56 protein-coding genes, 1 tRNA gene and 1 other RNA gene (2 of these 58 running past the window's edge) are annotated in these 55,679 nt (G+C 64.2%); 20 read left to right on the top strand and 38 right to left on the bottom strand.

What is annotated here, in order from left to right:
- Positions 1-958 carry the start of a glycogen/starch/alpha-glucan phosphorylase gene (locus tag YUU_RS49905; protein ID WP_035660731.1) on the bottom strand. Its footprint begins 1,568 nt before the window's first position, so 958 of the gene's 2,526 nt are visible here — the first part of the coding sequence; its start codon is at positions 956-958; its stop codon lies beyond the left edge, outside the window.
- 237 nt (positions 959-1,195) lie between these two features.
- On the opposite strand from YUU_RS49905, the gene YUU_RS0101980 reads away from it, so the two are divergent.
- Positions 1,196-1,429 (top strand): hypothetical protein, encoded by a 234-nt coding sequence (locus YUU_RS0101980; RefSeq protein WP_027520840.1) that lies wholly within the window; start codon positions 1,196-1,198, stop codon positions 1,427-1,429.
- A 68-nt stretch (positions 1,430-1,497) separates the two neighbouring features.
- Here the strand turns inward: YUU_RS0101980 and YUU_RS0101975 are convergent, their stop codons facing one another.
- Positions 1,498-1,788: a GIY-YIG nuclease family protein gene (locus tag YUU_RS0101975; protein ID WP_027520839.1), complete on the bottom strand. Its 291-nt coding sequence runs from the start codon at positions 1,786-1,788 to the stop codon at positions 1,498-1,500.
- 183 nt (positions 1,789-1,971) lie between these two features.
- On the opposite strand from YUU_RS0101975, the gene YUU_RS0101970 reads away from it, so the two are divergent.
- Complete coding sequence (locus YUU_RS0101970; protein ID WP_027520838.1) at positions 1,972-2,403, top strand: hypothetical protein; 432 nt, start codon at positions 1,972-1,974, stop codon at positions 2,401-2,403.
- Between the two features lie 9 nt (positions 2,404-2,412).
- On the opposite strand, the gene YUU_RS0101965 is transcribed toward YUU_RS0101970, so the two are convergent.
- Complete coding sequence (locus YUU_RS0101965; protein WP_027520837.1) at positions 2,413-3,177, bottom strand: DUF2865 domain-containing protein; 765 nt, start codon at positions 3,175-3,177, stop codon at positions 2,413-2,415.
- A gap of 210 nt (positions 3,178-3,387) precedes the next feature.
- The gene (gene pyrE, locus YUU_RS0101960) at positions 3,388-3,951 is read right to left on the bottom strand and encodes an orotate phosphoribosyltransferase (protein ID WP_027520836.1); all 564 of its coding nucleotides are present in this window, start codon (positions 3,949-3,951) and stop codon (positions 3,388-3,390) included.
- 203 nt (positions 3,952-4,154) lie between these two features.
- On the opposite strand from pyrE, the gene YUU_RS0101955 reads away from it, so the two are divergent.
- Positions 4,155-4,781: a glutathione S-transferase family protein gene (locus tag YUU_RS0101955; RefSeq protein WP_027520835.1), complete on the top strand. Its 627-nt coding sequence runs from the start codon at positions 4,155-4,157 to the stop codon at positions 4,779-4,781.
- A gap of 108 nt (positions 4,782-4,889) precedes the next feature.
- Here YUU_RS0101955 and YUU_RS0101950 read toward each other — a convergent pair whose 3' ends face one another.
- The 4 genes from YUU_RS0101950 to YUU_RS0101935 form a co-directional block, all read right to left on the bottom strand.
- A complete protein-coding gene (locus tag YUU_RS0101950) occupies positions 4,890-5,525 on the bottom strand; it encodes a LysE family translocator (RefSeq protein ID WP_027520834.1) in 636 nt (211 codons plus the stop codon).
- 83 nt (positions 5,526-5,608) lie between these two features.
- On the bottom strand, positions 5,609-6,151 hold the full coding sequence (locus tag YUU_RS0101945) for an NADPH-dependent FMN reductase (protein ID WP_027520833.1): 543 nt from the start codon (positions 6,149-6,151) through the stop codon (positions 5,609-5,611).
- Between the two features lie 14 nt (positions 6,152-6,165).
- Positions 6,166-9,249: a DNA polymerase I gene (gene polA, locus YUU_RS0101940; protein ID WP_027520832.1), complete on the bottom strand. Its 3,084-nt coding sequence runs from the start codon at positions 9,247-9,249 to the stop codon at positions 6,166-6,168.
- Positions 9,250-9,445: 196 nt separating this feature from the next.
- Entirely contained in the window at positions 9,446-10,513 is a 1,068-nt protein-coding gene (locus YUU_RS0101935) for an acyltransferase family protein (RefSeq protein ID WP_027520831.1), read from the bottom strand.
- 198 nt (positions 10,514-10,711) lie between these two features.
- On the opposite strand from YUU_RS0101935, the gene YUU_RS0101930 reads away from it, so the two are divergent.
- The 3 genes from YUU_RS0101930 (at position 10,712) to YUU_RS0101920 (ending at position 15,300) form a co-directional block, all read left to right on the top strand.
- Positions 10,712-12,028, top strand: a complete 1,317-nt coding sequence (locus YUU_RS0101930; RefSeq protein WP_027520830.1) for a UDP-glucose/GDP-mannose dehydrogenase family protein — start codon at positions 10,712-10,714, stop codon at positions 12,026-12,028.
- Between the two features lie 153 nt (positions 12,029-12,181).
- A complete protein-coding gene (gene hrpB / locus YUU_RS0101925) occupies positions 12,182-14,659 on the top strand; it encodes an ATP-dependent helicase HrpB (protein WP_027520829.1) in 2,478 nt (825 codons plus the stop codon).
- A gap of 125 nt (positions 14,660-14,784) precedes the next feature.
- Positions 14,785-15,300 carry a TIGR02281 family clan AA aspartic protease gene (locus YUU_RS0101920; protein ID WP_027520828.1) on the top strand — a complete coding sequence of 172 codons (516 nt, stop codon included), beginning with the start codon at positions 14,785-14,787 and terminating at the stop codon, positions 15,298-15,300.
- 32 nt (positions 15,301-15,332) lie between these two features.
- On the opposite strand, the gene YUU_RS0101915 is transcribed toward YUU_RS0101920, so the two are convergent.
- Entirely contained in the window at positions 15,333-15,959 is a 627-nt protein-coding gene (locus tag YUU_RS0101915; protein WP_027520827.1) for a transglutaminase-like cysteine peptidase, read from the bottom strand.
- 439 nt (positions 15,960-16,398) lie between these two features.
- Here YUU_RS0101915 and YUU_RS0101910 point away from each other — a divergent pair, with 439 nt between their 5' ends.
- On the top strand, positions 16,399-17,898 hold the full coding sequence (locus tag YUU_RS0101910; RefSeq protein WP_027520826.1) for a phosphomannomutase/phosphoglucomutase: 1,500 nt from the start codon (positions 16,399-16,401) through the stop codon (positions 17,896-17,898).
- A gap of 169 nt (positions 17,899-18,067) precedes the next feature.
- Here YUU_RS0101910 and YUU_RS0101900 read toward each other — a convergent pair whose 3' ends face one another.
- From YUU_RS0101900 to YUU_RS0101860, 9 genes are all read right to left on the bottom strand, one after another.
- On the bottom strand, positions 18,068-18,577 hold the full coding sequence (locus YUU_RS0101900) for an Lrp/AsnC family transcriptional regulator (protein WP_027520825.1): 510 nt from the start codon (positions 18,575-18,577) through the stop codon (positions 18,068-18,070).
- Between the two features lie 99 nt (positions 18,578-18,676).
- Positions 18,677-19,597, bottom strand: coding sequence for a sugar kinase (locus YUU_RS0101895; RefSeq protein ID WP_027520824.1), 921 nt, complete (start codon positions 19,595-19,597; stop codon positions 18,677-18,679).
- A gap of 12 nt (positions 19,598-19,609) precedes the next feature.
- Positions 19,610-20,554, bottom strand: coding sequence for an NAD(+) diphosphatase (gene nudC / locus YUU_RS0101890; RefSeq protein ID WP_027520823.1), 945 nt, complete (start codon positions 20,552-20,554; stop codon positions 19,610-19,612).
- A 27-nt stretch (positions 20,555-20,581) separates the two neighbouring features.
- Entirely contained in the window at positions 20,582-21,001 is a 420-nt protein-coding gene (locus YUU_RS0101885; RefSeq protein WP_027520822.1) for an HIT domain-containing protein, read from the bottom strand.
- A gap of 272 nt (positions 21,002-21,273) precedes the next feature.
- Positions 21,274-22,401, bottom strand: a complete 1,128-nt coding sequence (locus YUU_RS0101880) for a muconate cycloisomerase family protein (RefSeq protein WP_027520821.1) — start codon at positions 22,399-22,401, stop codon at positions 21,274-21,276.
- Entirely contained in the window at positions 22,398-23,153 is a 756-nt protein-coding gene (locus YUU_RS0101875) for an SDR family NAD(P)-dependent oxidoreductase (RefSeq protein WP_027520820.1), read from the bottom strand. Before YUU_RS0101875 ends, YUU_RS0101880 begins: the two co-directional genes overlap by 4 nt.
- Positions 23,153-23,959, bottom strand: coding sequence for an amino acid ABC transporter ATP-binding protein (locus tag YUU_RS0101870; RefSeq protein ID WP_027520819.1), 807 nt, complete (start codon positions 23,957-23,959; stop codon positions 23,153-23,155). The genes YUU_RS0101875 and YUU_RS0101870 overlap by 1 nt, the downstream gene beginning before the upstream one ends.
- Entirely contained in the window at positions 23,956-24,618 is a 663-nt protein-coding gene (locus tag YUU_RS0101865; RefSeq protein WP_027520818.1) for an amino acid ABC transporter permease, read from the bottom strand. Before YUU_RS0101865 ends, YUU_RS0101870 begins: the two co-directional genes overlap by 4 nt.
- A 220-nt stretch (positions 24,619-24,838) precedes the next feature.
- Complete coding sequence (locus YUU_RS0101860; RefSeq protein WP_027520817.1) at positions 24,839-25,699, bottom strand: transporter substrate-binding domain-containing protein; 861 nt, start codon at positions 25,697-25,699, stop codon at positions 24,839-24,841.
- 179 nt (positions 25,700-25,878) lie between these two features.
- Here YUU_RS0101860 and ffs point away from each other — a divergent pair.
- The 5 genes from ffs (at position 25,879) to YUU_RS0101840 (ending at position 29,439) form a co-directional block, all read left to right on the top strand.
- Positions 25,879-25,975: signal recognition particle sRNA small type (gene ffs / locus YUU_RS55755), an RNA gene on the top strand.
- 94 nt (positions 25,976-26,069) lie between these two features.
- Positions 26,070-27,905: a DNA polymerase III subunit gamma/tau gene (locus tag YUU_RS0101855; RefSeq protein WP_027520816.1), complete on the top strand. Its 1,836-nt coding sequence runs from the start codon at positions 26,070-26,072 to the stop codon at positions 27,903-27,905.
- Between the two features lie 144 nt (positions 27,906-28,049).
- Positions 28,050-28,370 carry a YbaB/EbfC family nucleoid-associated protein gene (locus YUU_RS0101850; protein WP_027520815.1) on the top strand — a complete coding sequence of 107 codons (321 nt, stop codon included), beginning with the start codon at positions 28,050-28,052 and terminating at the stop codon, positions 28,368-28,370.
- Position 28,371: 1 nt separating this feature from the next.
- Complete coding sequence (recR, locus tag YUU_RS0101845) at positions 28,372-28,974, top strand: recombination mediator RecR (protein ID WP_027520814.1); 603 nt, start codon at positions 28,372-28,374, stop codon at positions 28,972-28,974.
- A 30-nt stretch (positions 28,975-29,004) separates the two neighbouring features.
- Positions 29,005-29,439: a hypothetical protein gene (locus tag YUU_RS0101840; RefSeq protein ID WP_027520813.1), complete on the top strand. Its 435-nt coding sequence runs from the start codon at positions 29,005-29,007 to the stop codon at positions 29,437-29,439.
- A 136-nt stretch (positions 29,440-29,575) separates the two neighbouring features.
- On the opposite strand, the gene YUU_RS0101835 is transcribed toward YUU_RS0101840, so the two are convergent.
- The 3 genes from YUU_RS0101835 to YUU_RS0101825 all read right to left on the bottom strand — a co-directional run bounded on the left by YUU_RS0101835 (position 29,576) and on the right by YUU_RS0101825 (position 32,623).
- Positions 29,576-30,949: an MFS transporter gene (locus YUU_RS0101835; protein WP_027520812.1), complete on the bottom strand. Its 1,374-nt coding sequence runs from the start codon at positions 30,947-30,949 to the stop codon at positions 29,576-29,578.
- A gap of 86 nt (positions 30,950-31,035) precedes the next feature.
- The gene (locus YUU_RS0101830; RefSeq protein ID WP_027520811.1) at positions 31,036-31,338 is read right to left on the bottom strand and encodes a GIY-YIG nuclease family protein; all 303 of its coding nucleotides are present in this window, start codon (positions 31,336-31,338) and stop codon (positions 31,036-31,038) included.
- A gap of 88 nt (positions 31,339-31,426) precedes the next feature.
- On the bottom strand, positions 31,427-32,623 hold the full coding sequence (locus YUU_RS0101825; protein ID WP_027520810.1) for a DNA recombination protein RmuC: 1,197 nt from the start codon (positions 32,621-32,623) through the stop codon (positions 31,427-31,429).
- A 170-nt stretch (positions 32,624-32,793) separates the two neighbouring features.
- Here YUU_RS0101825 and def point away from each other — a divergent pair, with 170 nt between their 5' ends.
- From def to truA, 3 genes are all read left to right on the top strand, one after another.
- Entirely contained in the window at positions 32,794-33,321 is a 528-nt protein-coding gene (gene def / locus YUU_RS0101820) for a peptide deformylase (RefSeq protein WP_027520809.1), read from the top strand.
- A gap of 135 nt (positions 33,322-33,456) precedes the next feature.
- A complete protein-coding gene (gene fmt, locus YUU_RS0101815) occupies positions 33,457-34,392 on the top strand; it encodes a methionyl-tRNA formyltransferase (protein ID WP_027520808.1) in 936 nt (311 codons plus the stop codon).
- Positions 34,393-34,576: 184 nt separating this feature from the next.
- Positions 34,577-35,314, top strand: a complete 738-nt coding sequence (gene truA / locus YUU_RS0101810) for a tRNA pseudouridine(38-40) synthase TruA (RefSeq protein ID WP_027520807.1) — start codon at positions 34,577-34,579, stop codon at positions 35,312-35,314.
- A 197-nt stretch (positions 35,315-35,511) separates the two neighbouring features.
- Here truA and dapE read toward each other — a convergent pair whose 3' ends face one another.
- The 11 genes from dapE to rpmH all read right to left on the bottom strand — a co-directional run bounded on the left by dapE (position 35,512) and on the right by rpmH (position 45,111).
- Complete coding sequence (gene dapE, locus YUU_RS0101805; protein WP_027520806.1) at positions 35,512-36,678, bottom strand: succinyl-diaminopimelate desuccinylase; 1,167 nt, start codon at positions 36,676-36,678, stop codon at positions 35,512-35,514.
- On the bottom strand, positions 36,675-37,319 hold the full coding sequence (locus YUU_RS0101800) for a DUF805 domain-containing protein (protein WP_027520805.1): 645 nt from the start codon (positions 37,317-37,319) through the stop codon (positions 36,675-36,677). The genes dapE and YUU_RS0101800 overlap by 4 nt, the downstream gene beginning before the upstream one ends.
- 219 nt (positions 37,320-37,538) lie before the next feature.
- Complete coding sequence (dapD, locus tag YUU_RS0101795) at positions 37,539-38,384, bottom strand: 2,3,4,5-tetrahydropyridine-2,6-dicarboxylate N-succinyltransferase (RefSeq protein WP_027520804.1); 846 nt, start codon at positions 38,382-38,384, stop codon at positions 37,539-37,541.
- A 215-nt stretch (positions 38,385-38,599) separates the two neighbouring features.
- Complete coding sequence (locus YUU_RS0101790) at positions 38,600-39,289, bottom strand: pyrimidine 5'-nucleotidase (RefSeq protein ID WP_027520803.1); 690 nt, start codon at positions 39,287-39,289, stop codon at positions 38,600-38,602.
- A gap of 87 nt (positions 39,290-39,376) precedes the next feature.
- Positions 39,377-40,363 carry a DUF1036 domain-containing protein gene (locus YUU_RS0101785; protein WP_027520802.1) on the bottom strand — a complete coding sequence of 329 codons (987 nt, stop codon included), beginning with the start codon at positions 40,361-40,363 and terminating at the stop codon, positions 39,377-39,379.
- Between the two features lie 68 nt (positions 40,364-40,431).
- Positions 40,432-41,319, bottom strand: a complete 888-nt coding sequence (gene argB / locus YUU_RS0101780) for an acetylglutamate kinase (protein WP_027520801.1) — start codon at positions 41,317-41,319, stop codon at positions 40,432-40,434.
- 238 nt (positions 41,320-41,557) lie between these two features.
- A complete protein-coding gene (locus YUU_RS0101775) occupies positions 41,558-41,923 on the bottom strand; it encodes a DUF423 domain-containing protein (protein WP_027520800.1) in 366 nt (121 codons plus the stop codon).
- Complete coding sequence (gene yihA, locus YUU_RS0101770; protein ID WP_027520799.1) at positions 41,923-42,573, bottom strand: ribosome biogenesis GTP-binding protein YihA/YsxC; 651 nt, start codon at positions 42,571-42,573, stop codon at positions 41,923-41,925. The genes YUU_RS0101775 and yihA overlap by 1 nt, the downstream gene beginning before the upstream one ends.
- 111 nt (positions 42,574-42,684) lie before the next feature.
- Positions 42,685-44,553, bottom strand: a complete 1,869-nt coding sequence (yidC, locus tag YUU_RS0101765; protein ID WP_027520798.1) for a membrane protein insertase YidC — start codon at positions 44,551-44,553, stop codon at positions 42,685-42,687.
- A gap of 16 nt (positions 44,554-44,569) precedes the next feature.
- Complete coding sequence (gene rnpA, locus YUU_RS0101760; protein WP_027520797.1) at positions 44,570-44,947, bottom strand: ribonuclease P protein component; 378 nt, start codon at positions 44,945-44,947, stop codon at positions 44,570-44,572.
- Between the two features lie 29 nt (positions 44,948-44,976).
- Entirely contained in the window at positions 44,977-45,111 is a 135-nt protein-coding gene (gene rpmH, locus YUU_RS0101755) for a 50S ribosomal protein L34 (RefSeq protein ID WP_008542748.1), read from the bottom strand.
- A gap of 350 nt (positions 45,112-45,461) precedes the next feature.
- Here rpmH and YUU_RS0101750 point away from each other — a divergent pair, with 350 nt between their 5' ends.
- Complete coding sequence (locus tag YUU_RS0101750; protein ID WP_027520796.1) at positions 45,462-46,988, top strand: ATP-binding protein; 1,527 nt, start codon at positions 45,462-45,464, stop codon at positions 46,986-46,988.
- 338 nt (positions 46,989-47,326) lie between these two features.
- A tRNA-Arg gene (locus YUU_RS0101745) sits at positions 47,327-47,403 on the top strand.
- Between the two features lie 166 nt (positions 47,404-47,569).
- Here the strand turns inward: YUU_RS0101745 and YUU_RS60975 are convergent.
- Positions 47,570-48,169 carry a substrate binding domain-containing protein gene (locus YUU_RS60975; protein ID WP_371260468.1) on the bottom strand — a complete coding sequence of 200 codons (600 nt, stop codon included), beginning with the start codon at positions 48,167-48,169 and terminating at the stop codon, positions 47,570-47,572.
- A complete protein-coding gene (locus YUU_RS62625) occupies positions 48,054-48,473 on the bottom strand; it encodes a LysR family transcriptional regulator (protein WP_198031680.1) in 420 nt (139 codons plus the stop codon). The genes YUU_RS60975 and YUU_RS62625 overlap by 116 nt, the downstream gene beginning before the upstream one ends.
- A 103-nt stretch (positions 48,474-48,576) precedes the next feature.
- Between YUU_RS62625 and YUU_RS49895 the strand changes: the two genes are divergently transcribed.
- Entirely contained in the window at positions 48,577-49,290 is a 714-nt protein-coding gene (locus tag YUU_RS49895) for a nitroreductase (RefSeq protein WP_051389578.1), read from the top strand.
- A gap of 236 nt (positions 49,291-49,526) precedes the next feature.
- Here the strand turns inward: YUU_RS49895 and YUU_RS62620 are convergent, their stop codons facing one another.
- The 3 genes from YUU_RS62620 to YUU_RS0101720 form a co-directional block, all read right to left on the bottom strand.
- Positions 49,527-49,691 (bottom strand): hypothetical protein, encoded by a 165-nt coding sequence (locus YUU_RS62620; RefSeq protein WP_371260467.1) that lies wholly within the window; start codon positions 49,689-49,691, stop codon positions 49,527-49,529.
- Positions 49,692-50,005: 314 nt separating this feature from the next.
- Positions 50,006-50,530 carry a hypothetical protein gene (locus YUU_RS0101725; RefSeq protein WP_156944035.1) on the bottom strand — a complete coding sequence of 175 codons (525 nt, stop codon included), beginning with the start codon at positions 50,528-50,530 and terminating at the stop codon, positions 50,006-50,008.
- Between the two features lie 105 nt (positions 50,531-50,635).
- Positions 50,636-51,652: a hypothetical protein gene (locus YUU_RS0101720; protein WP_156944034.1), complete on the bottom strand. Its 1,017-nt coding sequence runs from the start codon at positions 51,650-51,652 to the stop codon at positions 50,636-50,638.
- A 712-nt stretch (positions 51,653-52,364) separates the two neighbouring features.
- Here YUU_RS0101720 and YUU_RS60970 point away from each other — a divergent pair.
- Both YUU_RS60970 and YUU_RS0101705 read left to right on the top strand, forming a co-directional pair.
- Positions 52,365-52,766: a hypothetical protein gene (locus YUU_RS60970; protein ID WP_027520792.1), complete on the top strand. Its 402-nt coding sequence runs from the start codon at positions 52,365-52,367 to the stop codon at positions 52,764-52,766.
- 60 nt (positions 52,767-52,826) lie between these two features.
- Positions 52,827-53,972, top strand: a complete 1,146-nt coding sequence (locus YUU_RS0101705) for an alpha-hydroxy acid oxidase (protein ID WP_027520791.1) — start codon at positions 52,827-52,829, stop codon at positions 53,970-53,972.
- Positions 53,973-54,393: 421 nt separating this feature from the next.
- Here YUU_RS0101705 and mctP read toward each other — a convergent pair whose 3' ends face one another.
- Positions 54,394-55,679: the 3' portion of a monocarboxylate uptake permease MctP gene (gene mctP / locus YUU_RS49890; protein ID WP_035660722.1), read on the bottom strand. The gene runs 268 nt beyond the window's last position; 1,286 of the gene's 1,554 nt are visible here — the last part of the coding sequence; its start codon lies beyond the right edge, outside the window; it ends in the stop codon at positions 54,394-54,396.

Below are 55,679 nucleotides of genomic sequence, written 5' to 3'. Positions count from 1 at the left end.
ACTGTCCGTCGGCGGAGAGATGCCGCTTGACGAGATCCTGGAGCGAGGCCGAGACGAAGAAATACTCCTGTCGCAAGCGCAGCTCGCGGCCCGCCGGGCTCTCGTCATTCGGGTAGAGGAACTTGCAGATCGCTTCGGCGCGCGCCTGCTCGGACGAGGCGCTGACATAGTCGCCCGAATTGAACACGTCGAGCTTCAGCGGATCGGGCGAGCGCGCCGACCACAGCCGCAGCGCATTGACGTGCTGGCCGCGCCAGCCGACGATCGGCGTGTCATAGGCGATCGCCTGTACGGTCTCGGCAGGATGCCAGATCGAGCGGTCGCGGCCCTTGTCGTCGACATGCTCGACGCCGCCGCCGAAATGGACGTGATAGACGACCTCCGGCCGCTGCAATTCCCAGGGGTTGCCAAAGCTCAGCCATTCGTCCGGATATTCCTGCTGCCAGCCCTGATTGATGATCTGGCGGAACAGGCCGTAATCATAGCGGATGCCATAGCCGATCGCGGGGATCGACAGCGTCGCCATGCTCTCCATGAAGCAGGCCGCGAGCCGCCCCAAACCGCCATTGCCGAGCGCGGCATCCGGCTCGCACTTGCGCAGCTCAGGGAGCGAGACGCCGAGATCGCCGAGTGCGACCTCGAAGATATTGAGCAGGCCCATGTTGTTCAGCGCGTCGGTGAAGAGACGGCCGATCAAAAATTCGAGCGAGAGATAGTAGACGCGTTTGCGCCCGGCATCGTAGCTGCGCTTTTCCGCGCTGAGCCAGCGATGCACGATACGATCGCGCAGCGCGAGAGCTGCGGCCTGGTACCAGTCGTGCCTGGTCGCCATGCCCGCGTCCTTGCCGATGGCAAGGCGCAGCTTTGCCAGGATCGCGCCCTTGATCTCCGTCAGCGCCAGTTCGTCGATGGGCTGACCGGCTGCGGGAAAATTCGGCTGGAACGATTGCTCTTGCAAAACAGTCACTTCCTGGTCTCGGGACACGGAACAAGCTTACGCGCCAAATCTTGCGCGGCAAACCTTACGCGGCTCGTCGCGGAAGCGGAACCATCGCCGGCGCGACCGTGCACTGCGCTGGCGCAAATTTATGCAAGGAATGGGCCGCTTTGGGAACCCGGTCGCGCACGGAGAGACGCGGATTTCGTGCTAAATTGGTGGAGGATTCAGCCCTTGGTGTGGAGGGAGGATACGCCCATGAGACTGCTGATCGAAATCGCCACGGCCGCCCTGCTCGTCATCTGCATCACTGCCTCCAGCGCCGCCTTTGCCGCCGACAAGATCGGCCGCAGCGCTGACGGCGTGAGTTGCGCATTCTCCCTGCCGCAAAACGCCACGCCAGCCGCACGCTGCGCCGCCATCAAGCGCCAATGCGGCGGCAGGTTCTACGCGAGCTATTGCGGCGACAGGATGCTGTCGGCGGCGAATTGAGAAGTTAGGCGCAAAAGCTCTCTCCATCTGGTCGTCCTGGCGAAAGCCAGGACCCATTGCCCCAACTGTCAGATGAGGCCCGACCGGTCGTTCCAGTCGGGATTTTCCTGCTCGATCAGCTTGATCTTCCAGTCGCGTTTCCAGAACTTGAGTTGCTTCTCGCGCGCAATGGCCTCTTGCGGAGTAGCGAATGCTTCGACGTGCACAAGGCGGAATATCTTGTATTTCAGGACGAACTTCGACCCGCGACCGGAGCGATGCTGCTCGAGCCGTGCACGGATGTCGTTGGTGATGTCGATGTAGAGAGTGCCGTGATGTCGACTCGCCAGGATGTAGACGTAGTAGCTGCCTGTGCTCATGGCTGGCTCAACCTCGCAAAGACAACGCTGACCGGGATAATGGGTCCTGGCTTTCGCCAGGACGACGGCTTCAAAGGTCCTCGGAACAAATTAAGAACAATTTAGCAAGTCTTTGATATATCATTGTGATTCGGCGCATTGCCGACACAATATCTAGCGTCTGTCCGATTTCGCGAGGACTACATGTCCACCATTGCCTTTGATCAATTCGCCCTCACCCGAATTGGCGACTTTGCGCGCTCGCTGTCGCGGCTGCATCAGGCGGCGCGGCGCTACGCGGTCGATGACGATCAGATCGATCGCGAGTTCAACGCGGTTTGCCAGTCGATCTGGGGCTACACCATCGACGACATCAGCGACGACCTGTTCTCGGCTGAGGACCACCTGTTCCTCGACACGCTCGACGAGGCGCAGGCGCGCATTTTCGCAGCCGAACAGGGTTATGATCTCGTCGACGATGCGGGCATGCTGACGGACTGGTGGGGCTTCTGCTGGATGATCCTCGCCGAGAAGCGCGGATTGCTCACGCCGGAAAATCGCGCCGCTGCGCGCGCGGCGATCGAGGAGAAATATCTGGCAGCGCCGAACGTGATCGGCGTGATCATCGGACGGTGACGCGAAGCGTCAATTCAGCCCCGCGCGCCTGCCCGATTTCTGCGTCGGCGTCTTCGGCACCGTCACATCCGGCGGCGTCTCGCGTACGATCTCCGGCGGTGGCGCATCCGCCGCCACCGTTTCGGCGCGCACCGGCGCGACCTTCATCTCGCCGAGGCGGGAGCGGACCTGTGCGGTGAGGCCGGGATAGGAGGCGACCGGCGTGAAGTCGGCGGCCTGCTCGTTGCCAAGGCGGACGCCCGTATAGGCGACCAGACCGTCACTCGTCGCGATCACGTCGCCGGCCTTCAGCGACGTATCGAGAGCAAGGTCCACCGGCGCAAGTCCGACCGGCTCGCGGCCATTGCAGGTGCAGTCGGCGCGCAGCGCCTTGCGGAAGGCGAACGCGTTCTCGCTGTCGGCATAGCGCTCGCCGGTCTGCGAAGCGGCACCGTCGATGCTGGAGCCGAAATAGATTTTGGTCGTGGTGGCAGGACAGAAAGCCTGACACATCTGCGCCGGCGAGGCCACGCCGCGCATCAGCGGAAAGTACTTGCCGTCGCAGGTCCGCACGCAGAAGGCCGGGCCCGATCCGCCAGCGGCCGATCGCGTGGGCGAATCCTGGGCGGGCCCAATCGGCTGCGCTGCCGCGAAGGGATCGATGTAGGAACTCGGCTGCGGCGCGCTGCGCTGCGGACGCTGGAGTGCGTTGAAAAAGAAGTCGAACAGGCCTTCGGCGGACACGGGGGCTGGCGCCACGAGAAGCGGCGCCGCAACGGCTGCGGCCACGAGTATCGCGCGGTGCGGCCAACGCACTTTGGACAAATCTGTACGCAATGCCCACTCCACCGGACGCAACGAACCCCACCGAGAGCAACGTATCTCAGCGCTGATTCACCATAGTTCCGGATAGTAAATGAGCGGTGACCGTGGCGGTTGTTGGATCGAATCGCGTCAAGGCCGGGGACAAGCCCGGGCAAGACAATGGAGTGAGCCCTTGCTGTCTCAGCTCTTCAAAAATTCCGACGCCTTGTAGAGCGATCGGAACGGCAGGCCGGCCTGGCCGAAGGTGTCGTTGGCGCCTTCCTCGCGGTCGACCATGGTCAGCACCAACACTACATTGGCGCCGGCCTCGCGCACCGATTCCACGGCCTTCAGCGCCGAGCCGCCGGTGGTGGTGACGTCCTCGACGATCACGACGCGCTTGCCTTCCAGCGTCTCGCCCTTGGCAAGGCCTTCGATCGCGAGCTTGGCGCCGTGCTCCTTCGGCTTCTTGCGCACGAAGAAGGCCGCGATCGGATGGCCCTTGATCCAGGAGATCTGCGCGAGCGCACCGGCCAGTGGCACCGCGCCCATCTCCAGGCCGCCGATGAAATCGAGCTGGTCGTCCTTCAGAGCCTCATAGGTGAGCTCGGCCAGCAGCGTCGCCCCTTCGGGGTCGAGCATGGTCGGCTTCAGGTTGAAATAGAAATCGCTCTTGCGGCCCGATGCGAGCGTCACCTCGCCGCGGCCGAAGGAGCGCCGACGGATGATTTCGAACAAGCGGGCGCGGGAGGCTGATTTCGACACGACGGTCCTCTGGGGCTCTTTTGGAGGAGGCGGAATTTATCCGCCACGGAGCCGACATGCCAGAGGGAGGTCGGGTCCGCAAAACTACCGTCAACAGGGCATCGGCCGCGCCGGTCGGACAGCCACCATGCCGGACCGCTGGTTGTAAGGCCGCAACGTCCTGGAGTAGTGGGATGCCAGACAAAGCGGGAAGGAAACCGGCAATGACCATCGAGCTCCACACGTGGAATACGCCAAACGGCCGAAAAATCTCGGTCGCGCTGGAGGAAATGGGGCTCCCTTACAAGGTCTTCCCGGTGAACATCACCAAGGGCGAGCAGATGGCGCCCGAGTTCCTCAAGCTCAGCCCGAACAACAAGATCCCCGCGATCGTCGACCCCGAGGGGCCGGACGGGAAGCCCGTCAGCGTGTTCGAATCCGGTGCGATCCTGCTCTATCTCGGCGAGAAGACCGGCAAATTCCTGCCGAAGTCGCTTGCCGAGCGCATACCCGTCTACGAATGGCTGATGTGGCAGATGGGCGGCTTCGGGCCGATGCCCGGCCAGGTGCATCATTTCATTGCGCTCGAGAACGAGCAGGACCGCGCCTATGGGTTGAAGCGCTACATGGCCGAGACGCGCCGTCTCTACGGCGTGCTGGATCGCCGGCTCGAGGGCCGAGATTTCGTCGCGGGCGATCTCTCGGTCGCCGATTTCGCCATCCTGGGTTGGGCCTGGCGCCACCCGCGCCACAAGGTGGAGCTCGCGGACTTTCCCAACGTGAAGCGCTGGTACGAGGCCCTGATGGCGCGCCCCGCGGTGAAGCGGGGGATGGAGGCGAAACTGGATTGATTTGACGCTGTCATCGCCCGGCTTGACCGGACGATCCAGTGGTCCAGAGACGGTCGAACTAGAACCGACAAGCCGCGGCGTATTGGATGCCCCGCCTGCGCCTGCGCGTCACACCCGCTTCGCTTCCACCGCCATGCGCACGGCAAGTCCGGCGAGCACCGTACCCATCAGCCAGCGCTGCACCAGCATCCAGCTCGGTCGCGTTGCCAGGAACAGCGCGATCGAGCCGGCGGCGAGCGCGATGATCGCGTTGACGCTGACGCTGATCGCGATCTGGATGGCACCCAGCACCAGCGACTGTGTCAGCACGCTGCCAGCGGCGGGGTCGATGAACTGCGGCAGCAGCGCCAGATAGAGCATCGCGATCTTGGGATTGAGCAGGTTGGTGACAAAGCCCATCGCGAACAGTTTTCGCGGGCTGTCGATCTCAAGCTTCCTCACCTGGAACGGCGAGCGGCCGCCCGGCTTCACCGCCTGCCAGGCGAGCCAGAAGAGATAGCCGGCGCCGGCGAGGCGCAGCGCGTCATAGGCGAAGGGAATGGCGAGCAGCAGCGCGGTGATGCCAAACGCCGCGCACAGCATGTAGAACACGAAGCCCAGCGCCACGCCGCCGAGCGAGACGATGCCGGCCGCCGGCCCCTGCGTGATCGAGCGCGAGATCAGATAGATCATGTTCGGCCCAGGCGTCAGCACGAGGCCGAGGCAGACGAGGGCAAAGCCGAGCAGGGCGGATGTGGGGGGCATCGGTGAACTCGTGCGGGAGATACACCGGTTCTAATATGCGAGGGCTCGCGTCGCCATCCCGCAATTGCACGGAGGACAATTTGCTAGGACGCGTCGGCCTCTACGCTCCGGATGAACGCCGCAAAACGCTCCATCGCCGAACGCAGCGGCTCTGCGATTGCGGGATCTGCGACGATGCCGTGCTCGTCGAAGGCGCCGCCGAGCAGGGGCAGCGTCACGCAGGCGTCCCGTGCGATCCGGGCCGACATCGTCTCCAAGGTGAGCGTGAGGGCAGCGAGCGCGTGCGTGGCGCGAGGCGAGGTGTTGATCAATGCGACCGGCTTGCCCGGAAATTCATGGCTTCCGACCAGCCAGTCGAGCGCATTCTTCAGGACGCCGGCGACACCGCGAGCATATTCGGGGCTGGAGATCAGGAGGCCATCCACGCTTCCGATGAGGTTGCGCATTGCCCCGACGGGGGCGGGCACGTCATTGCCATCGAGATCCGGATTGAAGAAGGGCAGGCCCGCAATTCCTTCGAAGGCTACCATTTCGACGCCAACAGGCGCGAGCAGGGCCGCTGCACGCAACGCAGCCGTATTGCTCGAGCCGGCGCGCAAGCTGCCGGAGATCGTTGCGATCTTCATCAGGGTGCCCGCCGTCAGTGTGCCTCGTCCCAGTTGGTCGCCGCGCGGGCATCGACATGGAGCGGCACCGAGAGCAGCACGGCCGGGAACGGTGCGTCCTGCATCACGTGCTGCACGACCGGCAACGTCGCCTCGACCTCCGCGTCCGGCACCTCGAAGATCAATTCGTCATGCACCTGAAGCAGCATCTGCGCCGAGAGCTTCTTTGCCGCCAGCGCGTCCTCCACCCGCGTCATGGCACGGCGGATGATGTCGGCGGCCGTGCCCTGCAGGCGCGCGTTGATCGCGGCGCGCTCGTTGAAGGCGCGCACCGAGGCGTTAGACGCCTTGATGTCGGGGTAGTGACACTTGCGGCCGAACAGCGTCGTGACATAGCCGTGGCTCCGGCAGAAATCGCGCGTTTCGTCCATATAGGCACGGATGCCGGGGAAGCGCTCGAAATACTTCTTGATGTAGGCGGAGGCCTCCTCGCGCGCGATGCCGAGCTGGTTGGCAAGGCCGAACGCGGAGATGCCGTAGATGATGCCGAAATTGATCGCCTTGGCCCGGCGTCGGATTTCGCTCGGCATGCCCTTGATCGGCACGCCGAACATCTCGGATGCCGTCATCGCGTGAATGTCGAGCCCGTCGCGGAAGGCCTGCTTCAGCACGGGAATGTCGGCGATCTCGGCGAGCAGCCGCAGCTCGATCTGCGAATAGTCGGCCGAGACCAGCTTGTGCCCGGGCGTCGCAATGAAGGCGCGGCGGATCTTTCGCCCGTCCTCGGTGCGCACCGGAATGTTCTGCAAGTTCGGCTCGTTCGACGACAGCCGGCCCGTGGTGGTCGCGGCCAGCGCGTAGGTCGTGTGCACGCGATGGGTCTGCGGATTGACGTAAGTCGGCAGTGCGTCGGTGTAGGTCGATTTCAGCTTCGAGACCTGGCGCCATTCCAGAATCTTCTTCGGGAAGTCATGGCCCTGCTCGGCGAGATCATCCAGCACCTGCGCCGTCGTCGACCATGCGCCGGTCTTGGTCTTGGTGCCGCCCGGAAGTCCCATCTTGCCGAACAGGATGTCGCCGATCTGCTTTGGGCTGCCGACATTGACGGGCTCGCCGGCGATCTCCTGGATCTCGGCTTCCACCCGCGCCGCGGTCTGGGCAAAGTCGCCCGACAGCCGCGAGAGCACCTGGCGGTCGATCGAGATGCCGCGACGCTCCATGCGCGCGAGCACGCTGGTCAGCGGACGCTCCAGCGTCTCGTAGACGGCGGTCATGTGCTCGGCGATAAGGCGCGGCTTCAGCACGTGCCACAAACGCAAGGTCACATCGGCGCGCTCGGCGGAATGCTCGGTCGCCTTGTCGATCGCGACCTGATCGAAGGTGAGCTTGTTCTTGCCGCTGCCGACGAGCTCGCTTTCGGCGAGCACCGCGTGCCCGAGCCAGCGCTCGGCGAGCGATTCCAGCGCGTGCGAGCCGCGGCCGGCGTCGAGCACATAGGAGATCAATTCCGAATCATCATGGTTGCACAGCGTGATGCCGGCCTGCGCCAGCAGCACCGCGATGAACTTGGCGTTGTATCCGATCTTCAAGATGCCCTGCGACTCGAGCACAGGCTTCAGCGCTGCGACGGCCGCTTCGAATTTCACCTGGTCGGGCGCGAGCCCCGCATCGAACAGTCCGGCGCCGCCGCCCGGTGGCTTGTGGGCCAGCGGCACATAGGCGGCATCGTCCGCGCCGAGCGCCAGCGCGATGCCGCAGATGTCGGCCTGCATCGGGTCTTCCGAGTTCGCCTTCACCTCGAGCGCGACATGGCCGGTGTCGTGGATGCGCGCGATCAGCGCCTCGAGCTGGTCGAGCGTCTTGATCGTCTGATATTTGGTACGGTCGATCCTGGTCTTGCGCGCGGCTTCCGCGCGAGCCTCGGCGAGCGAGACCGGCGCGCCCTTCGGGCTTGCGGCCTTGTCCTCCTTGCCGGCGGCCTTATTGCGCTCCCTGGGTGCAGTTTGCGCCGATGCTCCGGGTCCCGGCGCCGGCACGACGTCCGAGGGCGGCAGTGGCGAGAACACGCTGGCACCGGTCTTGTAGCCGGGATCGGCCTCCACATCGGCGGGATCGACCTGGGCGTATTCGGCGACGCGGCGGGTCAGCGTCGTGAACTCCATCGCCTTCAGGAAGGCGATCAGCTTGCGCGCGTCGGGCTCGTGGACGGCGAGATCGTCCAGCGGCACTTCGAGATCGACTTTGTCGTCGAGCAGCACCAGCTGGCGCGAGATCCGCGCCTTCTCGGCATTCTCGATCAGCGCCTCGCGCCGCTTCGGCTGCTTGATCTCGGTCGCGCGAAACAGAAGCTGCTCGAGGTCACCATACTCGACGATCAATTGCGCCGCGGTCTTGATGCCGATGCCGGGCACGCCCGGCACGTTGTCGGTGGAATCGCCCGCCAGCGCCTGCACTTCGACCACCTTCTCCGGCGGCACGCCGAATTTCTCGATCACCTCGGGAATGCCGATGCGGCGATCCTTCATGGTGTCGTACATGGTGATCTTGTCATTGACGAGCTGCATCAAGTCCTTGTCGGAGGACACGATGGTCGCGACGGCGCCACGCTCGCTTGCCTGCCGCGCATAGGTCGCGATCAGATCGTCGGCCTCGAAGCCCACCTGTTCCAGGCAGGGCAGGTCGAAGGCGCGCACGGCCTCGCGGATCAGCGCGAATTGCGGAATGAGATCGTCCGGCGCCGGCGGCCGATGCGCCTTGTAGTCGGGATAGAGCTTGTTGCGGAAGGTGACTTCCGACTTGTCGAACACGATCGCCAGATGCGTCGGCCGGTTGTCCGCGGGCATGTCGCGAAGCAATTTCCACAGCATGTTGCAGAAACCGAGCACGGCGTTGACCTGTAAACCGTCAGACTTGCGGTTGAGCGGCGGCAACGCGTGGTATGCGCGGAAAATGTAGGAGGAACCGTCGACCAGGAAGACATGGTCGCCCTTGCCGGCCGCCTTCGCCGCCACGGGTTTGGCAGCAGCCTTGGCAGCAGCGGATTTGGTTTCAGCGGCCGCCTTGGGCGCAGCAGCCTTGGTGTCAGCTTTGGCGGTGGTCTTCGGGGAGGTTTTGGGCATGGCCGCAATGTATGAATTTTTGCGGAATTTGACAGCCTTTGAGGGGCGATTTTTGGGCCGCTGGCGCCGCTATCCCCACTGTCATTCCCCGGCTTGACCGGGGAATCCAGTACGCCGCGGCCTATCGGTCAATAACTGCTGTCTCTGGAATACTGGGTCGCCCGGTCGAGCCGGGCGACGACAGCGGAGCGAGAAACTACTCCGCCGGCTGCAACACCGACCCCGCCTTCTTCGGCGCGATCCAGAAGGCGTCCGGCCGCTCGAACAGGAAGTGGGCGTGCAGGCGCAGCGCGGCCCGCCAGATCAGGAGCGCACCGGCGACGCCCACGATGGTGACGATCAGCGACATCATGCCGATGTCGGGAACAACGACGGTGCGCAGCAGCAGCGTCCGTGTCGCGGCCATCGGCAGGAAGAAGGCGAGATAGATCACGATCGAGTGCTCGCCGCAGAACCGAAGAAAGTTGAGCCAGCGCGCATGCGCGAGCAGCGTGCCCATCGTCGCGACGGCGACGGCGCCGGAGAAACCGAGCAGAAGCGAGACCATCGGCCATTCGCTGGCGCCGTGTGCAACGATACCCGCATTGACGAGAGCCCACGCGCCAAGCGTCGCGAGGGCAACGGCTGGATGCCGGCGCGCGCGATCCGACAAGGCGAACACGTAATCCGCAAACAGATAGCCGGAATAGAAATAGACGAAGCGTGCGCAGAACTCGTCGATGGCGGTCCATCCCGTTGCGATGCGCGCCGTCTCCAGCATCGCCGCGACGAGCCAGATCGCGAGCGGCGGGATTCGCCGTGTCAGTTTTGTGACGACGAAGAAGATCGGCAGCAGGTAAATGAACCAGAGCGTGCCGAACGGCTCGATGAATGATTCGAGATACAGAAGGCCCACATGGTGCCAGCTGGTCTCGGCCGCGAAGGCTGGCGCCTTGAAGCCGAACTGGATTGTCACCCAGAGGACATAAAAGTAGGCGAAATGCACGACCTTGCGGTCGAGATAGATTCGCCAGTCGCGGTCGATCACGAGCGGCAAGAACAGGCCCGAAATCAGGAAGAAATCCGGCATCCGGAACGGCTTTGCGAAGGCGACCAGACCATGCATGAACCCGGGTTCGCCGGCAGCGAGCTCGACCCCCAGCACCGAATGCATCATCACGACCATGACGATGCAGATGCCCTTGGCGTAATCGACCCAATCGAGGCGCGCCGGCGGCGAGGTCTTGGAACCTCCGCTTGCCACGATTGTGCCTGATGGTGCCATGGTGTCCCTTTTCGAGGCGGTTGCCGCCCAAGAGCGGGGCAGTATGCCGGCGGCAGGTTTCGGTCCCCTTTACTCTACAAATCACATGCCGGTTTTCTTGCCGACTTTCTTGGGGCAGCCTCTTCCCCGCGGACATGAAAATGCTCTAAGACCGCTGCGAAGCATCATTATGCGTTAACCAAGACGGGCAGGTTTTTCATGCGAATTGCCATGATCGGCACGGGATATGTGGGGCTGGTTTCCGGTGCGTGCTTTGCGGATTTCGGCCATGACGTCGCCTGCGTCGACAAGGACGAGCGCAAGATTGCGGCGCTCCACCGCGGCGAGATCCCGATCTACGAGCCGGGGCTCGACTCGCTGGTCGAGACCAATGTGAAGGCCAAGCGCCTGAGCTTCACGACCGATCTTTCGGGGCCGGTGGCGGAGGCGGAGGCCGTGTTCATCGCGGTCGGTACGCCGTCGCGGCGCGGCGATGGTCATGCCGACTTGTCTTACGTCTACGCTGCCGCGCGCGAGATCGCTGCGTCACTCTCCGGTTTCACGGTCATCGTCACCAAGTCGACCGTTCCGGTCGGCACCGGCGATGAGGTCGAACGCATCATCCGCGAGACCAATCCGAAGGCCGATGTGGTGGTCGCGTCCAACCCCGAATTCCTGCGTGAGGGCGCGGCGATCCGCGATTTCAAATTCCCGGATCGCATCGTGGTCGGCACTAATGACGAGCGTGGTCGAAAAGTGATGAGCGACATCTACCGTCCGCTGTCGCTGAACCAGGCGCCGCTGATGTTCACCGCGCGCCGCACCGCGGAGATGATCAAATACGCCGCCAACGCGTTTCTGGCGACCAAGATCACCTTCATCAACGAGATCGCCGATTTGGCCGAGAAGGTCGGCGCGAACGTCCAGGAGGTCGCGCGCGGCATTGGTCTGGACAACCGCATCGGCACCAAGTTCCTGCATGCGGGCCCGGGCTTCGGCGGCTCCTGTTTCCCGAAGGACACCAAGGCTCTGATCAAGATCGCGCAGGACTATGACGTGAGCCTGCGCATCGTCGAGGCGGTGCTTGCCGTCAACGAGAACCGGAAGCGCGCGATGGCGCGCAAGGTCAGCCACGCGCTCGGCGGCGCGCTGCGCGGCAAGACGATCGGCGTGCTCGGTCTCACCTTCAAGCCCGACACCGACGACATGCGCGATGCGCCCTCGATCCCGCTCGTCACCGGTTTGCTGGACCAGGGTGCGAAGGTGCGCGCCTATGACCCGGTCGGCATGGAGCAGGCCAAGCACGAGTTGCCGGCCATCGACTATTGCGAAGATGCGTATGCCTGCGCCAAGGGCGCGGACGCGCTGGTCATCGTCACCGAATGGGTGCAGTTCCGCGCGCTCGATCTCGACCGGTTGAAGGAGACCATGGTGCAGCCCGTCGTGGTCGATTTGCGCAACATCTACCGTCCCGAAGACATGGAAGCCGCGGGCTTCGTCTATGAGAGCGTGGGACGGCCTGCCGGGCAGGTTTGACGATAGGCCGCCGCAACGATTCCGTCATGGCCGGGCTTGTCCCGGCCATCCACGTCTTGTTCACTCCGCGCTAAAGAAACGTGGATGCCCCGGGACGTTTGGTGCGAAGACGTACTTCGCGCTTTTGCCCGGGCAGGACGAACGGATAGCGCATTGCCTCGCAGCTTCGACACGCCCCTTCCGATCGATGCGGTGCTCGACGACCTGTCGCGCACGCTGGACAAGCACAACGCTGCCGTGCTGGTGGCGCCGCCCGGCGCCGGCAAGACCACGCGCGTGCCGCTGGCGCTGCTGGACGCGCCCTGGGCCAGGGGTAAGAAGATCGTCGTGCTGGAGCCGCGGCGCATCGCGGCGCGCGCTTCCGCCGACCGCATGGCCAAATCGCTCGGCGAGCGCGCCGGCGAGACCGTCGGCTATCGCGTCCGCTTCGGCTCGAAAATCTCGCGCGCGACCCGCATCGAGGTGGTGACGGAGGGCATCTTCACCCGCCAGATCCTCGACGACCCCGAGCTGACGGGCGTCGCCGCCGTCCTGTTCGACGAATTCCACGAGCGCTCGCTCGATGCCGACCTCGGCCTCGCGCTGGCGCGCGATGCGCAACTGGGCCTGCGCGAGGATTTGCGCATCCTCGTGATGTCGGCGACGCTGGACGGCGCCCGGGTGGCGAGACTGCTGGGGGAGGCGCCCGTCGTCGAGAGCGAGGGCCGCGCGTTTCCGGTCGAGACGCGCTATCTCGGTCGAAAGGCAGATGCGCCGCTGGAGCGACAGATGGCGGATGCGATTGCCTCCGCGCTGCGCGCCGATGCCGGCTCGGTGCTGGCGTTCCTGCCCGGCGCGGCCGAGATCCGGCGCACGCAGAACTTTCTCGCCGAACGCGTCCATGATGCTGCAATCGAGATCGTGCCGTTGTTCGGCGCGCTGGATGCCGCCGTGCAGGACCGCGCCATCGCGCCGGCGCCCAAAGGCACGCGCAAGGTGGTGCTGGCGACCTCGATCGCGGAGACCTCGCTCACCATCGAGGGCGTGCGCATTGTCGTGGATTCCGGCCTCGCCCGCGTGCCGCGCTATGAGCCCGATATCGCCTTAACGCGGCTCGAGACTGTTCGTGCCTCGCGCGCCGCGGTCGATCAGCGCCGCGGCCGCGCCGGCCGCACCGAGCCCGGCGTGTGCTACCGGCTCTGGGACGAGCCGCAGACCGCCTCGCTCGCGCCCTACACCCAGCCTGAAATTCTGAGCGCGGACCTCTCCTCGCTCGTGCTCGATCTCGCGCAATGGGGCGTGAGCGATGCCTCGGCACTCTCGTTCCTCGATCCGCCGCCTCAGCCCGCCTGGAAAGAGGCAAAGAGCCTGCTTGCCGAGCTCAACGCGCTCGATGCCGACGGTCGCATCACGGCGGAAGGCAAGAGCCTGCGCGCGCTGGCGCTGCCGCCGCGGCTCGCGCGCATGATCGTGGATTCGCATCGCGCTGGCAGCGGCGAGGCCGCCGCCGAAATCGCCGCCATCCTCACCGAGCGCGGGCTCGGCGGCGACAGCGTCGATCTCGACCACCGTCTCGATCAATTCCGCCGCGACCGCTCGCCTCGCGCCAGCAGCGCCCGCGACCTCGCACGGCGCTGGGCCTCGCAAGTCGCATCATCGGAGAAAGGGACGCTGGGGCAGGGCGACTTGCGCACCGGCATCATGCTCGCCTACGCCTTCCCCGACCGTGTCGCGCGCAACCGTGGCAACGGCAGCTTCGTGCTCGCCAATGGCCGCGGCGCGGCCGTCGAGCAGACGTCGTCGCTTGCGCGCGCGCCCTATATTGCGGTGGCCGAGATGACGGGCACGGCGGCGAGCGGGCGCATCCTCCTTGCCGCGCCGATCAGCGAGGGCGACATCGAAGGCCATTTCGCCGAGCACATCGAAACCTCGGACGAGATTTCTTTTGATCGCGGCGCGATGGCGCTGCGCGCACGCCGCAAACGCGCGCTGCACGCCATCACGTTGTCTGAGGCACCCCTCACGCTCACGCCGTCCGAGACGACGGCCCGCATTCTCGCCGACGGCCTGATCGCCGCCGGCCTCGACCGGCTGCCCTGGTCGAAAGCCGCCATCCAATGGCGCGACCGCGTGATGTTCCTGCGCAAGGCTGAAGGCGAGAGCTGGCCCGATCTGTCCGACGACGCCCTGATCGCGCGGCGCGATGACTGGCTGGTGCCTGCGCTCTACGACAAGACGGCGCTGAAGGACGTCTCCGCCGGCGACCTCTCCGACGCGCTGATGGCGCTGTTGCCGTGGGAGCTGCGCGCCCGGCTCGAACGCGAGGCGCCCACCCATTTCGAGGCGCCGACCGGGACGATGCTCGCGATCGACTATGAGGCCGAGCAGGGGCCGACCATCGCCGTGCGGCTCCAGGAACTGTTCGGCCTCAACAGCCATCCATCGATCGCGGGCGGCAAGGTGCCGCTCGTTCTGGAACTGCTGTCGCCGGCGCAGCGCCCGGTGCAGGTGACGCGCGACCTGCCCGGTTTTTGGCGCGGCAGTTACATCGCGGTCCGCTCCGATCTGCGCGGGCGCTATCCGCGCCATCCCTGGCCGGACGATCCGGCGAACGCTCTGCCCACCCGGCGCGCCAAGCCGCGCGGGACGTAATTCCATAAGCCTGCATTAACCCTTCCGTCACGCTTTTCGCCAAAATGGCGGCGCCCCGGTCGCAGGCTCGCTCGCGGACGGGCGCGTAGCGTGATGAAATCGTGTTTTCGGTTCCGAGTGGTGTCATGCGTAACATTATGATCTTCGCGGCCATCTTGATCGGGCTGGGCACATTCATGGCGCAGATGGCCGACAAGATGAGCTCGGCCTCCGCCACCTCGGTGCCGCGCCAGATGGCCGCCGTGCAGGCCGCCGCGCCGCAAGCGAACAATCGCAGCGTCAGCATCCCGCGCGACGCCCGCGGCCATTTCCAGACGGAAGGGCGGATCGACGGTCAGCGCATCGCCTTCATGGTCGACACCGGCGCTTCCGTGGTGGCGCTGAACGAGACATCGGCTGCCCGCTTCGGCCTGCGCCCGTCGCGCGGCGATTACAACGCGAAGGTCACCACCGCCAACGGCACCATCAAGGCCGCGCGCGCCCGCATCGCCATGCTCGACGTCGGCGGTCTCATCGTTCGCGACGTCGATGCCATGGTTCTGCCTGACGAGGCGCTGTCCGAGAATTTGCTCGGCCTCTCCTTTCTGTCCAAGCTGAGGCGCTTCGAATATGCCAACGGCCAGATGGTGCTGGAACAGTAGGCGAGCGCCTCGGTCCAACGCCTGACGGCGCCCTATACGCTACGCGGCGCGACGATGCTCCAATATCGCGGGTTGCTCGGCGATTGAATTCGAATCCAGCGATAGGGTGCGCGTGGCCACGGTCTGATCTGCGCCGTCAAATTATCCAGAATCAGGTCGCCGCTCTGCGTTCGAACGACCAGAACCAGGTGATGCTTGCCCCAGACGGTCTCGACCTCGCTGAGCAGAAGCGCCCGCTCGGGCCAGCCTCGGCTCAGAAGCCTGTGGCGCTTGCTGACGGCGTAGTCGTTGCAGTCGCCGCGCTTGGGGTCGATGAGCCAGACCTCCGTTGCCAGGCCCCCTTCGTTCGGTTCCGAGATGATGGCGTTGTTAACGGTCGCGTTGACCTCTTTCAGATCTTCCCATCGCGCCTCGGTCAAGTGCACCGGACCGCCACGAAACATCAGGCGGGGGCGGCATTCGTCCCGGTAGTGCAGGCAGAACACCGTGTATGCCATCGGAGGAAGCGTCGGATCGCCAAACTTGAGGTGCAGAGGCATGGACGGGGGACCGGTCGGCAGGCCCGGCAACCTCTCGTTTGCAGATTGAGCGGCTGTCATTTGGCTGATCGACAAGATCATGCCGGATGCAATCGCAGCCAGGATCGACGCCGTGCGCATGCTTTGTCTCCGACGCGTTACGTCGTGGAGAGAGCTCGAGACGAGGCTTGAATTAATGCTCTAATGATCAGTCAGGCCGCGTCCTGCGCCATGGCGATTGCGGATCGTTCACCGGGCGAGACGGAGTAATCCTGGGTGGGATATGCGCGATCGGCCCGATTGGTTTCAACACGACATCGCGATCAGAGGTTGTGAGGCACAAAGTGCACATCCGCGATGAGCGGATCGATCATGGTCGAGAACTCTGGCCGACAACTTTGCCGAACCGTTCCGCGCGCTCCGAGCCGCGCTTCGCTCCGAGCCGCGCTTGAAGTAAGGTTTCTCCGTTACCAAACTGCCGCAATTATTAGCCATAAGCCGCCGATCCCGCCTTCCGCTCGGCCTGAGCATTCGCTATGGCTGCGGTATATTCCTCCTGCCTGTTAACGAGATTGTCTCGATGTTTCCCACGCCGAAATCCGCGCTGCTGCCCAACACCTATGCCTTCGAATCCGAGCCCATGGTGAAGCCCACCGGCTTCCGCGAATACGACGCGCGCTGGCTGTTCAACAAGGAAATCAACCTGATGGGGGTGCAGGCGCTCGGCATGGGGCTGGGTGCGCTGATCGCCGAGCTCGGCGTTCGCCAAGAGATCGTCACCGGGCACGATTTCCGCGGCTATTCGGCCTCGATCAAATATGCGCTGATCTCCGGCCTGATGGCGGTGGGCTGCAAGGTGCATGACATTGGCCTCGCCGTGACGCCGATGGCCTATTTTGCACAGTTCGACCTGGATGTGCCCTGCGTTGCCATGGTCACGGCCTCGCACAACGACAATGGCTGGACCGGCGTGAAGATGGGTGCCAACCGTCCGCTGACCTTCGGCCCCGACGAGATGACGCGGCTGAAGGAGATCGTGCTGGGCGCCAATTTCAAGAACAAGGCCGGCGGCTCCTATCAGTTCCACGAAAATTATCCGGCGCGCTACATCGCCGATCTCACCAGCCGGCCGAAGCTGAAGCGCAAGCTCAAGGTCGTCGCGGCCTGTGGCAACGGCACCGCCGGCGCGTTCGCGCCGCAGGTGCTGGAAGCGATCGGCTGCGAGGTGATCCCGCTCGATACCGAGCTCGACCACACCTTCCCGAAATACAATCCGAACCCCGAGGACATGGAGATGCTGCACGCGATCCGCGATGCGGTGCTGCATCACAAGGCCGACGTCGGCCTCGGCTTCGACGGTGACGGCGACCGCTGCGGCGTCGTCGACAACACCGGCGAGGAGATCTTTGCCGATAAGGTCGGCGTGATGCTGGCGCGCGACATGTCGGCGATCCACAAGGATGCGCAGTTCGTCGTCGACGTGAAGTCGACCGGCCTGTTCATCACCGATCCGGTGCTGCAGAAGCAGGGCGCAAAAACCGCCTATTGGAAGACTGGCCATTCCTACATGAAGCGCCGTACCAACGAGATGGGCGCGCTTGCCGGCTTCGAGAAGTCGGGCCATTTCTTCTTCAACAAGCCGTTCGGGCGCGGCTATGACGATGGCCTCGTCTCCGCGATCGCGATCTGCGACATGCTCGACCGCGCCCCCGGCAAGTCGATGGCCGATCTGAAGAACGCCCTGCCAAAAACCTGGTCGTCGCCGACCATGTCGCCGCATTGCGCGGACGAGGTCAAATACGGCGTCATCGATGCCGTGGTGAAGCATTTCGAAGGCCTGCACGAGAAGGGCGCCAAGATCGGCGGTCAGGCGATCCGTGACCTCGTCACCGTCAACGGCGTGCGTGTCACGGTGGAAGACGGCAGCTGGGGCCTGGTGCGCGCGTCCTCGAACAAGCCCGAGCTCGTCGTCGTGGTCGAAAGCCCCGTCTCCGAGCAGCGCATGCGCGACATGTTCGAGATGGTGGACGGCGTGCTGCGCACGCATCCGGAAGTCGGCGAGTACAATCAGAAGATTTGAGGCGGCTCGAGGGAGGCGTGATCGATGCCTTCCTCTCCGCTGTCATGCCCCGGCTCGACCGGGGCATCCAGTACGCCGCAGCTTCTCCGTATTCAATCGCCGTCTCTGGAATACTGGATCGCCCGGTCGACCCGGGCGATGACAGTTCTCTTGTGGTGAGATTCGAAGCCTAAGCCGCCACCACCGCCGGGATCGGGAGTGCGGTGACCGACTTGATCTTCTCCATGGCGAAGCGCGAGGTGACGTTCTTGAGCGGCACGGCGCTGATCAGCTTCTTGTAGAAGACGTCATAGGCCTGCATGTCCGCGACCACGACGCGCAGCATGTAATCGACGTCGCCGGCCATGCGGTAGAACTCCATCACCTCGGGCATGGCGCTGACGGCCTCGGCGAATTTCTTCAGCCAGGCCTCCGAATGGTCGGCGCTCTCCACCGAGACGAACACGGAGATGCCGAGCCCGATCTTGTTCTGGTCGACCAGCGCCACCCGTTTGAGGATCACCCCATCGGCCTCGAGGCGCTGGATGCGCTTCCAGCAAGGCGTGGACGAGAGCCCGACCCGGTCGCCGATCTCGGCGACCGACAGGGAGGCGTCCTCCTGGAGTACCATCAGAATCTTGCGGTCGATGGCGTCGAGGCGGCGGTTGGTCTCTGGGAGTTGGACGGCGAGGTCGCTCATTTGAGGAACTTTTTTCCATTTCAGGGGTCGAAACACCTCATATATAGAAAAATCTTCTAGAGCAAGCCCATATTCCGGGCGACAGGGTGCCCGCGCCGGTCAGCCTCCGAGCAAAAGCCCTTCAACTTCAATGCGTTGCGGGGCGGCCAGGCCGCCACCAAAGCGGGTGCATTTCAGTGCCGCCGCGGCCGCGGCGAATTGCAGCGCCTCCCGCGCATCCCGGCCTTCGGCGAGGCGAAGGGCAAAGGCGCCATGGAAGACGTCGCCTGCGCCGAGCGTATCCACGGCGTGGACCGGAAAGGCCGCCATCTCCTCCGGCTCGCCCCGCTCATTCAGCCAGATCGTTCCACGCGGGCCGCGGGTGGCGGCGAGGAATGCCGGCGTCAGCCTCGTCAGCGTCTTTAGCGCCCCACCGTCGTCGGCAACAGCAGCCGTTTCCTGTAGCTGCTCGCTGGCGAACAGGATGTGCGAGGCGGCGGCGAAGAGGCCATCGCCCGGCGACATCGCACGGTCGACGCCCATGATGACGGGAATGCCGCGGCGTCGCGCCTCGGCGCAGAGGGAAAGGGCGAGTTCGGCGCAGCGGCTCTCGACCAAAATGGCGTCGCAATCGCCGAGCAGCGCGTCGGCTTCAGGCAGCTTCACCGTCCACAGCTTGGGATCGCGATAGATGACGAGAGTGCGCTCGCCGCTCGCGTCGATCATGATCGCCGAGACCGGCGTCGTCAGGCCCGGCATGCGCACGACGTGCCTGACATCGATGCCCTCTTGCGCCATGCGTTCGAGGATGAAGCCGCTCGAGGTCTCCTGCGCATCGCCCATCGGCCCGACCAGCGCAGCGCGGCCGCCCAGCCGCGCGATGGCGATCGCGGCGTTGAGCGCATTGCCGCCGCAGATCTCCTCCAGATGCGTGGCGTTCGCCTTGCTGCCATGCCCGGGCACACCTTCCACGCGGAAGGTGAGGTCGCGCACGGGGATGCCGATGCAGAGGATGCGCGGCGAGATTGTTCTGGCGGACATCGGCCGTCGCAGCTACACGCTGTCCTTGCCCTGCAACCAACGGCCGACCAGATGATGGGCGATGGCGAAGGGGTGCGGGCCGGCAAGCCCCTCCGGATGCGTCCGCGACAACATCAGTCGTGCCTCGTCGCGGCTGAACCAGCGGGCGTCCTCCAGCTCCGAGTGGTCGACGGTGATCTCATCGGTCAGGGCCCGCGCGCTGCAGCCGATCATCAGCGACGACGGATAGGGCCAGGGTTGTGTCATGTAATACGCGACGTCCGTGCAGCGAATGCCGGATTCCTCAAAAATCTCCCTGCGCACCGCGTCCTCGATGGTCTCGGCCGCCTCGACGAAGCCGGCGAGGCAGGAATACATGCCCGGCGGAAACTGCTTCTGGCGGCCGAGCAGGCACTTGTCGCCGGAGGCGACCAGCATGATCACGACCGGGTCGGTGCGCGGAAAATGCTCGGCCTTGCAGGTCGGGCACTCGCGCTTCCAGCCGCCTTCCTTCATCGCGCTGCGGGCGCCGCAATTGGCGCAATAGCCGTGGCGCTGATGCCAGGTGACCATCGACTTCGCCATCGCGATCGCGGATAGCTCCTCGGGGTGGATCGTGCCCTGCATGGCCATGCCGCGCAATTCGGTCACGGCATAGTCCTCACGGCCGATCAGCTTTTCGGCCGCGGCCTGCGGCATGCCCATGCCGAACACCGCGGCGCCATCGCGCAGCCCCAAGAAGATCGTGCCGGGATTGGCGCCGCATTTGATGGCTTCGTCGATCGAGAGCAGGGCGCGGACGCGCTCGCCCTCGCGCCTCACCAGGAGCGAGTCGCGATAGATCACATAAGCGCGCGACGACGGCTTCTGTTCGATCGCGAAGAGTTTTTCCTCATTGAGGCGCAGGTGCGCGGCGCGATCGAGGACATTGGTGACGAAGGCCGGCTGTCCCAGCGGGAACGAGTCGAATGCTGACATTATTGTTCTTTCAACCCAATCGTTCTTTCAACCCAACCAGATCTTGCGGCGAAGCGCGCTGATGAAATTCTGCACCTCTTCGGCATCATGCGCCAAGGGCGGCATCACGCCCCAGACCGGGCGTGGCCACGCCGCATCGCTGGTGCGGCGCGCGATGATGTGCACGTGAAGCTGCGGCACGAGGTTGCCGAGGGCTGCGACGTTGAGCTTGTCGCATTTGGTGATCTCCTTCAGCGCGCGGGAGACGCGCGTGATCTCGGTCATCAATTGCGCCTGCTGGACCTCGTCGAGATCGATGATCTCGACCGCATCCGCGCGCCGCGGCACCAGCAACAGCCACGGGTAATGCGCGTCCTTGATGACAAGCACTTTCGACAACGGCAGGTCGCCGATGTCGATGGTGTCCTCTTTCAGACGGGAGTGCAGCGACCAGGCGGGATCAGGCATGAAGAGTGTCCGGATGGCCCGACAGGCTCGGGCGGCAAGGGCAGGAACCCCAAGTATTTTGCCCCGACCATACGCCACGGATTCCCATAGGGGAAGGATCGCGCTCCGCAGGAGCGGCATGCTCTGCTGTCGTCCCCGCGAAGGCGGGGACCCATAGCCACAGGGAGCAGTTGTGGCGCGAGATATCGGTTACAGTCTCGCCTCCCAACCTGATCCTGTGGTTATGGATTCCGGGCTCGCGCTTCGCGCGCCCCAGAATGACGGCGTGTCATTTACGCCTCCGCCAGCACGCGCGCGTTGGCGCGGATAGAGGCTTCGCTGACGCGGATGCCGAGGCCGGGACCATCGGGCACGACGACATGGCCGCCGCGGTTGGGGATGCGCTCCTCCAGGACGTCCTCGGCCAGCACGTGATGCGGCATATAGAATTCGCAGCCGAGCGAGATGCCGGGCGTTGCCGCGATGAGCTGCGTGCCGGCAGCGAGCCCGATGCCGCCTTCCCACAGCGTGCCGCCATAGCCGGGCAGCCCGGCAACGTCGGCAATCGCCATGATGGCCTGTGCCTCGAACAGGCCGCCGGCCTTCATCAGCTTGATCGAGACGGCGTCCGCGGCTTGCCGGCGCACCACCTCCATCATGTCGCGGCGGTCAAAGCAGCTTTCGTCGGCGAGAACAGGCGTTTCCAGCGCTGATGTTAGCTGTGCCATGACGTCGAGATATCTACGCGGCACCGGCTGCTCGATGAAGGTCGGTGAAAACTGCTCGACGTCGCGCAGGATCTTGATCGCGCCGAACGGCGCCAGGGCCTGGTTGTAGTCGACGCGAAGGTCGACCTTGTCGCCGAATTCCTTGCGGATAGCCGAGAGGTGATCGAGGTCCTCGCGATGAGGCTTCACACCGGTCTTGACCTTGTAGATGACGTTGCCGTCCGGAACCATTTTGCGCATGCGCTCGAGGTCGGCGGCGAAATCGGGATCGGCAATCGAGAAGGAGAGGGGGATCGTGTCGCGCACGCGGCCGCCGAGCAGGTCGGCGACCGAAAGTCCCGCCGACTTGCCGACGATGTCGAGCAGCGCCGTCTCGATCGCGACTTTTGCTTCCGCATGGCCGACCAGCGCGCGGTCGAGCTCCGCCATCAGTGCGCGGATGCGGCGCACCGGCTTGCCGAGCAGGATCGGACGCAAGTAGATGTCGAGCGCGGAGAACGCCGCTTCCGGCGTTCCCGTGAACACCTCCCACGGCGCCGCTTCGCCCCAACCGACCACACCGTCGCTTGCGGTGAGCTCGAGCAGCACGCGCTTCACCGTGCCCTTGACGTTGCCGACGCCCTGGAGGCGCGCCATCTTGATCGGGCTTTCGATCAGGAACAGGCGAAGCCGCGCGACGGTTGCTTCGGTCATGCCAGGCCTCCATTGACGTGCCAGACCTGGCCGGTGACGTAGGATGCCTTCGGTGATGCCAGGAAGGCGATGATCTCGGCCACTTCCTCCGGGCGGCCGCGACGGCGCATGGGAATCAACGCTTCCGTTGCGGCGATCTGTTCGGGCGAAAGCCGGCTCGAGCTCGGCTTGTCCTTGACGATGAGGCCCGGCGCCACCGCATTGACTGCGATGCCGTCGCTGGCCAGTTCAACTGCGGTGAGCCGCACCAAGGCTTCCAGCGCGGAGCGGCTTGCGGCGGTCGCCGCGAATGGCGCGAAGTCGGGGCGGATCGCGTGCGCCACGAACGACGACACCGCCACGATCCGCGCGTCGTGCCCCGCACGCAATAGCGGAAGCGCGGCCTCCACCAGCCGCGTGAAGGCGAGCGCTGACTCGTCCATCGCGTGGCGGAACTCGTCCGCCGGCGTGCCGATCGCGCTGCCACGGCGGGCATGGCCGCCCACGAGGACGAGCGCGTCGAGCCGGCCGAAGGCGGCTTGCGCGGCCGCGACGGCATCAGCCGCGGCTCTCTCCTCAGCGAAGTCGCCAAGACATTTTGCAATCGTCGCGCCGCGCGCTTCGGCCTCGGCGGCCGTAGCATCGAGGCCGGTTGCGTTCGAGCGTGTGTGCAGCAGGAGCGCGGTGCCGGGCGCTGCCAGGAGCTTTGCCGTGGCGCGGCCGATGCCGCTGGCGGCGCCGGTGACGAGATAAACGCGGTTGATCTCGGGCATCACGATGTCACGTTGGCCGGCGGCAATGCGCCGGTGCGGTGGAAATGGCTGAGGAAGGCCCGCGTCGCGGCCTCGCGCGGGGCATCGATCACCTGCCGCGCCGGGCCGTCCTCGACCACGACGCCGTCGCGCATGAACACGACGCGGCCCGCGACCTCGCGGGCGAAAGCGATTTCGTGAGTCACGATCACCATGGTCATGCCTTCGGAGGCGAGCTGCTGCATCACGCCCAGCACCTCGCCGACGAGCTCGGGGTCGAGCGCGGAGGTCGCTTCATCGAACAGCATCACGTCCGGCTCCATGGCGAGCGCCCGCGCGATCGCGACGCGCTGCTTCTGTCCGCCCGAAAGCGTCGCCGGATATTGATAGGCCTTTTCCAGAAGCCCGACTTTTGCCAATTGCGCTCGCGCCAGTTTTTCCGCGTCTGCCTTCGGCATGCGGCGCACCGTGACGGGTCCTTCCATCACGTTTTGCAGCGTCGTCATGTGCGGGAACAGGTTGAAGTGCTGGAACACCATGCCGGTGGTGGCGCGGAATTTTGCCAGCGTCTTCACATCCGGCAGCTTCGTGCCTTCACCGAACGCGAACCGCGTCTCGCCGACGCGGACGCTGCCGCCATCAGGCACGACCAGCAGATTGATGCAGCGGAGCAGGGTCGACTTGCCCGAGCCCGACGGCCCGATCAGCGCGACCACGCCGCCCTTGGCGACGTCGAGGTTGATGTTCTTCAGCACCTCGTTGCTGCCGAAGCTTTTGCGCAAGCTTCGGATCTCGATCTTGCAAGTATCTTTGGACGTATCGCTCATTCGCTGACCGCCAGGCGCTTCTCGCCCCGCCGCACGATGATGGTCAGGGGAATCAGGATCGCGGCATAGGCGAGCGCCACCGCGGTGTAGGTCTCGAGCGGCCGGTAGCTGTCATGCGCGGCGACCTGGCTCTGATAGACAAGGTCGGGCACGGCGAGCACCGAGACCAGCGAGGTGTTCTTGAACTGGATGATCGACTGGTTCATCAGCGCCGGGATCATGCGCTTGATCGCCTGCGGCAAGACGATGCGCATCATGGCCTGGCGCGGCGTCATGCCGAGCGCGGCTCCTGCTTCCGACTGGCCGCTGTCGATCGAGACGATGCCGCCGCGGATGATCTCGGAATAGAACGAGCCGCCATAGAGCGACAGCGCCAGCGCCGAGGCCGTGATCGGCGTCATCTCGACGCCGGCCAGGATCGGCAGCGCGTAGTAGAACCAGATCAGCTGCACCAGGATCGGCGTGCAGCGGAACGCCTCGACGAAGGTCAGCGCAATGCCGCGCAGCCAGGCAAAGCGCGACAGCATCGCGAGCGCGGCGATGAGGCCGAACAGCAGCCCGAGCAGCACGATGACCACGGTGAAGCCGACGGTGACGCCGAGCCCGTTGAGGAAGAGCCAGCGATAGCCCCAGAGGATGCCGAAGTCCCACTGATACATGTCTTCCGGACCTCAGCCTTGAGGACGTTTGGATTGGCGGAGCCGCAGTCTCACTGCACCTCTCCCGGTTGCGGGAGAGGTCGGCGCGAAGCACCGGGTGAGGGCTCCCTCCATTGCCGGAGTCTCTTTGTGGAAGCACCCTCACCCCAACCCTCTCCCGCAAGCGGGAGAGGGGGCGCAGTGCCAATCGCGGATCGAGCTTGCCTCAAACTCATCCTACCTACAGCGTCACACCCGGCGGAATGTCCGCCTCCGTCACGCCCACGAGCTCCATGTTGGTGAGGATCGCGGTGCGGATGAAGCCGAGGCCCTTGTTGAAGTCGATCCAGGTGTTGACGTAGTCGCGCCAGGTCTTGTCGGTCTCGCGGCGGAAGCCGGCGTTCGAGGTGGTGGCGAAGATCGGCGTCGGCAGCACGAACTGGCCGAGCGAGGGATTCTTCTTCAGCACCGTCAGCGAGAGCATGGTGATCAGGCACTGCGCGTCGACGCGGCCGGTCTGCAGCGCGGCGGTGGCGTCATCGGCGGTCTTCAGGCGCGAGATCTGCGCCTTCGGGATCAGGCGGCTGACGACCTGGTCGTGCGAGGAGCCCTGGTCGACGGCGATCTTGATGTCGGGCGAGTTCAGCTCGGCCCAGGTCTTCGGCTTGAAATCCTTCTTGGCGAGGAAGCCGAAGGCGTTGTTGAAGACGGGAATCGAGAAATCGACCACCAGCGCGCGCTTCGGGGTCGGATTGAGGCCGAAGAAGATGTCGATCTTGTTGGACTGGAGATCGAGCACCGAATTGCCCCAGGTGGTCTCGGTGATCTCGAGCTCGGCTTCCATGTCGTCGGCGAGCGCCTTGGCGATGTCGATGTAAAAACCCTTCCACTGCCCGCTGGCGAGGTCCTTCATGTAATAGGGCGCGCCGCCATTGACCGCGCCGATCCGCATCTTCTTGGTGCGGCGGATGCGGGCGAAGGTGGATTCGCTGGCATCGGGGGCCGTCTGCGCCGCCGCCGGGGATGCGACCGCGCCTGCCGCCATTGCCGCGCCGACCGCGCCAAGCCCGACAATCGATGCAACATCACGACGTGTAACCATTTTTGGTATCGCTTTTCTGATTGGGTGAAGTTCCGGCAGCGTTCATACCAAGGCGGCACCATCAGTGAAAGCACAGCCTCTTGGCGCTTTGGGCGGGGATTTGCCCGGATGCTGGGCAGGCTGATACCCGATCCGATACCCGCTTGCTTTCCGGCCCTTTTGGCCCCAAATAGGGACCGGGAGATTGGCGGTGGACGAGCCACTCGCCAACCGGGTCAGGTCCGGAAGGAAGCAGCCCTAACGAGGTCCGGATCGGGTCGCTCGTCAGTCTCCTACCTGTTTTTTCGAGCGAATTGCGCCGGCGGGCTCCCCGCCAGCGCGCTCCTTTCCGCAAAAGCCGGCCGAGAGACATTTCATTGCGGATCGACCGATGACCGACGCTGGCGCCCCTTCCGACCCTGACAGCGCCAGCCAGGCTGGCTTTGAGCTCGGCGCCCAGCCGGGGACGCCGTACCGGGTGCTGGCGCGAAAATACCGTCCTTCCAGCTTCGACGATCTGATCGGCCAGGAGGCCGTGGTCCGCACCGTCTCCAATGCGTTCGAGACCGGGCGTATTCCGCAGGCCTGGATCCTCACGGGCGTCCGCGGCGTCGGCAAGACCACCACCGCGCGCATCCTCGCCCGTGCGCTCAACTATGAGATGCCGGACGGCTCGGTGAAGGGCCCGACCATCCACATGCCGACGCTGGGCGTGCACTGCCAGGCGATCATGGAAAGCCGGCACATGGACGTGCTGGAGATGGACGCCGCGTCGCACACCGGCGTTGATGACGTCCGCCAGATCAACGACAGCGTGCGCTATGCGCCGGCCAGCGCCCGCTACAAGGTCTACATCATCGACGAAGTCCACATGCTGTCGACGGCGGCGTTCAACGCCTTCCTGAAGACGCTGGAGGAGCCGCCGGAGCACGCCAAGTTCGTGTTCGCGACCACCGAGATCCGCAAGGTTCCGGTGACCGTGCTGTCGCGCTGCCAGCGCTTCGACCTGCGCCGGGTCGAGGCCGATGTATTGATGAAGCATCTTGCCAATATCGCCGCGAGGGAAAGCGTCGAGATCGAGCCCGAGGCGCTTGGCATCATCGCCCGCGCGGCGGAAGGTTCCGTGCGCGATTCGCTCTCGCTGCTCGACCAGGCAATCGCCCATGCGGCGGGCCAGGTGAAGGCCGACGCAGTGCGGCAGATGCTGGGCCTTGCCGACCGCACCCGCGTCATCGACCTCTTCGATTCGCTGGTGCGCGGCGACATCGCCGCCGCCTTCAATGAGTTCCGCGACCAGTACGACACCGGTGCCGATCCCATCGTCGTGCTCTCGGACCTCGCCGAATTCGTCAACTTCGTCACCCGCGTCAAGATCGTGCCGGCCACCGCCGACAACGTCGCCTATGGCGAGACCGAGCGGCTGCGCGCGCGCGACTTTGCGTCCAAGATCTCGATGCGCGTCTTGTCGCGGATGTGGCAGATGCTGCTCAAGGGCATCACCGAGGTGCAGTCCGCGACGCGCCCGGCGGCCGCCGCGGAGATGGTGCTGGTCCGCATCGCCTATGTCGCCGACCTGCCGACGCCAGACGAAGCAATCAGGATGCTGGAGCAGAACGGCGGCGCTTCGCCGGTCGTGAGCGGCGGAAGCGCGGCGCGCAGCACGCCGACCGCGCCGGTTGCTTCTGCTGCGCCGGTGCGCGCGCCTTCGTCGCCGTCCTCATTCGGCGGTGGCGCGCGGCCGCAAATGGCAGCGCCCGCGCCGGAGATCCAAGGCTCGGCGCCCGCGCTGCGCATCACGAGCTTCACCCAGCTCGTCGCGCTCGCCGGCCAGAAGCGCGACCTCATGACCAAGGGCGCGCTCGAAAGCGACATGCGCCTCGTCCGTTTCGAGGAGGGCCGGCTGGAAGTCGCGCTCGAGCCGAACGCCTCCAAGACCATGATTTCCGAACTCGCGCGCAAGTTCGAGCTCTGGACCGGCCGCCGCTGGACGGTGATCGTGTCCAACGAGCAGGGCCAGCCGACACTGCGCTCGATCAACCAGGCCGCCAAGCAGGAGCACGCGCGGACCGCGGAGGCCGATCCACGCGTGCAGGAGGTGCTGTCGCGCTTCCCAGGCGCCAAGGTTGTCGAGGTCCGCAGGCTTGCCCCCGAGACGCCGGAATCCAATATTAACGCCGACTATGGCAGTGACGATCCGCCCGACGGTTCCGACATCGACGATCTCTAGAGCATGATCCGGATCCGAAGGGCCGCGTTAGCGCAAAGTGTGCAGCGGTGTTCCGGGAAGATCATGCTCAAACAAAATGCTAAAGCGTGTGTCATCGCGCTTTAGTCAGTTTTAAGGACACACCCGTTTTAAGGACAAGAACTCATGGCTGATTTTCTCGGCATGATGAAGCAGGCGGCGCAGCTGCAATCCAAGATGCAGGCGATGCAGGACGAGCTCGGCAATGTCGAGGTCGAGGGCATCTCCGGCGGCGGCCTGGTTGCGGTGCGCATGACCGCGAAGATGGACGTCAAGGGCGTCAGGATCGATCCATCGCTCTTGAAGGCTGAGGAGCGCGAGGTGCTTGAGGATCTGCTCGTCACCGCACTCGGCGATGCGCGCCGCAAGGCGGAAGCCGCCATGCAGGAGAAGATGCAGGCGCTCACCGGCGGGCTCGGCCTGCCGCCGGGCCTGTTCGGCCAGTGACATGGGAGCCGTTGCCGGTCCCGAGATCGAACGCCTGATCCAGCTTCTGGCGCGGCTGCCCGGTTTGGGCCCGCGCTCGGCGCGGCGCGCCGCGCTGCACCTGATCAAGAAGCGCGAAGCGCTGATGATGCCGCTCTCCGCCGCCTTGCAGGTCGCGCTCGACAAGGTCCAGGTGTGCAAGACCTGCGGCAATATCGATACGCAAAGTCCCTGCACGGTCTGCACCGACCCGCGGCGCGACCCCGCCATCATCGTCGTGGTCGCCGATGTCGCCGATCTCTGGGCGCTGGAGCGGGCCAATGCGACGCAAGGGCGCTATCATGTGCTTGGCGCGACATTGTCGCCGCTCGACGGCGTCGGCCCGCAGGATCTCACCATCGACGCGCTGGTCGCCCGCGCGCATGATCCGCAGGTGCACGAGATCATATTGGCGCTGAACGCGACGGTGGACGGCCAGACCACGGCACATTACATCACCGACCTGCTTCAGGACGCCAACGTAAAAGTAACCCGGCTCGCCCATGGTGTGCCTGTCGGCGGCGAGCTTGATTATCTCGATGAAGGTACGCTATCGGCGGCAATGCGGCAGCGGACCCTGTTCTAGCTATTCCCTTAAGACGACGGAACGGACGACATGACGAAACGATTCGCCAAACGGCTGGCTTTGGTCGCGACGATGATGATGCTGGTGACGCCGGCCGTCTCGGCGCAGCAGGACGATGGTGCTCCGCCGCCGTCAAAGCCCGGCAAGCCGATCAACAACGGCGATGTGCTCTCGGGCGAGCTGAACACGATGCAGGTTCGCGATGCCAAGAAGGGCAAGAAGGTCGCGACCTACCAGATCACGTCCGAGCCGCGGCGGCTGCCCGCGCCCAGCGGGCTGTGCAATCTCGAGACCGGCCCCGAGACATTCCAGCTCGTCACTTCCAGCGACGCGCAGGCCGCGCAGTTGAAATCATTCGTCGGCAAGGAAATTTCCGTGAAGGTCGACGAGGTCGCCTGCGCCAGCGATCCCGGCCAGGTGAGCGAGGCCGTGATCACGAAATGGAGCCTGGTGAAGAAGCAGTAGGGGACGCGCCAATAACTCGGTGTCGTCGCCCGGCTTGACCGGGCGACCCAGTACGCCGCGGCGGTCGTAATAGATCTCGACGTCTCTGGAATACTGGATGCCCCGCCTTCGCGGGGCATGACGGATACCGTGATTGCTACACCCGCACCGGCCCAAGCGTCTCGAAATGTCCGCGCTTCTGCAAATATGCGAGCAGGATCAGGCTGGGCACCGCGACGACCACGCAAATCATGAAGAACAGTGGCCAGCCCGTCATCTTCGCCACGAAGCCGGCGCCTGACGAGAGATAGGTGCGCCCGACAGCGGCCAGTGCAGTGAGCAGCGCATATTGCGTCGCCGTGTGCAGCGGGTTCTGGCACAGCGCGGAGAGATAGGCGACGAAGATCACGGTGCCGATGGCGCTGGTGAAGTTCTCGCAGGTAATCGCAAAGGCGAGCGCCCATTGATTGGTGCCGACCAGCGCGAGCCACGAGAAGGACAGGTTCGCGATCGCCTGCACCACGCCGCCGATCCACAGGCTCGTTGCCAGCGAATAGCGCCGCGCGACGAAGCCGCCGGCAAAGCCGCCGATCAGGGTTGCGGCAAGACCGACGCCCTTCACGATCGCCGCGTAGTCGTTGCGGGAGAAGCCAAGGTCGATCACGAACGGCGCCGTCATGGTGCCGGAGAACGCATCGGTGAACTTGAACAGCACCACGAAAGCGAGCGCGGCGAGCGCATCCTTGCGCGACAGGAATTCCGAGAAGGCGCCGATCGCAGCGTGCATGACGCGGACGAATGCCGTCTCGGTCTGCGTTGCGGCTTCGGCCTTTGCGGATTGTGCAGGCTCGGTGGCGAGGAGCGCGGTGATCGTGCCGATCAGCACCATCGCCGCCATCACCACATAGCCCCACATCCACGCCGACGGCTTCGGAATGCCGGTGCTTTCGAAGCCGGATACGATGAACAGCGCGCCCGCGGTCGAGACCAGCATGCCGATGCGATAGGCCGCCACATAGGAGGCCATGCCGGCGGCCTGCTCGCTCTCGGGCAGGCTCTCGACGCGGAAGGCGTCGACCACGATGTCCTGCGTCGAGGAAGTCGTTGCGACCAAGAGCGCGCCGAGCGCGACGAAGAACGGCGAGCGCGCAGGATCGGTCAGCGCCAGCAGCAGGATCGAGATGATCAGCAGGAGCTGCGAGAACAGCAGCCAGCCGCGGCGTCGCCCGAAGGCGCGGGTGAACAGCGGCACATGCAGCGCATCCACCAGCGGCGCCCAGAGGAACTTCAGCGTATAGGGCGTACCGACCAGCGCGAACAGCCCGATGGTGCCGAGATCGACGCCGGATTCCCGCATCCACACCAGCAGCGTCGAGCCCGACAGCGCCAGCGGCAGGCCGGAGGAGAAGCCGAGAAACAGCACGATCAGCACCCGCGGCTGCAGGTACACGGCCAGGCTGTCGCGCCAGGAGGCGGCGGGAGCATCGGCGGTTGCCGGGGCAGTTCCGGAAGTCGCGTCGGGTGCGGTCATGGGGAGGTGTTAGCAGATTCTGGCGGCCACAAGTGAGGCGTCGTCGCCCGGCTTGACCGGGCGACCCAGTATTCCAGAGACCGGAATTATAAAGGACCAGCGATCCCCGGGTAGAGATCGTTCCAGTTCGGATTGTCTTTCTCGATGAGCGCGATCTTCCATGCGCGCTTCCATTTCTTCAAGCGCTTCTCGCGCTTGATCGCATTCTCGGGATCATCGAACTGCTCGAAATAGACCAGCTTCACGATGTCGTATTCCTTCGTAAAGCTATCGACCAATTTCAGCCTATGCTCGGCCACCCGGCGGACCAAATCATTGGTCACACCGATATAAAGCGCACCGCCGATCTTGCTGGCGAGGATGTAGACGTAGTAGCAGCGTGCGCCCATCTGCCGCCTCTGGGATGCTGGGTCGCCCGGTCAAGCCGGGCGACGACAGCCATATTGGGGTCGCAGGTTACTTTGACTCGGGAGGGAATCACTCCCCCGCCTGGAGCTTGCGCGGGAACAGCTCTGGTGTGGTCGCGACCAGGCGTGGGCCCTCCGGCGCGTCGGTCTTGCTGAAATCGAGCTCCTCGATCCGTCCCGCGCGCTTCTCGATCTTGTCGGCGGAGATCAGGACCTGGCGCACGTCCTCGTTCACATCGGCAAAATGCTTCTGCAGTTTCAGTACGCGGTCGCGCAGGCGGCCGAGATCGTCGCCGAGCTTGATCACTTCGGTGCGGATCTGGTCGGCGGCGTCGCGCATGCGCGCGTCCTTCATGATCTGCTGCATCACCTGGATCGCCAGCATCAGCAGCGAAGGCGAGACCAGCACGACGCGGGCGCGATAGGCCTTCTGGATCACGTCGTCGAAGCCGTCATGGATCTCGGCATAGACCGACTCCGACGGCACGAACATCAGCGCCATCTCCTGGGTCTCGCCGGTGACGAGATATTTTTCGGCGATGTCACTGACGTGTTTCATCACGTCGCCGCGCAGCCGCTGCGTGGCGATGCGCCGCTCCTCGTCGGTGCGCGCATCGTGCAGTGCCGTCATCGCCTCCAGCGGAAATTTGGCGTCGATGCAGAGCGGCCGCTGGTCTGGCAGGAACACCACGCAGTCCGGCCGCTTGCCGGTCGAGAGCGTGAACTGGAACTCGTAGGAGCCCTTCGGCAGCCCGTCCTGGACGATTGCCTCCATCCGCGCCTGGCCGAAGGCGCCGCGCGACTGCTTGTTGGCGAGTACGTCGCGCAGGGTGGTCACCTGCGTGGTCAGGTCGGTCAGGTTCTTGTGCGCGCTGTCGATGATGCCGAGCCGCTCGTGCAGCGCGCGCAGGCTCTCCATGGTGTTGCGCGTGGTGTGCTCCATGGACTGGCCGACGCGATGGGTCACCGAATCCAGCCGCTCGTTGACCGCGCGCGCCATCTCGGCCTGGCGGCCGGCGAGCGTCTGCGCCATTGCGTCGACCCGCCCCGAGGCCTCGCTCTGGGCGCGCAGCATCTGGCTGAGGCGCTCCTCCAGCTCGTCGGCCCGGATGGTCTGGGCCATGGCGAGTTCCGCCCCGCGCCGCGAGGACCGCGCGATGACGATGGCGATCACCAGGAGCAGGATGAGGGCCAGCACGCCAAAGCCGATCAGTGCGTCGGCTGTGCGCACCGGCCAGTCGCCAGCGGTAAAAATGATCTCGTTCATGTCAACCCTTCTAGCCGATTCGCGGCAGCGCGCGAACGAAGAGGGAACATTTATGGTTAACCAGCGGTGAATTTTTATGGTTAACGAAGCCCTAATTATTATGGTTAGCAGACCGTTAACGCCGTTCGCCGCCGGATTGACCGCACCGGGCGCGCGGCTTAAATCGCGCCATGGCCCTCAGAGAAATCATCATCCTGCCGGACAAGCAGTTGCGTCTGGTCTCCAAGCCGATTGAGAAGGTCACGGCGGAGATCCGCAAGCTTGCCGACGACATGTTCGAGACCATGTACGACGCGCCCGGCATCGGGCTTGCGGCGATCCAGGTCGCGCAACCCCTGCGTCTGATCACCATGGACCTCGCCAAGCGCGACGAGAGCGGCGAGACCGCGCGAGAGCCGCGCGTCTTCATCAATCCGGAGATCATCGCCTCGTCCGAGGAGCTGTCGGTCTACGAGGAGGGCTGTCTCTCGATCCCCGAATATTACGAGGAGGTCGAGCGGCCTGCGAAGGTGCGGGTGCGCTTCACCGATCTCGACGGCAAGCTGCACGAGGAGGATGCCGAAGGCCTCTACGCCACCTGCATCCAGCATGAGATCGACCATCTCAACGGCGTGCTGTTCGTCGACTACCTGTCGAAGCTCAAGCGCGACCGCGTGTTCAAGAAGTTCGAGAAAGCCGCCAAGCGCGCGGTGGAGTAGGGCTCTCCGTCATTCCGGGGCGATGCGAAGCATCGAACCCGGAATCTCGAGATTCCGGGTTCGGCTCTTCGAGCCGCCCCGGAATGACGGAACGGAGAGACGTGACGGTCGGTATAGCTCGCAGGTTCTTTTCTGATGCCTCTACGCCTCATCTTCATGGGCACGCCCGATTTCTCCGTGCCGACGCTGCTCGAGCTCGTGGCGCACGGCCACGAGATCGTGGCTGTCTACACCCGTGCGCCGAAGCCGGGCGGGCGGCGCGGGCTGCAGTTGCAGCCGACCCCGGTTGAAGACGCCGCGCGAAAGCTTGGCATTCCCGTGTTGACGCCGAAGACCCTGAAGACGCCCGAAGCGCTCGAAGAATTCCGCGCGTTCGATGCCGATGCCGCCGTCGTCGTTGCCTATGGCATGATCCTGCCGCAGGCGATCCTCGATGCACCAAAGCTCGGTTGCTACAATCTGCACGCCTCGCTGCTGCCGCGCTGGCGCGGTGCTGCGCCCATCAACCGCGCGATCATGGCCGGAGACGCCGAGAGCGGCGTCATGGTGATGAAGATGGACGTGGGGTTGGACACCGGCGACGTAGCCATGGCCGAGCGTCTTGCGATTTCTGACACCATGACCGCCGCCGATCTGCACGATCGCCTCGCCCGGCTCGGCGCTGACTTGATGGTGCGTGCGATGGCCGCGCTCGAACGCGGCGCCCTCCAGCTCAAGAAGCAGAGCGAGGACGGCGTCACCTACGCCGCCAAGATCGACAAGGCCGAGGCGCGGATAGACTGGAGCAAGCCGGCCCGCGCGGTGCTGCGTCACATTCACGGCCTGTCGCCGTTTCCCGGCGCATGGAGCGAGCTTGCCGGCGCGAGCGAAAACGCGCGCGTGAAAATCCTGCGCTGTGAGCTCGCAAAGGGGGCGGGCGCGCCGGGCGACGTGCTCGATGAGCAGCTCACGATCGCCTGTGGCGAGGGCGCCATCCGCATCATCGAGCTCCAGCGCGAAGGCAAGGCGCGAATGCAGACGGCGGACTTTCTGCGCGGCGTGCCGCTGAAGGCAGGAGCCAAATTCACCTAACACTGTCATACCCCGCGCTGGCGGGGTATCCAGTACGCCGAGGCCTCTCGGTTGAACGGAGACGCTGCGGCGTACTGATCGCCCGGTCCCGTCTCCGCCAAGGCTCCGAAGAGGCTCGCGAACTCGGCTCGCCGGAGCTTCAGCGAAGGCGGCAAGCCGGGCGATGACAGCGAAATTGGACAAGATGCCCCGCTACAAGCTCACCATCGAATATGACGGCGCGCCGTTCTGCGGCTGGCAGGTGCAGGCGACGCTACCCTCGGTGCAGGGCGCGCTCGAGACGGCCGTGAAGGCGATGTGCGGCACCGACGTGCGCGTGCATGGCGCGGGCCGCACCGACGCCGGCGTGCACGCGCTCGGCCAGGTCGCGCATGTCGATATCGAAAAGCCCTTTGCGCCGGATCGCCTTCGCGATGGCCTGAATGCGCATCTGCGTCCGCATCCGATCGCGGTGCTCGAAGCCGCGATCGTGCCGGAGACGTTCGAGGCACGCTTCTCGGCCATCAAGCGCCACTACCGCTATCGCATCATCAACACCCGCGCCAATCTCACGCTCGACGTCGGCCACGCCTGGCGCGTGCCGCGCCGGCTCGACACTGGTGCCATGCATGCGGCTGCGCAGCGCCTTATCGGCAAGCACGATTTCACGACCTTTCGCGATACCGAGTGCCAGGCCAAATCGCCGGAGAAGACGCTCGATCAGCTCGACGTCTTGCGCGACGGGCGCGAAGTGACAATTCTCACCTCGGCGCGCTCCTTCCTGCACAGCCAGGTCCGCTCGATGGTGGGTTCGCTGGTCTGGGTCGGCGAAGGCCGCTGGAGCGCCGATGATCTCTCCGCAGCACTCAAAGCCCGCAATCGCGCCGCCTGCGGCATCGTCGCCCCGCCGGAGGGGCTTTATCTGGTGAAGGTGGATTACTAAGCTACGAGCGACTGAGCAGAGCTCTCGCCACACTCTCCGGTGTCATGCCCCGCGGAGGCGGGGCATCCAGCACGCCGCGGCTTCTCCGTATTCGTCACTGTCTCTGGAATACTGGATCGTCCGCTTTCGCGGACGATGACGGCGGAGTGGGTGGCAACGGCGGAATGTGTGGCGGGCGCCAGGGTAGTCTCGGAGCCCTACGCAAAATACCGCGTCAAAATCCCCCGATACACCTTCGTCAGCTTCTCGAGGTCCGCAACCGGCACGCGTTCGTCGACCTGGTGCATGGTCTGGCCGACCAGGCCGAACTCGATCACCGGGCAATAGCTGGAGATGAAGCGCGCATCCGAGGTGCCGCCTGACGTCGACAGCTCGGGCTTGCGGCCCGTCACCTCCTCGATTGCGGCGACCGCGAGATCGGTGAAGGGGCCGGGCTTGGTGACGAACACGTTGGAATTCGAGGGCTCCCAGATGATATGCGCGCGGATGCGGTTGCCGCAGGCTTTGGCCAGCCGCGTCTCGACGAGCTCGCGCAAGCTCGCCTGCGTGTGATTGTCGTTGTAGCGAATGTTGAACTTTGCGCGCGCCTGGCCGGGGATCACGTTGTAGGCGGTGTTGCCGACGTCGACTGAGGTGAATTCGAGGTTGGAGGCCTGGAACTGCGCGCTGCCATGATCGAGTGGCTCGTCGGAGATCGCCACGATCAGGCGGGAGATATCGGGCACCGGATTGGACGCGCGGTGCGGATAGGCAACGTGGCCCTGCCGTCCCTCGACATGGAGCGTGCCGGATTGCGAGCCGCGGCGGCCGACCTTGATGGTGTCGCCGAGTGTCTCGACATTGGAGGGCTCGCCGAGCACGCAATGATCGAACTTTTCGCCGCGCTCCGCGGCCCACTTCAAGAGTTTGATAGTGCCGTTGATCGAGACGTCTTCCTCGTCACCGGTGATCAGGAACGAGATCGAGCCCTTACCGTCCGCGTGCGGCTTGCCGCCATTGGCTGCGAGATGCTCCAACACCGCCGCGACGGAGCAGGCAATGCCGCCCTTCATGTCGACCGCGCCGCGGCCGTGCAGGATGCCGTCCTTCACTTCGCCGGAGAATGCACCGACGCTCCAGGCGCTCTCGTCGCCGGGCGGCACCACGTCGGTGTGGCCGGCAAAGGTGATGTGCGGGCCTTCGCTGCCGATCCTCGCGTAGAGGTTATCGACGTCGGCAAAGCCTGCTTCGGAGAAGGTCACGCGGTGGCAGGTGAAGCCTGCTGCGGTGAGCGCCTTTTCAAGCACCCCCAGCGCACCGGCATCGGCCGGGGTTACCGAAGGGCAGCGGATGAGGTCGCGGGCAATGGAGAGGGCATCGGTCATGCGCCCCGCTTAACATGCATGCCGCCGGGCGGGCTAGCGCTGGGCGGGACAAATTCGATCTCGTTCTGCTGGTCCCAGTTTTTCGCAGGGGCCGATGCGGCGCCGTCCTCGATTTCGGCCAGCGGATCTGGACCGAACCGGTTGCTGCCCGAGGTGCCGGGCACAATGAACATTTCGATCAACCCCCACAGCCACAGGATCGAAGCAGTGAGGCTGAACGGAAGCACCCAGTTGGAGTGAGGCAGCAGGTCCGAGAACTGACTGTAGAGGCCGGGGACGAGGAAGAACGCAACGATCCACCAGCCGCTCCTGTCGCGGTCGTGCAACCGCTTGATGGCCGTTGCCAGGAAAATCCATGAAAACAGCGCCAGGCCAAACGCCTTCAGGATCAGATCCGTGCGGTCAAAGGATGCCAGCGAGCGGTAGGCCCGAGGATCGACCAGTTTGAAGAGGTCGTCGAGGCCGAAGTCGAAATCGAGTTTTGAGGATAAGGTCAACGATCCCTTGGCGGTGAGGAGGTGGATCACCTGACCGATCATTCCGAGCAAGGCCGCCAGAACCGCGACGATCAGCAGCGCCTGCCACAGCAGAGCGCGGTTGATGCGGCCGTCGGAGCGGAAGAGGTACCAGGTCCAGTCCATGCGAAGGCTCCGGGCGGCGAAGGCCGCCCGGTGATTGGTCGCTTGATTGGATTGCTGGGTTCGACCCTGCCAATCCGTCATCCTGAGGCGCTCGCGTAGCGAGCCTTGAAGGATGAGCGGCCGAGATGTCGCCGGGATGCAGCCGGGCCGTCGCCCTTCGAGGGCCGCTTCGCGGCCACCCCAGGGTGACGGAGAAGGAATGGCGCTCGCGGTGCGAAGTTAGTCCCGCAGCAGCTCGTTGATGCTGGTCTTGGACCGCGTGCGCTCGTCGACGCGCTTGACGATGACGGCGCAGGCGGTGCTCGGGCCCGGTTGGCCGTTCTTCATCGGCTTGCCGGGCAGGGCGCCGGGCACCACCACGGAATATTCCGGCACTTCGCCGATGAAAACCTCGCCGGTCTCGCGGTCGATGATCTTGGTCGAGGCGCCCAGGAACACGCCCATCGCCAGCACCGCGCCCTTGCGCACGATGACGCCCTCGGCGACCTCGCTGCGTGCGCCGATGAAGCAGTCGTCCTCGACGATCACGGGCTCGGCCTGCAGCGGCTCGAGCACGCCGCCGATGCCGACGCCGCCGGAGATGTGCACGCGCTTGCCGATCTGCGCGCAGGAGCCGACCGTCGACCAGGTGTCGATCATGGTGGATTCATCGACATAGGCGCCGAGATTGACGAAGGACGGCATCAGCACGACGTTGCGCGCGATGAAAGCCGAGCGGCGCACGATCGCGCCGGGCACGGCACGGAAGCCGGCGTCGCGAAACCGGTTCTCGCCCCAGCCGTCGAACTTCGAGGGCACCTTGTCCCACCACGAGGCCTTGCCGGGACCGCCGGGAATGGCCGCCATGTCGTTGAGGCGGAAGGAGAGCAGCACGGCCTTCTTCAGCCACTGATTGACCTTCCACTTGCCGCTCGCCTCACGCTCGGCGACACGGGCCTCGCCCTTGTCCAGGATCTCCAGCGCATGATCCACGGCCTCGCGCACCTCGCCCCTGGTCGAGGTCGAGATGCCGTCACGCGCGTCGAAGGCGCCGTTGATGGTGGATTCGAGGGCTTGGAGGGACATCGGGATTTCCTCAAGGAGGGAATGATTTGTGACGGATTGGGGGGCTTTTTCGGGATTTGAGGGGACGGAGTCAAGCTTGGTTCGCCGTCCTCACCCGCGAAAGCGGGTGATCCAGTACGCCGCGGCGGTTGTGATGAATCGAGACAGCAGTGATTAGTGGATACCCCGCTTTCGCGGGGAAGACGCCTTATTGGGGCTTCACCGCCGCAACGGCCTCAACGCGACAGCCTCGCCAAAAACCCGGCCAGGTCATCCGTGACATGGTCGACATGGGCGGCGTCGCGGCCTTCCAGTTCCCAGTCCTCGCGGACCACTTCTTTCGTGCCGTCGGGCACCACCAGCACCGTGGTCATGCCGAGCTCGTGCGGAACGGTGAGGTTGCGGGCGAGGTCCTCGAACATCGCGGCCCGGGTCGGATCGACCGCATGATCGGAGAGGAATTTCTGGTAGGTCTGCCGCGCCGGCTTCGGCTCGAACTCGGCGGCGATGATATCGAACACCGCATCGAAATGTGTGGCGAGGCCAAGCCGCGACAGCACCGCATCGACGTGGTCGACCGAACCGTTGGTCAGGATCAGCTTGCGCCCCGGAAGTTTCGCGATGGCCTCGCCGAGCGCCGGATTCGGTTGCAGCGGCGAGTGATCGATCTTGTGCACATAGGCGAGGTAGTCGTCGGCGCGCACGCCGTGCAGGGTCATCATGCCGCGCATGGTGGTGCCGAAGCGGCGGTAATAGTCCTTCTGGATATTGCGCGCTTCCTCAGCCGTCACGTTCAGCCAGCTGCAAACGAACTCCCCGATCCGCGCATCAACCTGCTGCCACAGGTTGACGTGATGCGGATAGAGTGTGTTGTCGAGATCGAACACCCAGGTGTCGATATGGGTGAAGGGGCGGGGTGGGGTCATCAAAGCTCTCTCAAACTCGTCGTCCCGGGGCGCGCGAAGCGCGAGCCCGGGACAGCGGTAATTGTGTCGCGAGTCGCACACCAGCACTCACGGCATCGCAAAGCGCAGCGTCTTGCCGCCGCTGCTCATGTCGACGGCGCCAAAGCCGGCCGCCGCAAATCCCCGCGCGCCGCAATCGACCTGCTCGTTGGTCTCGAACTTGGTCTCGCGCGTGCAAAGCTGCTTCTCGCCGCCCCAGTTCAGCGGCTTGTCCTTCAGCTTGATGGTGCGGTTGTCGGCGTCGACGGCTTCCGCAAAGCTGAAAATCTGTTTCGGCTGGCCGGCGACGTCAGGGTGCAGGCACTTGCCGGGATCGATGCGGTACCAGCCGCGGCTCGTCACCGCCTTGCCGTCGTCGGTCGCGACCGCTGCCATCACCTTGTGCGGCGTGTCGTTGCACCAGGTGAGCCCGCTTGGTGACGGTGTCTGCACCGCGTCGACCATGGTCTTGAAGAAGTTCGGCGACTGCGTCACGTCGGATGGCAGCCCGCGGCTCTTCAGGAAAGCGGCGAGCGCTGATTGCGTCTTCGGTCCGTCGACGCCGTCGATCGCGCCGGCGTCATAGCCGGCGATCGCCAGCAGCCGCTGAATGCCGGCGAGCCGGGCCTGCTCGTCGTCATACTCCGAGTCCTCGGCGAGATAGGCGACGAGGTTGCCGTCGTCGCCCTGCGTCGGCGTCACCTGGGTGAAGGCGGCTTGCGTCTGTCCGCTGCGGCATTGGCGCGCGGCAGCGATGACAAAATTCTCCTGCGCGATGCACAGCATGTCGCTGCCATTCTGCGGGATCGGGGAGGCGCCATAGACGCCGAGCGCGCGCGCATGGAGCAGGATACGGTCGGCGGTCAGCGTGCCCTGCACCACGACGCGGCAGGTGGCCGGATCGATCCGGAACCAGCCGCGCGTCGCGGTCGCCGCCTTGTCGTCGATGCCGATCGCGGCTTCCACGACATAGGACATGCGGTTGCAGATCTTGAGGTCGGCGAGAGCCGGGGCGGCCGACGCGAAGAACGAGACGACCGCCGCCGGCAACGTCATCAGGAGGCGGGTCAGGGCGGTGCGGCGCCTTGGCCCGGCCATGACGGCTGCTCTCGTCGTCCCGTCCCTCACTTGTGGATCAGCGTTCCCGTGCCCTGGTTGGTGAAGAGCTCGAGCAGCACCGCGTGCTGCATCTTGCCGTCGATGATGACGACGCCCTGCACGCCCTGTTCGAGCGCGTAGATGCAGGTCTCGACCTTCGGGATCATGCCGCCGGAAATGGTGCCGTCGGCGATTAGTTTTCGCGCGTCCTTCACCGAGAGTTGCGGGATCAGCTTCTTCGACTTGTCGAGCACGCCCGGCACGTCAGTGAGCAGCAGCAGGCGCTTGGCCTTCAGCGCGCCAGCGACCGCACCGGCAAAGGTGTCGGCGTTGACGTTGAAGGTCTGGCCTTCCTTCGAGGTCGCCAGCGGCGCGAGCACCGGGATCAGCTCGTAGCCGATGAGCTGGTTGAGCAAAGTGAGATCGACTTTCTTCGGCTCGCCGACGAAGCCGAGATCGACCACCTTCTCGATGTTGGAGCCGGGATCGATCATGGTGCGCGTCGCCTTGGTGGCGGTCACCATGTTGCCGTCCTTGCCGCAGAGGCCGACGGCCTTGCCGCCGGCTTCATTGATGTAGCCGACGAGCTGCTTGTTGATGGAGCCGGCGAGCACCATCTCGACGATCTCGATGGTCGCCTTGTCGGTGATGCGCAGGCCCGCGGCAAACTCCGAGACGATGCCGAGGCGCTTGAGCATGGTCGCGATCTGCGGCCCGCCGCCATGCACGACCACCGGGTTGATCGCGGTCTGCTCGAGCAGGACGATGTCGCGGGCAAAATTCTTCGCGGTCTCCTCGTCGCCCATGGCATGGCCGCCATATTTGATGACGATGGTTTCCTCGTCGTACTGCTGCATGTGCGGCAGCGCTTCGGACAGGATGCGGGCCTGGTCGAGCGGAGAGATGTCGGTCATGGGGCGGATCTCGCTGGCGGGACTGTCGGGCCGCGTTCTATCCGATTGGCGGGCGAGGCGCAAAGCGTCATCCGCACCACTCTCGTGTCCCGGACGCGGTGCGGCACCAAAAGCGCGTCCACGCGCGTCTTCGACGCGCTATGGTGACGCGCCGCTGGACCGGGACCCAGCGTCGGCATGGGCCCGGCTCAGCAGCGCACCGCTGAAGCGCTGCGCTGCGTCCGGGGCACGAGAGTTATCAACGCGGCACTACCGCTGCCACGCCCACCGCCAGCCAGCTCAAAATCATCAGCGTGCCGCCCGTCGGCGCGGCGTAGGGAAACAGCGAATGGCCGGCGTATTGGCGCAGCGTCAGGTCGCCGGCGAACAATGCGGCCGCAATCGCGAAGCCGAAGGCGGCGGTGAGGCCAATTCCGCCGTGCAGAAGGCCGCGCGCGAGCAGCGCCGTCGTCGCCAATATGGCAGTTGCGTGAAACAGCAGCATCGAGCTTGCCGTGGCGAGCCGGCTTGCCTCCGCGCCGTGGGCGCCAGCCGCTGCCAGCGCCATGCCGGCGGCGCCCATCAAACCGGCAAGCCCGATCAACAGGCGGAACGCTTGCGGCATCACGCCCGCTCTTCCAGCAGCCGTGCCATCGCGGCGCGCAAGCTCTCCATGCCGGTCGAGCTGCGCGAGGAGGTCGCGAGCACGTTCGGAAACGCCGCCGGGTGCTTTGCCAGCGCCGCTTCCGTTTCGGTGATACGGCTGGCAAGCTCCGAAGCCTTCACCTGATCGGCCTTGGTCAGCACGATCTGGTAGCTGACGGCCGAACGGTCGAGCGTCTTCAGGATTTCGAGATCGACATCCTTGAGGCCGTGCCGCGCGTCGATCAGCACATAGACGCGCGCCAGTGATGCGCGGCCGAGCAGGAATTTGTGGATCAGGTCGGTCCAGGATGCGACCTGCGTCTTCGGCGCCTTGGCATAGCCGTAGCCGGGCATGTCGACGAGCCGCAGGTCGGACTTTCCTGGGACTTCGAAGAAGATCAGCTCCTGCGTCCGCCCCGGCGTATGCGAGGTGCGCGCGAGATTGTTGCGGCCGGTCAGCGCGTTGATCAGGCTCGACTTGCCGACATTGGAGCGCCCGGCAAAGGCGATCTCCAGCCCCGCCATCGGTGGCAGCGTTTGAATCGAGGGCGACGCCCAGATGAACTGCCAGTCGCGCGCGAACAGCTTTCGCCCCGCTTCGATCAGCCTGTCGTCGGTTTCTGCGTTCATGCGAATGCCCGCTCGCTCCCCGCGTCATTGCGAGCGAAGCGAAGCAATCCAGACTTTCTCCGCGGAAACAGTCTGGATTGCTTCGTCGCTTCGCTCCTCGCAATGACGGCGTTAGGTCGCCTCAGTCACTTTTTTTTTGAACGAGCTGCGGATGTTGTCGAACAGCTCCACCTTCACGCCGTTGCGGCGCATGATGAAGCTTTGCTGGATCACCGAGAGCGTGTTGTTCCAGGCCCAGTAGATCACGAGGCCCGCGGGGAAGCCCGCCAGCATGAAGGTGAAGATCAGCGGCATCCAGTCGAAGATGATCTTCTGCGTCGGATCCGGCGGCGTCGGGTTCAGCTTCATCTGGAACCACATCGTGATGCCCATGATGATCGGCCAGATGCCGAGCGCGAGATAGTGGCCGAACACCGGGATCGTGGTCGGATCGAACGGGATCAGCCCGAACAGCGTGAACAAATTGGTCGGATCCGGCGCCGAGAGGTCCTTGATCCAGCCGTAGAAATGCGCGTGCCGCATCTCGATGGTGACGAACAGCACCTTGTAGAGCGAGAAGAACACGGGGATCTGGATCACCACGGGAAGACAGCCGGCGACCGGATTGATCTTCTCCTTGCGGTAGATCTCCATCATCTCCTGCTGCTGCTTCACCTTGTCGTCGGGATAGCGCTCGCGGAGCGCCTGAAGCTGCGGCTGGATCGACTTCATCTTCGCCATCGAGGCGTAGGACTTGTTCGCCAGCGGGAAGAACAGCAGCTTCACGATGACGGTCACGAGCAGGATCGAGATGCCGAAATTGCCGAAGAAGCGGTAGAAGAAGTCGAGGCCTAAGAACATCGGCTTGGTGATGAAGTAGAACCAGCCCCAGTCGATCAACAGATCGAAATGGTTCAGGCCGAGATCCTTGTTGTAGCCGCCGAGGCCTGCGAACGGGAACACGCCGACGACGCCGGCTTCCTTGGCGCCGGCGAACAGCCGCGCATTCGCCGTCGCGGTGCCGCCGATCGCGACGGTCACGGGATCGAGCAGATAGTCGGTCTGGTAGCTCCGGATATTGTTGGCGAGATCCGACGAAAAGCGCGCCTGGAGCTGCGCATTGGTGTCGGGCAACAGCGCCGAAGCCCAGTACTTGTCGGTGATGCCCAGCCAGCCGTCGGTGGCCTTGAAGTTCACCTGCTTGGCTTCGTCGATCTTCTTGTAGGCGTATTCCTGCAAGCCATGCTCGCCGAGATAGCCGATCAGGCCTTCATGCAGGATGTAGTAGCCGGAGACCTGCGGCGTGCCGTGGCGCGAGATCAGCGCGTAAGGATAGAGAGTGACCGGCGCATTGCCGACATTGCTCACCTCGTCCTTGATGGTGAAGAGATAGTGGTCGTCGACCGCGATGGTCCGGCGGAAGGTCAGGCCCTCGCCATTGTCATATTTCAGCACGACCGGCGTCGACGGCGTCAGGTTGCCCGAGCCGTCCTGCTGCCAGACCGTCGAGGCGTCCGGCAGCTTGGCCGAGACGCCCTGTCCCCGCACCCAGCCGAACTCGGCGTAATAAGGCTGCGCGGTGCCGGACGGCGAATAGAGGATGATCGGCGGCGAGCTCGGGTCGACCGTCTCGCGGTACTGCACCAGCGCGAGGTCGTCGATGCGGCCGCCCTTCAGCGCGATGCTGCCGGCAAGGCGCGGGGTGTCGATCTTCACGCGCGGGCTGGCTGCAATCGCGGTGTCGCGGGCAACGACCGGCTGGTTGCCGGAGGTAGGCGCGGCCGGTGCCGGCGTGGCGCCGGCCTGCGGCGCGGTCGTCGCGGTTCCGGATTGGGGCGAGGCGGTCGGGCTCGGCTGCGGCGCGTTCTTCTGAAGCTCGGCCTGCGCCTGCTGCTGCGCCCGCTGCTTCTCCATCTGCGGCACGTTGTAGAAATACTGCCACGCGATCAGCACCAGGCCGGACAGAATGACGGCGAGGATGGTGTTGCGATTGTCGGTCATCTCTGGATTCTCGTCATCAGTCCGGTTTGCGGTCCGCAGGTAAGGGCTTCTGCCCGCGTCCCTTCGTCGCCGGCCGCTGCGATTGGGCGAACGCTGCACGGAGGTCGTCGAGCATGACCGCGAATTCGCGCGTCAGCGCGTCCCTGCGGCCGACTAGCACATAATCATGGTGGGGGTGCATCGACAGCGGGTCGCAGCACTTCACCAGTTCGCGAAGCCTGCGCCGGATGCGATTGCGCTCGGTAGCGGTGCCGTTTTTCTTGGTAACGGTAAAGCCGACCCGGATCGGGCCGGCGTCATCGCGGCGACGGCTTTGCAGGACGAACGCGGGCCTGTTCACCCGCGCGCCATTGGCAACGGCGAGGAAATCCGCCCGCTGCCTCAGCCGATCCATGATGAAATCCCAAAAAGGGCCAGTCCGGCTCAGGCGCTCAGACGCTTGCGGCCGCGGGCGCGGCGGGCGGCGAGGACCTTGCGGCCGCCGGCGGTGGCGAGGCGAGCACGGAAGCCGTGACGGCGCTTGCGCACCAGTTTGCTGGGTTGATAAGTCCGCTTCACGGGTTGTTCTCCGCTGACCGGGCAATTTGCCTTTGGAATTGATGGATACGTCCGAAAGATGCGGCCCAAAACGGGCCCTTTCCGGCCCCAAAAGAGCCGCTCCCGGTGTCACACCGGGTCATCGCGGACAATTCGGCGCGGCTTATAAGGGAGCGTCCCGTTTTCGTCAACGCCGCGGGGCGGGTCCAATTGGCGAATATCGCTGTTTCCGCGGGGTTTTTCCCAGTGGAGGTAGCGACTCGCCGTTTCCGCGCCTACATCCTACCTTGGCAGATTAGCGATCCGTAATTTGACCGGCAGGTGCTACGGGTCGCATCCTCCACAAGTCGAGGCCAACGAAGGCGAAATTCGTGTCAGCGACAGACCTTCAGCGCGCCCAAAGGGGCCTGGAGCCGCAGGACCTGGAGCCCCAAGACCCGGGGTCGCCGGCGGCGGTGCGGCCGCGCGCCCCGCGCCGGCTCGGCCTGTCCGGCAAGCTGCTGCTGCTGACCGTCCCCCTGGTGATGATCGCAGCGAGCATGCTCTACGTGCCCGCGATCGCCAACTTCTGGGTCAACCGGCTGAACGACCGCGTCGCCGCGGCGAACACCGCGGCCCTGGTGCTCGACGCCGCGCCGCTCGGCATGGTCCCGGACTCGCTGTCGCGGCAGATCCTCAAGAGCATCAACGCGCGCGCCGTCGCCATCAAGATGGGCCAACAGCGCCGCCTGCTCGCCAGCGCCGATCTGCCGGCCGCGATCGAGCACGACATCGACCTGCGCGAGATGACGGCGTGGCAAGCGATCACTGGCTCGTTCCAGATGATGCTGGAGACCGGCAACCAGGCCATCCGCATCGTCGGCCCGGCGAGCGGCAATGCGCAGTTCATCGAGGTCGTCACCGACGAATTGCCGCTGCGGCAGGCGATGTACCGCTTCTCCCGCAACGTCGTGGTGGTCGCGCTGTTCATCGCGGTGCTGACCGCGGGCCTCGTTTATCTCGCGCTCCATTATCTGTTCGTGCGGCCGATGCGGCGGCTGACCGCGAGCCTGGTCGGCTTCCATGAAAACCCCGAGAGTTCGGCGGGAATCATCGTGCCGAGCCAGCGCGGTGACGAGATCGGGGTGGCCGAGCGCGAGCTGTCGGACATGCAGCGCGACCTGATGTCGATGCTGCATCAGAAGAGCCGGCTCGCAGCCCTTGGTCTTGCCGTCTCCAAGATCAACCACGATTTGCGCAACCTGCTGGCCTCGGCGCAGCTGCTGTCCGACCAACTCGCCAGCGTGCCCGATCCGCGGGTGCAGCGCTTTGCGCCAAAGCTCGTGCGCTCGCTCGAGCGCGCCATCGCGTTCTGCCAGTCGACCCTGTCCTACGGCCGCGCCCAGGAGGCCGCGCCCGATCGCCGCCTGATCCTGATCGAGCCGGTGGTCGTAGAGGTGCGCGAGACCGCGGGCCTCGCCTCCGATGCCTCGATCACCTGGGTTGCCGCGATCGAGCGCGGGCTGTCGATCGATGCCGACCCCGACCAGCTGTTCCGCGTGCTGCTCAACCTCGTCCGCAACGCGGCGCAGGCGTTGGAAACCCACGCCGCGAGCGCGACCGGCCCGCAGCAGATCCGGATCACGGGCAAGCGCGAGGGCGCGGTCGCGATCCTGGAGGTTTCCGATACCGGCCCCGGCGTGCCGCAAAAGACCCGGGAGCACCTGTTCGAGGCGTTCCAGACCTCGGGCCGCCCAGGCGGCAGCGGGCTCGGGCTGGCGATCGCCGCCGAGCTCATCCGTGCTCATGGCGGCGACATCCACCTCGTCGAGGGCACCATCGGCGCCACCTTCCGGATCGTGATCCCCGACCGCCCCGTGGAACTCCTCTCCATCCGCAACGAGCGGGCGAGGGCGTAGGGTCGGCCAGAGGCCGACCGCGCCTGCGATTCCGGACGCTGTTCCCACAATTCGTCATTCCGGGATGGCCCCGCCGGGTCCGGCCTTCGGCCGGCCCGATGGCAGGCTCCGGGCCAGGCCCGGAATCCATAACCCCGACCGGTGGTTATGGATTCCGGGCTCGCCTCTTCGAGGCGCACCGGAATGACGGCTGAAAAGGCGGAAATGCCCCAAATACGGCCTATCCAGACCTTGCCAACCGGGACAAGAGCGGTTAGTCAGAGCGCTCTTTCGCACCCCCTCCGGCTCTGTCCGGAGGCTGCGTGTGGGCCTGGCCCGCATAGCTGTTTGCGAAACACGCGCCCGTAGCTCAGCTGGATAGAGCATCAGACTACGAATCTGAGGGTCGGACGTTCGAATCGTTCCGGGCGCGCCATTTTACGCCAGAGCACGCTATGGCCCGCATGATGGGCCGTTCCTGCGCTGCCCCCTAACCCCCCATGGCATGGACAACGCATCTCGGGCCTTACAGCGGCCTGGGGCACTGCGTACGACGCAGTTCGTCGGTGCTCGACGCGGCTGTCTGCCTGCAGATAATCGCTTCAGTGTGGCGGGCGTCTCGAAAGCGATCCTGTTGCTTCGAGCTCTTCGATCAAGACGAGGATCTTGGAAAGGGTCCGGCGGTGGTGAGAAAATGAGGCAAAAACCTCGACGCTCGGAAGTGATGCTGCCGGCATGACTTCCACTAGCCGCCCGGCTGCGATGTCGTCGGTCACCAAATACGACGGCAGAATCGATATTCCTGCGCCAGAGACCACAAGCTCTCTCGCGGCCGCCATGTCGCTGACTACGATTCGTGGCACGATGTTGATCTCAACAGCTCCGTCACCCATATTGAAGCGCCATTTATTGCGCGGCGCGTAGGTGCGCTGCACGACGCAGTCGTGGCGAACAAGATCACGTGGATGTACGATTGAATCCTTTCTCATCAAGTAATCGGGAGATGCGCACGCGTGGAGCGTGAAACGATCTATCTGCCGGGACACCAAGCCCGACTGGGTCGGCTCCGCAATGCGGATTGCAACATCATACCCATCCTCGAGCAAATCGACGTATCGATCCGACAGATCGACTTCCAGCCGGAGACGAGGATAGCGCGCAGATAACCAATCTTGGAACGATACGCGTGCGCCCGTATGCAGTCGGCATGGTGACGCGGAGCAGACCTCCCGGCTCGATCTCGTCTGCCTGTGCGCGACCCTCCGCATCAGCCAATCTTGCCAGAACATCCCGCAGATCATTTGCGAACGCGGATCCTGCTTCGGTAAGTGAGACGCGGCGGGTGGTGCGCTGGATGAGTCGCCTTCCGATGCGTGCTTCCAGAGCGGTGACGCGCCGGCTGACCGTCGATTGCGTGACGCCAAGCTCGCGCGCAGCCGCGCCAAAGCCGCCTGTGTCCACGATCGCCAAGAACGCTTCAGCCTCCGAGAAGCTTGCCTTATTCATGCGGCTCACGGATTTGTCTTAATCGATATATCTATCTATTAATCCGTAGATTGGTTGAATAGAAGCTTTCTTTAAGATCATCCAGGTTTCTCACAGAGCATCCATGACAACCGTAACGCGAGCCATCTTAGAGCGTCATTCGGCGCGTGCGTTCCTGAACAAGTCCATTCCGCTTTCAATCGTGCGCGAGATCATCGAAATCGCCCGCCATACAGCTTCGAGCAGCAACATGCAGCCATGGCGAGTGACGGCGATGGCGGGGTCCGATCTCGAACAGCTCAAGGCGGCAGTAAAGCAGAGCCTTGCAGCGAATTCAGCGGGCGAAGGATCCGAGTACAATATCTACGCGGCTCATCTGAAAGACCCTTACAATAGTCGGCGCCTGAAATGCGCTGAGGATATGTATGCAACGATCGGCATCGGCAAAGAAAACAAGCTGGGCCGCCTGATGCAATTTGCGCGCAATTTCGATTTCTACGGCGCGCCTGTCGGTATGATCCTGTCGATCGACCGCGCCATGGAGCAGGGACAATGGGCCGATACTGGCATGTTCCTGCAATCTATACTGCTGCTTGCCCACGAGCGCGGCTTGGCTGCGTGTCCGCAGGCGGCGTGGGCGGCGATGCACAAGACGGTGCGCGCGCATCTCGATTTGCCTCCGGAGCTAATCGTGTTCTGCGGCATCTCGCTCGGCTACCGCGACGCGTCGCAACCGATCAACAGTCTGGTGACCGAACGTGCATCTCTCGAGGAAATTGCTGACCTGCGCGGTTTTGCACTCGAAGAACTGAACCGCCCGGCGCCGGTATCCCCATGAACACCGGCGACGGCGAAGCTGCCCCACTGCTTAGTTTGGGCCCCTCCGAGCCTGTGCCGACTATCACTGCTGCAGACTTGGCTCGGCGCGGTGGTGGCGCACCAGCAATAATTACTTCGAAGCGAACTCCTCGAACCTCGAGAGAGCCGAAGCCGCGCGCCGCTCTACCCTTTCTTGCCGGATGAAGCGGAATCTTGCGACCGAGAGCAAAGATAAGCCATCTGTGATGCACACACCTAGAGCGGCTCTTTGGACCGAGCCACCTGCGCCTGAACAAGCCCGCCCTCAAAAGCGGCCGGGACTGTTGACGCAAGCAGACCTGCGCTTTCCGAGGCAATCCCACATCGCATCAGGCCTTCTGCAAGCGTTCGCTGCCAAAGGTCGAAAGCCTTTGGCGACATTTGGCCCATCACGCCGTTCCCGGAATTGAAAGGGCCGCTATCGAAGAGTAACCGGACCAGCCGCGAAATCGGGAGGACAGCCGCCCATAAGGCGTAGCGCAAGATCGCAGTCCGTCGCAGGTCATCCGGCTGGATCGCTTGGTCGGCAGCCGGGTCATAGTGCGATGGCGAACGAGTAGTGCCCATCTTCATCGGCCGTGGCGCGCCATTTCGGTATTCGCTATCGCCGCCGAAACCGGCCGATCCTTCGATTGACCTCAGTCTAGTTGTTGAGTTGGGTGCACTGTCACCGGGCCAAGCAGCGGACTCTGCCACTACTGCGCGGGATATAGGCGTACCCGGTCCAAGAATGCGGCCAATGCGGCTTCAATCGGAGCGGGGTCACCCAACGGTAGGGTTACATGTAATTCCACCACCTGCCGCTTGAGGCTGATCGCGCGGACCATATACTTCTCATAGGCAGCGCATGTTCCCTTCCATGTGATTTGCGGCGGCGTGCCGGGCTTGACTGAGCTCTCGACGCCTTCGATGCCGAGTTTGTGGTCGAAGGGGATTTCGCTGGCGGTGCATTTGTGCTGGTGCAGCCATCTCCCAAGATACCCCTTGAAAGAAATCGGCGTTCTCGCTGTGACCACGATCACCGTGTAGATTGTCCCACCCTCTTTCCATTGGGCGTACGAGGCCGGTCCTTCCCCGTAGGCGGTCTTCTCGACGGTGCAGGCTGGGGCCTCGCAAGTAACAGGACCGGTGCGACATTGCTCAGCGCTCGACAGCGCCGGCGCCAGCCAAACTGGAAGCAGCGCAGCGGCCACTGCGCTAGCGCGAAGGATAGCGTTCATGGCTGTTCGCTCCTTCACTGTTTGCCGAAGGGCTCGCATCCCACCCGTTGGATGCCCCGTTCACGTATGCCAAACCTGCAATCGGGCGGTAGCGGCCGGCAGAAGTCACGGATGCCGTTCCGCCCAGACTTCTTGGGAAATCGGCAGGCCGAACCGCAGCAATGAACGGGCCAAGACCGGATGCGCCGATGCCCAGAGGTCATCGAACAGAAACCAGACGTGCGTGCAAAATCCATCGGACAGCCGGAGTTCGACTGAATGCGCGTTGTCCTGCAAGGAGATCGAAGGTTCATCCCGACGGTGCCACCGGGGCTCCTTCCGCAGCTCATCCTCGGTCAGCGTGCCCGCCGCCATTTCCTCGCAGTGCTTATCGACATTCGTCGGAGACACCTCGCCCAGACGGCGCAACAAGGCCGGAACGTTAAGTTCCGGATTGTGCCGCGCTATCAGCGCCATCCATTCGAGTTCGAGCAAATGGTCCACCTTGAGTCCTGGCGGAAGCAGTCCCGGTATGGTTATTTTTCCGGGTGGAACAGCCCGCAGCCAGCCGGCGAATTCAGGAAGACGCAACCCACGCACTTCGATGGGACCGGGGAGGTCGAGGAGATTGCCGCCGTCCCACACTGTCGCAAAGACGCCGAAAACCGAGCCAACTCCCCCAACGTTGCCAGCCAAGGCGATGCCGCAACCAGGATCGAATCCTCCGCTGCCGGTTTCCGGCGGCAGTCGATCGGCGGAATAGCAGGCGAAGCGCTCTTGTTCCGCCTCAAGAACTTCGTCGCTGACCCACCAGAAAGCGAGTTGCACCTCGTCGTCGTCGGTCTCGATGAAGACATATCCATCCCGGCACTCGACGATACCATACCAGTTGTGAGACAGAAGTGTTTGCAAGTCGACCATGTTCGCGGGCGCGGCGAGCCCCTTGTCCCGGACGTTTTCGGCGAAGCCCGCGAAGTAATATAGGTTTTCGACATTCAGCAATTCCTTGCTGCTGATGCCGGCATCTTCGCGCAGGCGAGGCCAAATCGACTGAAACCAGGCAAGCGGCGATGGCGCATCCAACCTGTAGGTTGACCGGTTTGATGGCAGGTAAGGGCTTCTGAGAATAAAGTTCGTTGCCATCTTCGATTCCTTCGGCGATCGATCCGCAGCCGGCGCTTAGGTGCTTTGCAAGGCAGCCGGTCAGGCGCGGAAAGCCATTGCCAGAGTCGGCGTCGCAAAAGACGCAGACCGCACCAAAGCCGAAACCGGATTTGATGCCAACCGGACTGATCTCATGGCAACCCATCCCCGCCGGACCCGTTAAGGTTCTTTTGTAGCGGACGACGTCTCCAGGGTTCAAATCACCCGCTCTTCCTGTGATTTCCTCAAAGCCATGGAATACCAGCATGTTCGTGCAACGCCTGCGTTCGGTGATAGCATCCGAACACCTCAACCCGAATGCTGGGGCGTACCCTTGGCAACCGCCGCGCGTGATCGTCGCGGTTTCGGCCGTTGCATCATAGCGCCACGGCGAAGCAGTAGTGCCCATCTTCATCGGCCCTGGCGCGCCATTTCTCGCTCGCTTTGCGAGCGTCGGTTGGGCAAGCCAGCCTCAGCCTTTTTCATAGCGAGACGATGCGTGCTGCTCTGCTGGAGGCTTTTTCGGCTGGAAGCCGCTCAATCCTGACGCCGAAATCTGGTGCCCATAGGTGCGTGCGATGATCGTCAGCGTTCGCCCGTGATATCTGTCACGAAATTGGCGATGTCCGGTCGTTTGGGAATGATCTGATATTTCACGTACCAGTCGGCGATATGCTCGATGTGCTGCTTGGCTTGCGTCGTCACGGGGCCCGTGCGCGACGAGCTGCAGTTCTATGCCACCAGTGCGCGTACTGACATCGCCAAGGAACTCGGCTTCATCGGCGGCAAGCTGCCCTTGCTACACGGTCCCGCCGAAGGCGATGAGGGTCTGAAGAAGAACATCAAGATCATTGAGGACATGCGCAACAAGGTCGGCGACGACTTCTGGCTCATGTACGACTGCTGGATGAGCCTCGACCTCAAAGCCCGGGTCCGGCGTGCGCGTGAATCCGGAGATCCAGTTGAACCGACCTTATCAACCGGGTCATGTCTTCTTGACGGAGAAACATATGCAACCGGCGCGCTCGGAATCGAAATCCGACGCGGCAGTTTCAGATGTGGCAGGCACCCAAGACCTTGGCATATTCTCGCCGACGAGGTAGCTCCCTGGTGAGGTCGCTGCCAACCGGGACCGGTAGAGCCTTACGGGCTCGGATCGAGCATGAGAGCACCCATGAACTTGCGCGACTGCCACAACTTTCATGACTTCCGTCGCTTGGCCGAGCGACGGCTGCCCGGCCCGATATTCAACTACATCGACGGCGCCGCAGACGATGAGGTGACATACCGGCGCAACACGAAAGCCTTCGAGGACTGCGACCTCGTGCCCAACGTTCTGCGCGGCGTGGAGCAGGTTGATCTCTCCGTCGAAGTCATGGGCCAGAAGCTGGCTCTGCCGGTCTATTGCTCCCCGACGGCCTTGCAACGCCTTTTCCACCACCAGGGTGAGCGCGCCGTCGCGGCCGCAGCAGCAAAATACGGCACCATGTTCGGAGTATCCTCGCTCGGGACGGTGAGCCTCGAGGAGCTACGCAAGGCTCACGATACGCCACAGGTCTATCAGTTCTATTTTCACAGGGACCGGGGCCTCAACCGGGCCATGATGCAACGAGCGAAGGACGCCGGTGTCCAGGTCATGATGCTGACCGTCGACAGCATCACCGGCGGCAACCGCGAACGCGATCTGCGCACCGGCTTTTCAATACCGTTCAGGTTGACGCTTGCCGGCATGCTGCAATTTGCGATCAAGCCGAGGTGGGGGTTAGAGTACATTACCCACGAGCGCTTCAAGCTGCCGCAACTCGACGAGCACATTGACATGAGCGGCGGCGCACTCTCGATCGGCCGCTATTTCACGGAAATGCTCGACCCATCCATGAATTGGGACGATGTGGCTGAAATGGTTCGGTCGTGGAACGGCCAATTCTGCCTCAAGGGCATCGTATCCGCTGACGACGCCAGGCGCGCCGCCGAGATCGGTTGTACCGGCATCGTCATCTCCAACCATGGCGGCCGGCAACTGGACGGCTCTCGGGCGTCATTCGATCAATTGGCCGAAATCGTCGATGCCGTGGGTGACCGGATCGACGTGCTCATGGATGGCGGGGTCCAACGGGGCAGCCATGTCCTGAAGGCCCTCTCAGTCGGCGCCAAGGCGGTCGGTCTCGGCCGTTATTATCTCTATCCTCTGGCTGCCGCCGGCCAGGCCGGCGTCGAGCGGGCTCTCGGCATGATGCGGACCGAAATCGAGCGCGACATGAAGCTGATGGGCTGCACCTCGGTCAGCCAGCTCTCGCGCGACAATCTGCGGTTCAGGTGAACGCGAACCAGTCGGAGGATACGCTCACAACAAATCCCGATCCCTCTCAGTATTCCATCGCTCCATCAGCAACAGCTGAGCTCGACCTGGCTGACCGTTCCTGCTCCGATGCGCGAAAGTTGCGAAGGCGAGGCTTCGCAAGGGGGAATACAAAGCTATGTCGATCTGCTCACCTGTCTGCAAATGGCAGGCTGGGACAATCCGGCTCCATCACCTGTGACCCCGCTCAGGGGAGCGAGCAAGACGCGGAACGCCAGGAATTAGTTGCGCCAAGAATTAATTGCCAAGACAAAGTTGGGATAGAGCCGGTGATATTCGGCGAGAGGTCCGGGAAGCCTGACGGGCACCGTACTCTCAATGGCGTTTTCCGCCGGTCGCAACCGGACTGCGACACTGCGCTTTTCCGTCTTGCGATGCTTTCTCAGGTTCGCAACGGCGCCCGATATTCGGTCGCGAGAGTCTCATCGGCCGAAGTGCGGCTGACGAGATTGAACAGCGGCGTGAGGACGAGTGTCAGAATGAGGTTGAGGACCACGGCATACAGCGCCGAATAGCCGGGAAAGGTGAACTCGCCTACCGCAAGAGCATAGGTCGGGGTAAGGTTCGCGGCGACGAACATCGCGGTTCCCGCAACAATTCCCGCGGCCCATCCGATGAGTAGCGCCCAATCGTTGAACCATCGCGTGTAGACGCCGAGCATCACGGCAGGCAGCGTCTGGATGATCCAGATTCCGCCGAGGAGCTGCAGGTAGATCGCAAATTTCGATGGCACGAACACGATGAAGGCCAGCGCGCCGAACTTGACGATGAGCGACACCCACTTTGCCATCTGCGCTTCCTGCTTGTCGGTGGGCGCGCCGTTGATAAATTCGCGGTGAATGTTGCGCGTGTAGAGATTGGCGGCAGCGATCGACATGATCGCGGCGGGCACGAGCGCTCCGATGCCGATGGCGGCAAAGGCGATGCCGACGAACCATGACGGGAAGCTGTGGAGGAACAGGGCCGGCACCGCAAAATTGTTGCCGAACTGTTTGAAGCCGGTCGCATATTCGGGAAGCGTGCCGACGTCTGCGGCAATCGCGAAGAAGCCGACGAGCGCAAGCAGGCCAAGCATGAATGAATAGGCAGGCAGAAGTGCCGCGTTGCGCCTGACGGCGCGTCCGCTGCTGGCGCTCAGGATACCCGTGATCGAATGGGGGTAAAGGAAGAGCGCCAGCGCCGATCCGAGCGCCAGCGTCGCGTAGGCGCCGTACGCGCCGGTCGTGTTGGCGCCGGGCGTAGCCAGCAGGAGTTTCGAATCCGGTACGGCTGCGAAGATCTTCTCAAAACCGCCAAGCTGTATGGGAACGGCGACGATGGTAGCGAACGCCGTGATGTAGATCAGGATGTCCTTGACGATGGCGATTGACGCGGGGGCCCGCAGTCCGCTCGAATAGGTGAAGGCTGCGAGGATGATGAACGCGAACAGCAGCGGCAGGTCGCCACTATAGCCCTCGCCGGAAACGCCCATCCCACCGATCACGACCTGAAGCCCGACAAGCTGGAGCGCAATATAGGGCAATGTCGCGACGATGCCGGTGACCGCCATCGCCAGCGCGAGCCAGCGATTGCCGAAGCGCCCGCGGACGAAGTCGGCAGCCGTGATGTAGTTGTGCCGGTGGCAGACGTACCAAAGCCGCGGAAAAACCAGGAAGAGGATGGGGTAAG

The sequence above is a fragment of the Bradyrhizobium sp. Ec3.3 genome (assembly GCF_000472925.1).
GTDB lineage: Bacteria > Pseudomonadota > Alphaproteobacteria > Rhizobiales > Xanthobacteraceae > Bradyrhizobium.
The sequence above is the reverse complement of the archived record's forward strand: the minus strand, read 5'-3'. Positions and strand labels throughout refer to the sequence as shown.

Coding starts and splice junctions, on each gene's coding strand:
- YUU_RS0101920 (WP_027520828.1), top strand. CDS start 14,785: ATGCGTAACATTATGATCTTCGCGGCCATCTTGATCGGGCTGGGCACA.
- truA (WP_027520807.1), top strand. CDS start 34,577: ATGCCCCGCTACAAGCTCACCATCGAATATGACGGCGCGCCGTTCTGC.
- YUU_RS0101880 (WP_027520821.1), bottom strand. CDS start 22,401: ATGACCGAAGCAACCGTCGCGCGGCTTCGCCTGTTCCTGATCGAAAGC.
- rnpA (WP_027520797.1), bottom strand. CDS start 44,947: ATGGATCGGCTGAGGCAGCGGGCGGATTTCCTCGCCGTTGCCAATGGC.
- polA (WP_027520832.1), bottom strand. CDS start 9,249: ATGCCCAAAACCTCCCCGAAGACCACCGCCAAAGCTGACACCAAGGCT.
- recR (WP_027520814.1), top strand. CDS start 28,372: ATGGGAGCCGTTGCCGGTCCCGAGATCGAACGCCTGATCCAGCTTCTG.
- yihA (WP_027520799.1), bottom strand. CDS start 42,573: ATGAACGCAGAAACCGACGACAGGCTGATCGAAGCGGGGCGAAAGCTG.
- YUU_RS62620 (WP_371260467.1), bottom strand. CDS start 49,691: ATGTCGCCAAAGGCTTTCGACCTTTGGCAGCGAACGCTTGCAGAAGGC.
- YUU_RS0101720 (WP_156944034.1), bottom strand. CDS start 51,652: ATGGCAACGAACTTTATTCTCAGAAGCCCTTACCTGCCATCAAACCGG.
- YUU_RS0101725 (WP_156944035.1), bottom strand. CDS start 50,530: ATGAACGCTATCCTTCGCGCTAGCGCAGTGGCCGCTGCGCTGCTTCCA.
- YUU_RS0101945 (WP_027520833.1), bottom strand. CDS start 6,151: ATGAAGATCGCAACGATCTCCGGCAGCTTGCGCGCCGGCTCGAGCAAT.
- YUU_RS0101865 (WP_027520818.1), bottom strand. CDS start 24,618: ATGTATCAGTGGGACTTCGGCATCCTCTGGGGCTATCGCTGGCTCTTC.
- YUU_RS0101785 (WP_027520802.1), bottom strand. CDS start 40,363: ATGACGTTGCCGGCGGCGGTCGTCTCGTTCTTCGCGTCGGCCGCCCCG.
- YUU_RS0101850 (WP_027520815.1), top strand. CDS start 28,050: ATGGCTGATTTTCTCGGCATGATGAAGCAGGCGGCGCAGCTGCAATCC.
- dapE (WP_027520806.1), bottom strand. CDS start 36,678: ATGACCGATGCCCTCTCCATTGCCCGCGACCTCATCCGCTGCCCTTCG.
- YUU_RS0101885 (WP_027520822.1), bottom strand. CDS start 21,001: ATGCCTGATCCCGCCTGGTCGCTGCACTCCCGTCTGAAAGAGGACACC.
- YUU_RS0101910 (WP_027520826.1), top strand. CDS start 16,399: ATGTTTCCCACGCCGAAATCCGCGCTGCTGCCCAACACCTATGCCTTC.
- dapD (WP_027520804.1), bottom strand. CDS start 38,384: ATGTCCCTCCAAGCCCTCGAATCCACCATCAACGGCGCCTTCGACGCG.
- YUU_RS0101825 (WP_027520810.1), bottom strand. CDS start 32,623: ATGAACGAGATCATTTTTACCGCTGGCGACTGGCCGGTGCGCACAGCC.
- YUU_RS0101835 (WP_027520812.1), bottom strand. CDS start 30,949: ATGACCGCACCCGACGCGACTTCCGGAACTGCCCCGGCAACCGCCGAT.
- argB (WP_027520801.1), bottom strand. CDS start 41,319: ATGACCGACATCTCTCCGCTCGACCAGGCCCGCATCCTGTCCGAAGCG.
- YUU_RS0101875 (WP_027520820.1), bottom strand. CDS start 23,153: ATGCCCGAGATCAACCGCGTTTATCTCGTCACCGGCGCCGCCAGCGGC.
- nudC (WP_027520823.1), bottom strand. CDS start 20,554: ATGTCAGCATTCGACTCGTTCCCGCTGGGACAGCCGGCCTTCGTCACC.
- YUU_RS0101900 (WP_027520825.1), bottom strand. CDS start 18,577: ATGAGCGACCTCGCCGTCCAACTCCCAGAGACCAACCGCCGCCTCGAC.
- YUU_RS0101895 (WP_027520824.1), bottom strand. CDS start 19,597: ATGTCCGCCAGAACAATCTCGCCGCGCATCCTCTGCATCGGCATCCCC.
- YUU_RS0101950 (WP_027520834.1), bottom strand. CDS start 5,525: ATGCCCCCCACATCCGCCCTGCTCGGCTTTGCCCTCGTCTGCCTCGGC.
- YUU_RS0101860 (WP_027520817.1), bottom strand. CDS start 25,699: ATGGTTACACGTCGTGATGTTGCATCGATTGTCGGGCTTGGCGCGGTC.
- YUU_RS0101800 (WP_027520805.1), bottom strand. CDS start 37,319: ATGGACTGGACCTGGTACCTCTTCCGCTCCGACGGCCGCATCAACCGC.
- YUU_RS0101855 (WP_027520816.1), top strand. CDS start 26,070: ATGACCGACGCTGGCGCCCCTTCCGACCCTGACAGCGCCAGCCAGGCT.
- fmt (WP_027520808.1), top strand. CDS start 33,457: ATGCCTCTACGCCTCATCTTCATGGGCACGCCCGATTTCTCCGTGCCG.
- YUU_RS0101980 (WP_027520840.1), top strand. CDS start 1,196: ATGAGACTGCTGATCGAAATCGCCACGGCCGCCCTGCTCGTCATCTGC.
- YUU_RS62625 (WP_198031680.1), bottom strand. CDS start 48,473: ATGAATAAGGCAAGCTTCTCGGAGGCTGAAGCGTTCTTGGCGATCGTG.
- YUU_RS0101840 (WP_027520813.1), top strand. CDS start 29,005: ATGACGAAACGATTCGCCAAACGGCTGGCTTTGGTCGCGACGATGATG.
- YUU_RS0101705 (WP_027520791.1), top strand. CDS start 52,827: ATGAACTTGCGCGACTGCCACAACTTTCATGACTTCCGTCGCTTGGCC.
- YUU_RS0101915 (WP_027520827.1), bottom strand. CDS start 15,959: ATGCGCACGGCGTCGATCCTGGCTGCGATTGCATCCGGCATGATCTTG.
- YUU_RS0101935 (WP_027520831.1), bottom strand. CDS start 10,513: ATGGCACCATCAGGCACAATCGTGGCAAGCGGAGGTTCCAAGACCTCG.
- YUU_RS0101830 (WP_027520811.1), bottom strand. CDS start 31,338: ATGGGCGCACGCTGCTACTACGTCTACATCCTCGCCAGCAAGATCGGC.
- YUU_RS0101970 (WP_027520838.1), top strand. CDS start 1,972: ATGTCCACCATTGCCTTTGATCAATTCGCCCTCACCCGAATTGGCGAC.
- YUU_RS49895 (WP_051389578.1), top strand. CDS start 48,577: ATGACAACCGTAACGCGAGCCATCTTAGAGCGTCATTCGGCGCGTGCG.
- YUU_RS0101870 (WP_027520819.1), bottom strand. CDS start 23,959: ATGAGCGATACGTCCAAAGATACTTGCAAGATCGAGATCCGAAGCTTG.
- yidC (WP_027520798.1), bottom strand. CDS start 44,553: ATGACCGACAATCGCAACACCATCCTCGCCGTCATTCTGTCCGGCCTG.
- YUU_RS0101790 (WP_027520803.1), bottom strand. CDS start 39,289: ATGACCCCACCCCGCCCCTTCACCCATATCGACACCTGGGTGTTCGAT.
- YUU_RS0101775 (WP_027520800.1), bottom strand. CDS start 41,923: ATGCCGCAAGCGTTCCGCCTGTTGATCGGGCTTGCCGGTTTGATGGGC.
- YUU_RS0101930 (WP_027520830.1), top strand. CDS start 10,712: ATGCGAATTGCCATGATCGGCACGGGATATGTGGGGCTGGTTTCCGGT.
- def (WP_027520809.1), top strand. CDS start 32,794: ATGGCCCTCAGAGAAATCATCATCCTGCCGGACAAGCAGTTGCGTCTG.
- YUU_RS0101955 (WP_027520835.1), top strand. CDS start 4,155: ATGACCATCGAGCTCCACACGTGGAATACGCCAAACGGCCGAAAAATC.
- YUU_RS0101975 (WP_027520839.1), bottom strand. CDS start 1,788: ATGAGCACAGGCAGCTACTACGTCTACATCCTGGCGAGTCGACATCAC.